57 protein-coding genes and 2 tRNA genes (2 of these 59 running past the window's edge) are annotated in these 55,421 nt (G+C 70.2%); 35 read left to right on the plus strand and 24 right to left on the minus strand.

Going from position 1 to position 55,421, the window contains the following annotated elements; all coding sequences use genetic code 11:
- Together gltX and MA876_RS11550 are read left to right on the plus strand one after the other, a co-directional pair.
- Positions 1 to 1,043, plus strand: partial view of a glutamate--tRNA ligase gene (gene gltX / locus MA876_RS11545; protein WP_248149014.1) — the 3' portion only. It extends 472 nt beyond the left edge of the window; the window shows 1,043 of its 1,515 coding nt (coding positions 473-1,515); its start codon lies beyond the left edge, outside the window; its stop codon occupies positions 1,041 to 1,043.
- 78 nt (positions 1,044 to 1,121) lie between these two features.
- Positions 1,122 to 1,193, plus strand: a tRNA-Gln gene (locus MA876_RS11550).
- Between the two features lie 128 nt (positions 1,194 to 1,321).
- Here MA876_RS11550 and MA876_RS11555 read toward each other — a convergent pair.
- The gene (locus MA876_RS11555; RefSeq protein ID WP_248149015.1) at positions 1,322 to 3,043 is read right to left on the minus strand and encodes a YhgE/Pip domain-containing protein; all 1,722 of its coding nucleotides are present in this window, start codon (positions 3,041 to 3,043) and stop codon (positions 1,322 to 1,324) included.
- 303 nt (positions 3,044 to 3,346) lie between these two features.
- Here MA876_RS11555 and MA876_RS11560 point away from each other — a divergent pair, with 303 nt between their 5' ends.
- Positions 3,347 to 4,171 (plus strand): hypothetical protein, encoded by an 825-nt coding sequence (locus MA876_RS11560; RefSeq protein WP_248149016.1) that lies wholly within the window; start codon positions 3,347 to 3,349, stop codon positions 4,169 to 4,171.
- Here the strand turns inward: MA876_RS11560 and MA876_RS11565 are convergent.
- Entirely contained in the window at positions 4,123 to 5,037 is a 915-nt protein-coding gene (locus tag MA876_RS11565) for an aminoglycoside phosphotransferase family protein (protein ID WP_248149017.1), read from the minus strand. The two genes, MA876_RS11560 and MA876_RS11565, sit on opposite strands and share 49 nt — an antisense overlap.
- A gap of 80 nt (positions 5,038 to 5,117) precedes the next feature.
- Here MA876_RS11565 and MA876_RS11570 point away from each other — a divergent pair, with 80 nt between their 5' ends.
- From MA876_RS11570 to MA876_RS11585, 4 genes are all read left to right on the plus strand, one after another.
- Positions 5,118 to 5,897, plus strand: a complete 780-nt coding sequence (locus tag MA876_RS11570; protein WP_248150133.1) for a DeoR/GlpR family DNA-binding transcription regulator — start codon at positions 5,118 to 5,120, stop codon at positions 5,895 to 5,897.
- Positions 5,894 to 6,838 carry a hexose kinase gene (locus tag MA876_RS11575; RefSeq protein ID WP_248149018.1) on the plus strand — a complete coding sequence of 315 codons (945 nt, stop codon included), beginning with the start codon at positions 5,894 to 5,896 and terminating at the stop codon, positions 6,836 to 6,838. Before MA876_RS11570 ends, MA876_RS11575 begins: the two co-directional genes overlap by 4 nt.
- Before the next feature lie 37 nt (positions 6,839 to 6,875).
- Positions 6,876 to 8,915, plus strand: coding sequence for a PTS fructose transporter subunit IIABC (locus MA876_RS11580; protein WP_248149019.1), 2,040 nt, complete (start codon positions 6,876 to 6,878; stop codon positions 8,913 to 8,915).
- 82 nt (positions 8,916 to 8,997) lie between these two features.
- The gene (locus tag MA876_RS11585; RefSeq protein ID WP_248149020.1) at positions 8,998 to 9,267 is read left to right on the plus strand and encodes an HPr family phosphocarrier protein; all 270 of its coding nucleotides are present in this window, start codon (positions 8,998 to 9,000) and stop codon (positions 9,265 to 9,267) included.
- Positions 9,268 to 9,321: 54 nt separating this feature from the next.
- Here the strand turns inward: MA876_RS11585 and MA876_RS11590 are convergent, their stop codons facing one another.
- Entirely contained in the window at positions 9,322 to 9,960 is a 639-nt protein-coding gene (locus MA876_RS11590; protein WP_248149024.1) for an MBL fold metallo-hydrolase, read from the minus strand.
- A gap of 109 nt (positions 9,961 to 10,069) precedes the next feature.
- Between MA876_RS11590 and MA876_RS11595 the strand changes: the two genes are divergently transcribed.
- Positions 10,070 to 10,142, plus strand: a tRNA-Glu gene (locus tag MA876_RS11595).
- A 94-nt stretch (positions 10,143 to 10,236) separates the two neighbouring features.
- On the opposite strand, the gene MA876_RS11600 is transcribed toward MA876_RS11595, so the two are convergent.
- From MA876_RS11600 to MA876_RS11635, 8 genes are all read right to left on the minus strand, one after another.
- A complete protein-coding gene (locus MA876_RS11600) occupies positions 10,237 to 10,578 on the minus strand; it encodes a UBP-type zinc finger domain-containing protein (protein ID WP_248149025.1) in 342 nt (113 codons plus the stop codon).
- Positions 10,579 to 10,638: 60 nt separating this feature from the next.
- Complete coding sequence (locus MA876_RS11605; protein ID WP_248149026.1) at positions 10,639 to 12,270, minus strand: FAD-dependent oxidoreductase; 1,632 nt, start codon at positions 12,268 to 12,270, stop codon at positions 10,639 to 10,641.
- A 100-nt stretch (positions 12,271 to 12,370) separates the two neighbouring features.
- Positions 12,371 to 12,574 (minus strand): cold-shock protein, encoded by a 204-nt coding sequence (locus MA876_RS11610; protein ID WP_214466252.1) that lies wholly within the window; start codon positions 12,572 to 12,574, stop codon positions 12,371 to 12,373.
- Between the two features lie 239 nt (positions 12,575 to 12,813).
- Positions 12,814 to 13,395: a DUF2510 domain-containing protein gene (locus MA876_RS11615; protein WP_248149027.1), complete on the minus strand. Its 582-nt coding sequence runs from the start codon at positions 13,393 to 13,395 to the stop codon at positions 12,814 to 12,816.
- A gap of 59 nt (positions 13,396 to 13,454) precedes the next feature.
- On the minus strand, positions 13,455 to 14,009 hold the full coding sequence (gene msrA, locus MA876_RS11620) for a peptide-methionine (S)-S-oxide reductase MsrA (RefSeq protein WP_248149029.1): 555 nt from the start codon (positions 14,007 to 14,009) through the stop codon (positions 13,455 to 13,457).
- Complete coding sequence (gene msrB, locus MA876_RS11625; protein ID WP_248149031.1) at positions 14,006 to 14,467, minus strand: peptide-methionine (R)-S-oxide reductase MsrB; 462 nt, start codon at positions 14,465 to 14,467, stop codon at positions 14,006 to 14,008. The genes msrA and msrB overlap by 4 nt, the downstream gene beginning before the upstream one ends.
- Before the next feature lie 100 nt (positions 14,468 to 14,567).
- Positions 14,568 to 14,912, minus strand: a complete 345-nt coding sequence (locus MA876_RS11630; RefSeq protein WP_248149033.1) for an HNH endonuclease — start codon at positions 14,910 to 14,912, stop codon at positions 14,568 to 14,570.
- A gap of 10 nt (positions 14,913 to 14,922) precedes the next feature.
- Positions 14,923 to 15,285 (minus strand): hypothetical protein, encoded by a 363-nt coding sequence (locus MA876_RS11635; protein WP_248149035.1) that lies wholly within the window; start codon positions 15,283 to 15,285, stop codon positions 14,923 to 14,925.
- A 241-nt stretch (positions 15,286 to 15,526) separates the two neighbouring features.
- On the opposite strand from MA876_RS11635, the gene MA876_RS11640 reads away from it, so the two are divergent.
- Genes MA876_RS11640 through MA876_RS11655 form a run of 4 tightly spaced genes read left to right on the plus strand, consistent with a single transcriptional unit; the run spans position 15,527 to position 18,247 of the window.
- Positions 15,527 to 16,345: a hypothetical protein gene (locus MA876_RS11640; RefSeq protein ID WP_248149037.1), complete on the plus strand. Its 819-nt coding sequence runs from the start codon at positions 15,527 to 15,529 to the stop codon at positions 16,343 to 16,345.
- Between the two features lie 31 nt (positions 16,346 to 16,376).
- Positions 16,377 to 17,186: a DUF4397 domain-containing protein gene (locus MA876_RS11645; protein ID WP_248149039.1), complete on the plus strand. Its 810-nt coding sequence runs from the start codon at positions 16,377 to 16,379 to the stop codon at positions 17,184 to 17,186.
- Positions 17,187 to 17,193: 7 nt separating this feature from the next.
- Positions 17,194 to 17,817 carry a class F sortase gene (locus MA876_RS11650; protein WP_248149042.1) on the plus strand — a complete coding sequence of 208 codons (624 nt, stop codon included), beginning with the start codon at positions 17,194 to 17,196 and terminating at the stop codon, positions 17,815 to 17,817.
- Positions 17,818 to 17,845: 28 nt separating this feature from the next.
- The gene (locus MA876_RS11655; protein WP_248149044.1) at positions 17,846 to 18,247 is read left to right on the plus strand and encodes a PPOX class F420-dependent oxidoreductase; all 402 of its coding nucleotides are present in this window, start codon (positions 17,846 to 17,848) and stop codon (positions 18,245 to 18,247) included.
- Position 18,248: 1 nt separating this feature from the next.
- On the opposite strand, the gene MA876_RS11660 is transcribed toward MA876_RS11655, so the two are convergent.
- Both MA876_RS11660 and MA876_RS11665 read right to left on the minus strand, forming a co-directional pair.
- Positions 18,249 to 19,364, minus strand: a complete 1,116-nt coding sequence (locus tag MA876_RS11660; protein WP_248149046.1) for a DUF4349 domain-containing protein — start codon at positions 19,362 to 19,364, stop codon at positions 18,249 to 18,251.
- Complete coding sequence (locus MA876_RS11665; RefSeq protein ID WP_248149053.1) at positions 19,361 to 19,939, minus strand: RNA polymerase sigma factor; 579 nt, start codon at positions 19,937 to 19,939, stop codon at positions 19,361 to 19,363. The genes MA876_RS11660 and MA876_RS11665 overlap by 4 nt, the downstream gene beginning before the upstream one ends.
- Positions 19,940 to 20,167: 228 nt before the next feature.
- On the opposite strand from MA876_RS11665, the gene MA876_RS11670 reads away from it, so the two are divergent.
- Positions 20,168 to 21,283, plus strand: a complete 1,116-nt coding sequence (locus tag MA876_RS11670; protein ID WP_248149055.1) for a TerC family protein — start codon at positions 20,168 to 20,170, stop codon at positions 21,281 to 21,283.
- A gap of 10 nt (positions 21,284 to 21,293) precedes the next feature.
- Here the strand turns inward: MA876_RS11670 and MA876_RS11675 are convergent, their stop codons facing one another.
- Both MA876_RS11675 and MA876_RS11680 read right to left on the minus strand, forming a co-directional pair.
- A complete protein-coding gene (locus MA876_RS11675) occupies positions 21,294 to 22,610 on the minus strand; it encodes an LLM class flavin-dependent oxidoreductase (protein ID WP_248149057.1) in 1,317 nt (438 codons plus the stop codon).
- A complete protein-coding gene (locus tag MA876_RS11680; protein WP_248149060.1) occupies positions 22,607 to 23,935 on the minus strand; it encodes an O-acetylhomoserine aminocarboxypropyltransferase/cysteine synthase family protein in 1,329 nt (442 codons plus the stop codon). Before MA876_RS11680 ends, MA876_RS11675 begins: the two co-directional genes overlap by 4 nt.
- 235 nt (positions 23,936 to 24,170) lie before the next feature.
- Between MA876_RS11680 and leuC the strand changes: the two genes are divergently transcribed.
- The 6 genes from leuC (at position 24,171) to MA876_RS11710 (ending at position 30,558) form a co-directional block, all read left to right on the plus strand.
- Complete coding sequence (gene leuC / locus MA876_RS11685) at positions 24,171 to 25,625, plus strand: 3-isopropylmalate dehydratase large subunit (RefSeq protein WP_248149063.1); 1,455 nt, start codon at positions 24,171 to 24,173, stop codon at positions 25,623 to 25,625.
- Between the two features lies 1 nt (position 25,626).
- A complete protein-coding gene (gene leuD, locus MA876_RS11690; protein ID WP_248149064.1) occupies positions 25,627 to 26,223 on the plus strand; it encodes a 3-isopropylmalate dehydratase small subunit in 597 nt (198 codons plus the stop codon).
- Between the two features lie 75 nt (positions 26,224 to 26,298).
- Positions 26,299 to 27,666, plus strand: coding sequence for a UDP-N-acetylglucosamine 1-carboxyvinyltransferase (gene murA / locus MA876_RS11695; RefSeq protein ID WP_248149068.1), 1,368 nt, complete (start codon positions 26,299 to 26,301; stop codon positions 27,664 to 27,666).
- Between the two features lie 4 nt (positions 27,667 to 27,670).
- Entirely contained in the window at positions 27,671 to 28,444 is a 774-nt protein-coding gene (locus tag MA876_RS11700; RefSeq protein WP_248149069.1) for a lysophospholipid acyltransferase family protein, read from the plus strand.
- The gene (locus tag MA876_RS11705; RefSeq protein WP_248149070.1) at positions 28,434 to 29,582 is read left to right on the plus strand and encodes an NAD(P)H-dependent glycerol-3-phosphate dehydrogenase; all 1,149 of its coding nucleotides are present in this window, start codon (positions 28,434 to 28,436) and stop codon (positions 29,580 to 29,582) included. The genes MA876_RS11700 and MA876_RS11705 overlap by 11 nt, the downstream gene beginning before the upstream one ends.
- Positions 29,482 to 30,558 (plus strand): D-alanine--D-alanine ligase family protein, encoded by a 1,077-nt coding sequence (locus MA876_RS11710; protein ID WP_248149071.1) that lies wholly within the window; start codon positions 29,482 to 29,484, stop codon positions 30,556 to 30,558. The genes MA876_RS11705 and MA876_RS11710 overlap by 101 nt, the downstream gene beginning before the upstream one ends.
- A 3-nt stretch (positions 30,559 to 30,561) precedes the next feature.
- Here the strand turns inward: MA876_RS11710 and MA876_RS11715 are convergent, their stop codons facing one another.
- Positions 30,562 to 31,047 (minus strand): DUF3515 family protein, encoded by a 486-nt coding sequence (locus MA876_RS11715; RefSeq protein WP_248149072.1) that lies wholly within the window; start codon positions 31,045 to 31,047, stop codon positions 30,562 to 30,564.
- A gap of 174 nt (positions 31,048 to 31,221) precedes the next feature.
- On the opposite strand from MA876_RS11715, the gene thiL reads away from it, so the two are divergent.
- The gene (thiL, locus tag MA876_RS11720; RefSeq protein ID WP_248150135.1) at positions 31,222 to 32,199 is read left to right on the plus strand and encodes a thiamine-phosphate kinase; all 978 of its coding nucleotides are present in this window, start codon (positions 31,222 to 31,224) and stop codon (positions 32,197 to 32,199) included.
- Here the strand turns inward: thiL and rsmD are convergent.
- Together rsmD and MA876_RS11730 are read right to left on the minus strand one after the other, a co-directional pair.
- Positions 32,172 to 32,744: a 16S rRNA (guanine(966)-N(2))-methyltransferase RsmD gene (gene rsmD, locus MA876_RS11725; RefSeq protein WP_248149074.1), complete on the minus strand. Its 573-nt coding sequence runs from the start codon at positions 32,742 to 32,744 to the stop codon at positions 32,172 to 32,174. The two genes, thiL and rsmD, sit on opposite strands and share 28 nt — an antisense overlap.
- A 4-nt stretch (positions 32,745 to 32,748) precedes the next feature.
- Complete coding sequence (locus tag MA876_RS11730; protein WP_248149076.1) at positions 32,749 to 33,336, minus strand: 1-acyl-sn-glycerol-3-phosphate acyltransferase; 588 nt, start codon at positions 33,334 to 33,336, stop codon at positions 32,749 to 32,751.
- A 76-nt stretch (positions 33,337 to 33,412) separates the two neighbouring features.
- On the opposite strand from MA876_RS11730, the gene MA876_RS11735 reads away from it, so the two are divergent.
- The 6 genes from MA876_RS11735 (at position 33,413) to mutM (ending at position 38,585) form a co-directional block, all read left to right on the plus strand.
- Positions 33,413 to 35,584, plus strand: a complete 2,172-nt coding sequence (locus MA876_RS11735; RefSeq protein WP_248149078.1) for an ATP-dependent DNA helicase RecG — start codon at positions 33,413 to 33,415, stop codon at positions 35,582 to 35,584.
- A 53-nt stretch (positions 35,585 to 35,637) separates the two neighbouring features.
- Positions 35,638 to 36,135: a pantetheine-phosphate adenylyltransferase gene (gene coaD / locus MA876_RS11740; RefSeq protein WP_248149080.1), complete on the plus strand. Its 498-nt coding sequence runs from the start codon at positions 35,638 to 35,640 to the stop codon at positions 36,133 to 36,135.
- 106 nt (positions 36,136 to 36,241) lie between these two features.
- Positions 36,242 to 36,757: a YceD family protein gene (locus MA876_RS11745; RefSeq protein ID WP_248149082.1), complete on the plus strand. Its 516-nt coding sequence runs from the start codon at positions 36,242 to 36,244 to the stop codon at positions 36,755 to 36,757.
- A 2-nt stretch (positions 36,758 to 36,759) separates the two neighbouring features.
- Positions 36,760 to 36,969, plus strand: a complete 210-nt coding sequence (gene rpmF / locus MA876_RS11750) for a 50S ribosomal protein L32 (protein WP_248149085.1) — start codon at positions 36,760 to 36,762, stop codon at positions 36,967 to 36,969.
- A 19-nt stretch (positions 36,970 to 36,988) separates the two neighbouring features.
- Positions 36,989 to 37,681 (plus strand): ribonuclease III, encoded by a 693-nt coding sequence (gene rnc / locus MA876_RS11755; protein ID WP_248149087.1) that lies wholly within the window; start codon positions 36,989 to 36,991, stop codon positions 37,679 to 37,681.
- Entirely contained in the window at positions 37,674 to 38,585 is a 912-nt protein-coding gene (gene mutM / locus MA876_RS11760) for a bifunctional DNA-formamidopyrimidine glycosylase/DNA-(apurinic or apyrimidinic site) lyase (RefSeq protein WP_248149092.1), read from the plus strand. Before rnc ends, mutM begins: the two co-directional genes overlap by 8 nt.
- Here the strand turns inward: mutM and MA876_RS11765 are convergent.
- The 4 genes from MA876_RS11765 to MA876_RS11780 all read right to left on the minus strand — a co-directional run bounded on the left by MA876_RS11765 (position 38,575) and on the right by MA876_RS11780 (position 42,164).
- Positions 38,575 to 39,669 carry a GNAT family N-acetyltransferase gene (locus tag MA876_RS11765; RefSeq protein ID WP_248149096.1) on the minus strand — a complete coding sequence of 365 codons (1,095 nt, stop codon included), beginning with the start codon at positions 39,667 to 39,669 and terminating at the stop codon, positions 38,575 to 38,577. The two genes, mutM and MA876_RS11765, sit on opposite strands and share 11 nt — an antisense overlap.
- A complete protein-coding gene (locus MA876_RS11770) occupies positions 39,662 to 40,762 on the minus strand; it encodes a GNAT family N-acetyltransferase (RefSeq protein WP_248149097.1) in 1,101 nt (366 codons plus the stop codon). The genes MA876_RS11765 and MA876_RS11770 overlap by 8 nt, the downstream gene beginning before the upstream one ends.
- Complete coding sequence (locus MA876_RS11775; protein ID WP_248149098.1) at positions 40,759 to 41,841, minus strand: GNAT family N-acetyltransferase; 1,083 nt, start codon at positions 41,839 to 41,841, stop codon at positions 40,759 to 40,761. Before MA876_RS11775 ends, MA876_RS11770 begins: the two co-directional genes overlap by 4 nt.
- 68 nt (positions 41,842 to 41,909) lie before the next feature.
- Positions 41,910 to 42,164 carry a hypothetical protein gene (locus tag MA876_RS11780; protein ID WP_248149100.1) on the minus strand — a complete coding sequence of 85 codons (255 nt, stop codon included), beginning with the start codon at positions 42,162 to 42,164 and terminating at the stop codon, positions 41,910 to 41,912.
- Between the two features lie 448 nt (positions 42,165 to 42,612).
- On the opposite strand from MA876_RS11780, the gene smc reads away from it, so the two are divergent.
- From smc to MA876_RS11795, 3 genes are read left to right on the plus strand one after another with little or no spacing between them, the layout of a single operon-like run.
- Positions 42,613 to 46,119, plus strand: a complete 3,507-nt coding sequence (gene smc / locus MA876_RS11785) for a chromosome segregation protein SMC (RefSeq protein WP_248149102.1) — start codon at positions 42,613 to 42,615, stop codon at positions 46,117 to 46,119.
- Positions 46,120 to 46,128: 9 nt separating this feature from the next.
- Positions 46,129 to 47,001: a signal recognition particle-docking protein FtsY gene (ftsY, locus tag MA876_RS11790; protein WP_248149104.1), complete on the plus strand. Its 873-nt coding sequence runs from the start codon at positions 46,129 to 46,131 to the stop codon at positions 46,999 to 47,001.
- A 45-nt stretch (positions 47,002 to 47,046) separates the two neighbouring features.
- Positions 47,047 to 47,547 carry a DUF2004 domain-containing protein gene (locus MA876_RS11795; protein WP_248149106.1) on the plus strand — a complete coding sequence of 167 codons (501 nt, stop codon included), beginning with the start codon at positions 47,047 to 47,049 and terminating at the stop codon, positions 47,545 to 47,547.
- Positions 47,548 to 47,709: 162 nt separating this feature from the next.
- Here the strand turns inward: MA876_RS11795 and lipA are convergent, their stop codons facing one another.
- Together lipA and lipB are read right to left on the minus strand one after the other, a co-directional pair.
- Positions 47,710 to 48,729, minus strand: a complete 1,020-nt coding sequence (gene lipA / locus MA876_RS11800; protein WP_248149108.1) for a lipoyl synthase — start codon at positions 48,727 to 48,729, stop codon at positions 47,710 to 47,712.
- Entirely contained in the window at positions 48,726 to 49,364 is a 639-nt protein-coding gene (gene lipB, locus MA876_RS11805) for a lipoyl(octanoyl) transferase LipB (RefSeq protein WP_248149110.1), read from the minus strand. Before lipB ends, lipA begins: the two co-directional genes overlap by 4 nt.
- 75 nt (positions 49,365 to 49,439) lie before the next feature.
- Between lipB and MA876_RS11810 the strand changes: the two genes are divergently transcribed.
- The 6 genes from MA876_RS11810 to MA876_RS11835 form a co-directional block, all read left to right on the plus strand.
- Positions 49,440 to 50,423 carry a TetR family transcriptional regulator gene (locus tag MA876_RS11810; RefSeq protein ID WP_248149112.1) on the plus strand — a complete coding sequence of 328 codons (984 nt, stop codon included), beginning with the start codon at positions 49,440 to 49,442 and terminating at the stop codon, positions 50,421 to 50,423.
- A gap of 399 nt (positions 50,424 to 50,822) precedes the next feature.
- Complete coding sequence (locus tag MA876_RS11815) at positions 50,823 to 51,503, plus strand: hypothetical protein (RefSeq protein ID WP_248149113.1); 681 nt, start codon at positions 50,823 to 50,825, stop codon at positions 51,501 to 51,503.
- Positions 51,500 to 51,994, plus strand: a complete 495-nt coding sequence (locus MA876_RS11820) for an RNA polymerase sigma factor (RefSeq protein WP_248149114.1) — start codon at positions 51,500 to 51,502, stop codon at positions 51,992 to 51,994. Before MA876_RS11815 ends, MA876_RS11820 begins: the two co-directional genes overlap by 4 nt.
- A 12-nt stretch (positions 51,995 to 52,006) precedes the next feature.
- The gene (ffh, locus tag MA876_RS11825) at positions 52,007 to 53,563 is read left to right on the plus strand and encodes a signal recognition particle protein (protein WP_248149115.1); all 1,557 of its coding nucleotides are present in this window, start codon (positions 52,007 to 52,009) and stop codon (positions 53,561 to 53,563) included.
- Between the two features lie 94 nt (positions 53,564 to 53,657).
- The gene (locus tag MA876_RS11830) at positions 53,658 to 54,815 is read left to right on the plus strand and encodes a hypothetical protein (protein ID WP_248149116.1); all 1,158 of its coding nucleotides are present in this window, start codon (positions 53,658 to 53,660) and stop codon (positions 54,813 to 54,815) included.
- Positions 54,812 to 55,421 carry the 5' portion of a glycosyltransferase gene (locus tag MA876_RS11835; protein WP_248149117.1) on the plus strand. 1,064 nt of this gene lie beyond the right edge of the window, so the window shows 610 of its 1,674 coding nt (coding positions 1-610); its start codon is at positions 54,812 to 54,814; its stop codon lies beyond the right edge, outside the window. Before MA876_RS11830 ends, MA876_RS11835 begins: the two co-directional genes overlap by 4 nt.

Genomic DNA, 55,421 nt, shown 5'->3' on the forward strand with positions numbered 1-55,421 from the left:
GTGCCGAGGGGCGCGAGCCCGCATGGCGCGTGCGGGTACCCGAGCACGATGTCACCTATGTCGACCTCATCCGCGGCGAGGTGACGTTCCCCGCCGGTTCGTTCCCCGACTTCGTGGTGGTGCGCGCGGGCGGGCAGCCGCTCTACACGTTCACGAACCCCGTCGACGATGCCCTCATGGGCATCACCCACGTCATCCGCGGCGAAGACCTCATGCCCTCGACGGCACGCCAGCTGGCGCTGTACGCCGCGCTCGTCGACGCGGGCGTGACGGACTTCATGCCGCGCTTCGGCCACATGCCGCTCGTGCTCGGCGAGACGGGCAACAAGAAGCTGTCGAAGCGCGACCCGCAGGCGGATCTCTTCCTGCAGCGCGAGAAGGGCTTCATCCACGAGGGCCTGCTCAACTACCTCGCGCTCCTCGGCTGGTCGATCGGTCCTGACCGCGACATCTTCTCGCTCGAGGAGTTCACCGCGGCCTTCGACATCGTGAACGTCAACCCGAACCCGGCGCGCTTCGACCAGAAGAAGGCCGAATCGATCAACGGCGACCACATCCGGATGCTCTCGCCCGAAGACTTCGCCGCGCGCATCGTCCCTTACCTGCGTGCGGGAGGTGTCGTGGGGGAGGAGCTGACCACTGAGCAGAGCGCGCTCGTCGCGGCAGCCGCCCCGCTCGTCCAGGAGCGCGTGCAGCTGCTCGGCGAGGTCCCCGGAATGCTGGGGTTCCTCTTCACCGACGAGCTGACGTACGCCGACGACGCCCTGGCCTCGCTGCCGGCGAACGCGGGCGAGGTGCTGGTCGCGTCGGTCGGTGCCCTCGAGCTCGTGCCCGAGTCGGAGTTCACCGCCGCCGCTGTTCAGGAGGCCTTGTCGGCGGCGCTGATCGAGGGGCTGGCGCTCAAGCCCCGCGTCGCCTACGGACCACCGCGTGTCGCGATCAGCGGGCGACGGATCTCGCCTCCGCTCTTCGAGTCGATGGAGCTGCTCGGCAAGGCCGAATCCATCCGTCGTCTGGGCGCGCTCGTGACCCGCGTGGGCTGATCCGCGCGACACGCCGGTTTGGCCTCGCCGCCGAAGTCGACTAAGCTTGATCTTCGGCACGGCTTCGGTCGAGGCCATTGGGGTATGGTGTAATTGGCAACACGGAGGTTTCTGGTACCTTTGTTCTTGGTTCGAGTCCAGGTACCCCAGCTCGAAAAAACCCCCGGTCATCCGGGGGTTTTTCGTTTGCCTGCGACCGTGTGCCACCCTTGTTCCGAGGCATGACGACGGGGCGCAGACCGGATGCTCCAGCCCACGCCCCTCGGCATGTCGTGCGGTCAGGCAGTGACGGTCGTCGCCGCGCGACGGCGGTGCTCGACGCGGTGGCCGACCCAGAAGCCGATCGCGATGAGGCCCGCGAGCGCGATGCCGAGCATCCACGGAAGCAGCGACGGCGTCGCGCCCGACGCGCCGTCGGCGAGCTGGTCGGTGCCCGCGGCGATCTGCGCGTTGCCGTCGGCGAGCTGCGTCGCTCCGGCCGAGAGCTCACCCGAGCCGTCCGCGAGCTGCTGCGAACCGGCGGACAGTTCACCGGCGCCGTCCGCGAGGTCGGTGATCCCCGACGACAGTGCGGTCGCACCCGTGGACAGCTCGCTCGTGCCCGTTGCGAGGGTGCTCGCGCCGCTCTCGAGCTTCGCGGCTCCGGCGGAGAGAGTGCTCGTGCCGGCCGACAGGTCGCGCAGCTTCGTGCTGATCGTCGCGCCGCCCGTGACGAACTCGCTCGACTTGCTGCGGAGCAGATCGAGCCCACCCGACACCTCGGTGGCGCCGCTGTCGAGACGGGCGATGCCCGATGCGAGGTCGCCCGCGCCACCGGCCATCCGGCCGAGACCGGCCGCGAGCTCGGCGGACTTCGTCGCCAGCGTCGCGGTTCCGCCCGCGATCTGCGCCGAGCCGCCGCTGAGCGCGGCAGCCGCGGGAGCCATCGTCGACAGCGCCGTGGACAGCGACGTCGCGCCCGCGGCGATCGTGCCGGCACCCGAGGCGACCGTGCCGGCACCCGAGGCGAGGCCATCGGCGCCGTTCTTGAGATTCTGCGCGCCCAGGTTGAGGGTCGCCGCGCCGCCGTTGACGTCCGCAGCGCCCGCCGAGACCTGGCTCGCGGCTTCGGCGAGTGCCGTGACCTGCTGGATCAGCGCGGCGTCGGCGCCTGCGGCCACGAGTGACTGTCGGAGCTGCTCGAGCCCACCCGCGACACTCGCGGAGCCCGCCGCGACCTGGGCGGTGCCACCGGCGAGCGATGCCGCACCGTCGGCGACCTGACTCGCGCCACCGGCGACCTGGACCGCCCCTCCGGCGACCTCTGCGGTGCCGCCGGAGAGCTGCCCGGCGCCGTCTGCGAGGCTCTTCGCACCCGCCTCTGCGCTCTGGGCGCCCGCGCTCAGCTGCGACAGCCCCGTCGCGACCTGCGCCGCGGCGCCGTTCAGGTGTGCGATACCGGCTGCGAGCTGCGCGCTGCCGGTGCCGACGGAGGGAAGGTTGGCGGTCAGCGGAGCGGACTTCTTCGCGAGCTCCGCAGCGCCGGCCGCGAGCCGGCTCGCGCCGTCGTCGAGTTTCGCGATGCCCGCGCCCGCGTCGTTGAGGCCGTTGGAGAGTTTCGCACCACCCGCGGCGAGCTGGTTCGCACCGTCGGCAGCCTTCGAGGCGCCTGCCGAGAGCGTCACCGCGCCGTCGGCGAGCTGCGCAGCACCGGATGCCGCCTTGCTCGCACCCGCGGCGACCTTGGCAGCACCCTCGTCGGCGGAGTCCGCACCCGCGTCGAGCTTCGAGGCCCCCGCGGCGAGATCGCCGGCGCCATCCGACAGGGTCGCGGCGCCCGCCGCGAGTTCCTGCGATCCGTCGTCGGCCTGGGTCGTGCCGGCGGCGAGCTGGTCGGCGCCGGACGAGATCTTCGACATCGTGAGCAGATACATCCCGATCATCGCGGCCAGCAGAACGCTGAGCACGACGACGGCGATGCGCATCCCCGTGCCGTGCGCGTGTGGTTCGGTTCTCGTCATCAAGTCACTCCAATGTGATCGCGCCTGCACGCAGGCGTGGACGGGTGCACCGACTGACGCCGGTCGACAGCGGATCGCGGGTCGCGATCGCCTCCATCCGTGCACCGTCGCTGGTGCCCGGACCCCAGAAGGCTGCCGTCGTGAGAGCGGTGCGAATGTAACAGGTGGATGCCGCGGCATCCGCGTTCTCCACACCCTCGCTGGGGCTGGGACCAAGTCTCACGACCCGTGGGACTCGATTTCTTGTGCGCAAGCTACAAAACCGTGACCAAGCGTTATCTTCGCGGCGGCGATAATGGGGCGATGGAGGTTCGGCCGCCGTGGTCTGAGCAGTCCCGCGAACTCGCGGACCTGCGTCGTCGCGCCTATGGCCCGGGTGGCGATATCTCGGCCGACCCCGCCGCCGTCGCGCGTCTGCACGAACTCGAAGACCTGCTGCGCGACGAGGAGCCGGTGGCCGCGGTGCCGGTCGAGCCCGCGGTGCGCGAGCCGATCCGCCGTCCTGAGGTACCGAAAGCCGAGCCCGCTCCGCAGAGCGCGCACGAGCCGACGGCGGAGGATGCGGCATCCCGAGCCGACGCTCGAGCCGTCGAGGATCGCGCGCCGGCACCCACACGGCGGTCGTGGTGGCAGCGCGTGCCCGTCTGGGGCATCGCCCTGGCGAGTGCGGGACTCGGTGCGGCGATCGCGCTGTCAGCGGTGAATCTCGCGGCTGACCGGCCCGAGGCCACGCTGCAGCCGGCGACGAGCGTGCCCGAGACGCCCGCCGATTGGGACGACCTGGTGCGCGGGTTCGACGGCGATCCCTCGACGATGCAGTACTTCGGCGACTTCCACGAGATCGATGTGTGGGAGCTCCGTTCGCGGATCGGCGCACCCTGCGTCCTGCTCTCGTCGCGAGGACGGCCGTTCACGATGAGCTGCGCTGCGCAGGATCTCGACCCCATCGTGGACTTCACGGTGCAGTCGGGGATGCTGGGCATCCTCAACGATCAACTGCGGGACGGCATGCTCCTGCGCTTCGTCGGGCGCGATGACCGCGTCGACGTGTGGGTGCGCGAAGCGCCGGCCCGCGAGGCTCAGTCGCCGAGGACCTCGGGGATCGCCTCGGCTCCCAGCGCGCCGTAGTCGGGGTTGTCGTCGCTGTTGATCACGAGCATCATCGCGATCGTCGCGGCCCACGCACGGGCACGCACCCACGTCGCGGCGTCGTGGCGCCCTTCGAGCGCCGAGCGGAACCGCGCGCGCCCGCGGGCGTCGAACGCGAGCCACGCGACCGCGAGGTCGTAGGCGGGGTCACCCGCTGTGACGTCGCCGAAGTCGATCAGGGCGACGAGTCGTCCGCCGTCCGCGACGAGGTTGCCGGGGTGCAGGTCGCCGTGGATCCATACCGGGTCCGCGCTCCAGGGTGCGGCGGCGAGGCCGGCTCGCCATACCGACTCGAGCGCATCGACCGACGACGGCGGGAGCGCGTGCGTCTCGCGCAGTAGCGCGACGCGTTCGGAGACGAGCGGCGCACGATCCGTCAACGGCACGCCGCGCACGGGGTTCACGGGGTGGTCGGCGGGTGCCGGTGCGTGCAGTGCGACGAGAGCCGCAGCCAGGGGTCCGGCCCAGTCCGCGCGCTCGGCGCGTGGCACGTGGAGCCCTGCGGTCCCGGCGTACCACGGCACGATCGACCAGTGCCACGGGTAGTGGTCCGACGGCGACCCCGCGAAGACAGGGATGGGGACGTGGATGCCGGTGGCCTCGATCCGCGGGCCGACGACCGGCAGCGCGCGCTGCTCGTGGAGGACGAGCGGTGCCGCGAGCGCACGGCGGGGGAGCCTTACGGCGAGATCCTCGCCGAGGCGCCACACCTCGCTGTCCCACCCCTCCGACGTCTTCGTGAGCGCGCGGGATGCGGCATCCGGAATCGACGCATTCGCCTGAGCCAGGAGGGCGCGGACGACGCGCTCGTCGATGAGCACCTCGGCGGGCGGCTTGTCGGGCATCCTTCGACCCTATTCCCTCGCGGGTATTGCTTTGTGTGGGAATGAGTTGTAATGTGTGGGAAACCAACGAAGGGCGCAAGATGTACGCAACGGAGCGACACGACCTCATCGAGCGACTGCTCGGCGATGAGGGGCGCGTGAGCGTCGTCGACCTCGCCCGCCGCTTCGACGTCACGACCGAGACGATCCGCCGCGATCTCGACCTGCTCGAGCAGTCCGGAGCCCTGCGTCGCGTGCACGGCGGCGCTGTGCCGAACGAGCGCGCCAGCACGACCGAGTCGTCGCTCGGCGAGCGCGCTCTGCGTCACGCGCCGGCCAAGTCCGCCATCGCCCGACGCGCTCTCGACGCCCTCGGCGAGGGGTTCCGGGGCTCGGTCTTCTTCGATGCGGGTACGACGACCGCCGCGGTGGCCGCGCAGCTCGCTCCCCGGCTCACCGCCTCGCGTATCGACGTCGTGACCCACGCTCTTCCGCTCGCGACGGCCCTGGCCGCCGTCCCGCAGGTGTCGCTCTCGGTCATCGGCGGCCGGGTGCGTCCGCTCACCGAGGCCGCTGTCGGCGCCGACACGGTGCGGGCGATCGCGGGCCTGCGCCCCGACGTCGCATTCCTCGGCACGAACGGCCTGTCGACAGGCTTCGGAGCCAGCACGCCCGACGCCGACGAGGCCGCGGTGAAGTCCGCCATCGTGCGCTCGGCGCGACGCGTCGTGCTGGTCGCCGATGCCGAGAAGCTCGGCCGCGAGCTGCTCGTCTCGTTCGCCTCGCTCGACGAGATCGACGTCCTGGTGACGGATGCCGCGCCCGACGCACCACTTGCGGCCGCGCTCGACGACGCCGGGGTGGAGGTGTGGCTCGCATGATCGTCACTCTCACGGCGCATCCCGCGATGGATCGGGCGATCCGGCTCGACGCACCGCTGCAGCCTGGGGAAGTGCAGGCGGCGACGGGGGAGCGGGAGGATGCGGGCGGGAAGGGCATCAACGTGGCCCGCGCCGTCGCGGCCGCCGGTGCGTCCACGGTCGCCGTGCTGCCGCTGGCTCAGGACGACCCCTTCGACGCGGCGCTGCGCGCCACGGGCGTCCCGGCGCTCCGGGTTCCGGTCGCGGGCCGCGCACGGACGAATCTCACGATCACCGACCCCGCGGGCACGACGACGAAGATCAACCTCCCTGGCGCATCGCTCGCCCCTGGCGAGACCGCAGCTCTCATCGCGGCCGTCGTCGACGCGACGGCCGAGGCTCGCTGGCTGGTCCTCGCCGGCTCGCTGCCACCCGGCGTCGGCGACGACTTCTACGTCGAGGTGGTGCAGGCGGTGCGCGCGGCGCACGGCGCGTCCGCGCCACTCGTCGCCGTCGACACCTCCGGCCCCGCGCTGCGTGCCGTCGTCGACCGTGCCACCCCCGACCTCATCAAGCCGAACGACGAAGAACTCGCCGAGCTCGCGGGGGGCGGGCTCGGCGGGCCCGACCTGAACGCAGCCGTGCTCGCGGTCGCACGAACGGTCGTGCCCGACCGGGCCCGAGCGGCGCTCGTGACCCTCGGTGCGCGCGGGGCGATCCTCGTCACCGCCGACGGCGCATGGATCGGGGCGGCTCCGCGCATCCGGGTCGCGAGCACCGTCGGTGCCGGCGACAGCTCGCTCGCGGGCTATCTGCTCGCCGAGTCCGAGGGGGCGGCGCCGCCGGAGCGGCTCGCCCGCGCCATCCGCTACGGCGCGGCCGCGGCATCCCTCGCCGGTACGCAGGCGCCGCGCCCGATGGATCTCCCCACCGCAGACGTGCCGATCTCGGCCATCGACTGAAAACCACACGAAACCACATCGACCACTGGAGGTCACCGTGTCCGACACCATCACACCGGCTCTCGTGAGCCTCGACGCCGATCTCGGCGCCGACAAGGCGGCAGTCATCCGCGCCCTCGCGGCCCGCGTCGTCGCGGAGGGGCGCGCGACCGACGCGGACGCGCTCTTCGCCGACGCGTGGGCCCGCGAGGAGAAGGACGAGACCGGGCTCCCGGGCGGCATCGCGATCCCGCACGCCAAGAGCGCCGCCGTCACCGAACCGTCGCTCGCGTTCGCGCGTCTGGCTCCAGGCGTCGACTTCGGCGCTCCCGACGGTCCAGCCGATCTCGTGTTCCTGATCGCCGCTCCCGACACCGCGGCCGAGGCCCACCTCGCCGTCCTGTCGAAGCTCGCCCGCAGCCTCATGCAGGACGACTTCACGGCGGGGCTCCGCGCCGCGCGAACCGACGACGAGGTCGTCGCGATCGTGCGGGGCGCCATCGGCGAAGGGGACGCGTCGGCGCCCGCCGCCGCGGCAGCGCCCGCCGCGGTCGCGGCTGCGGCCGATGACGGTCACACGATCGACGGTCGCCCCGCGAAGATCGTCGCCGTCACGTCGTGCGCGACCGGTATCGCCCACACCTTCATGGCCGCCGACGCGCTGACCGCGGCGGGCAAGAAGGCGGGGGTCGACCTGGTCGTCGAGCCGCAGGGTTCCAGCGGCTACCAGGCGCTCCCGCGCGAGGTCATCGACGGAGCGGATGCCGTCATCTTCGCGAACGACGTCGACGTGCGCGAAGTGCAGCGCTTCGCCGGAAAGCCCGTCGTGCGCTCAGGCGTGAAGCGCGGCATCGAGCAGCCCGACGCGCTCATCGTCGCCGCGATCGCTGCCGCCAAGGACCCGAACGGCGCGCGCGTGCCCGGCACGGCGGATGCCGCCGGCGCCGGCGGATCGACGCAGAAGCTGTCGTGGGGCGCCAACATCCAGCGCATCCTGCTCACCGGTGTGAGCTATATGATCCCGTTCGTCGCCGGTGGCGGTCTGCTCATCGCTCTGGGCTTCCTGCTGGGCGGCTACAACGTCACCGACGACGCGGCGGACGTCATCATCCAGAACTCGCTGTGGGACCTCCCGGCGGGCGGCCTCGGGCAGTATCTCGGCTCGGTCGCCTTCATGATCGGCGCGACGTCGATGGGCTTCCTCGTCTCGGCGCTCGCGGGGTACATCGCCTTCGCGATCGCCGATCGCCCGGGCATCGCGCCCGGCTTCGTCGCGGGCGCCGTCGCGGTGCTCATGAACGCCGGCTTCATCGGCGGCATCATCGGCGGTCTGCTCGCCGGTGTCGTGGCGTGGTGGCTCGGCAGGCTCCCGGCACCGCGCTGGCTGCGCGGCCTCATGCCCGTCGTGATCATCCCGCTGGTCGGCTCGATCGTGGCATCCGGACTCATGATCCTGTTCCTCGGTCGCCCGATCGCGACCCTCATGGTGTGGCTGACGGATTGGCTCACGAGCCTCACCGAATCCGGTGGCGCGGCGATCGGCCTGGGCGTCATCCTCGGCCTGATGATGTGCTTCGACCTGGGCGGACCCGTCAACAAGGTCGCGTATTCGTTCGCCGTCGCGGGTCTTGCCGCGGGCTCCGCCGACAACCCCGCGCCGCTGCTCATCATGGGTGCGGTCATGTGCGCCGGCATGGTGCCGCCGCTCGCGATGGCGCTCGCCTCGACCCTGCTCGCACGGCCGCTGTTCACTCCGGTCGAGCGCGAGAACGGCAAGGCGGCCTGGCTGCTGGGAGCGTCGTTCATCTCGGAGGGCGCGATCCCGTTCGCCGCCGCCGACCCGCTGCGCGTCATCCCGGCCTCGATGGTCGGCGGTGCGGTGACGGGCGCGCTGTGCATGGTGTTCGGTGTGCAGTCCTACGCGCCGCACGGGGGCATCTTCGTGCTCTTCGCGATCCAGCCCATCTGGGGCTTCGTCGTGGCGCTGCTCGTAGGCACCGTGATCTCGGCACTGCTCATCATCGCGCTGAAGAAGTACGTCGCTCCGAAGGAGCTGCGCGAGGCGGAGGAGTCCTCGGCCGTCGCCGTCGCGGTCTGAGACGCGCATCCGTGCCGTGATCCTCGCATCAGCGGGGCGGATGCGAGAGAGTGAGTACAGGAACGCCGACGAAGGAGAACCCATGGCAGAGCGTCAAGCCACCATCGCCAGCAGCTCAGGGCTGCACGCCCGTCCCGCGAAGCTCTTCGTGCAGGCGGTGCAGGAGAAGAAGATCCCCGTCACGATCGCCGTCGAAGGAGGCAAGGACCTCAACGCGGGCAGCATCCTGTCGCTCATGGGCCTCGGCGCCTCGAACGGCACGGTCGTGACGCTCAAGGCCGAGGGCGAGGGCGCCGAGCAGGCTCTCGATGAGCTCGTGGCGCTTCTCGAGACGGATCTCGACGCCGAATAGCGTCGACCCGAAGAAGGGCGATGGATGCCGCATCCATCGCCCTTCTTCGTCGGTTCAGATCTCGGCGGAACCGCCCGGCTCGAGCGGCAGGTACTCTCCGCCACCCTGTTCGGTCGCCCACTTCAGGCGCGCGTGGTGCATCGTGTGGCCGATCACCGAGAGCGTCATGTCGTGCGTGCCGAATGCGCGCCGCGGGGCGACGGCGAGGACGAAGTCCATCGCCTCGCCGATCTTGAGCCACGGTGCGCCGATCGGTGCGGCGAGCAGGTCCACGGCCACGCCCTTCGGCACGGCGTACGAGTCGCCCGGGTAGTAGAGGCTGTCGTTGACGAGTACGCCGACGTTGTCGATCACCGGGATGGATTCGTGGATGACGGCATGCCTGCCGCCGAAGAACCGGAGCGTGAACGGCTCCACCGTCACGGTGTCGCCGGGATTCACGACGATGATGTCGTAGCCGCCGGCGGCGTTCGCAACGCCCTGCGGACCGTAGACCGGCACGTTCGGCACGGCTTCGCGGATGCGGTCGAGGTGTTCGTTCGTCCAGTGGTCGGGATGCTCGTGCGTGAGGACGACGGCGACGACGTGCGACAGATCGTCGAGCGGCAGGGTGAAGGATCCGGGATCGATGATGAGGGTGCGCCCCTCGAGGTCGACGCGCAGGGCTGCGTGCTCGAATTTCGTGACTCGCATGAGGAGAGTCAACCGTCACCGAAGGGTGGCGGCAAGCATGCGCGCCGAACCGCACCTCGATTTGGTCGGGGTGCCCGACACATGGCATAATCGAACGGTTGTCGCGAACGGCCCCATCGTATAGCGGCCTAGTACGCCGCCCTCTCACGGCGGTAACGCGGGTTCGAATCCCGCTGGGGTCACAAACGAAGGAAGCCCGGTCCACAGGACCGGGCTTCCTTCGTTTTCCACCGCATCAGGGCGAGGACGCGCACCCGCGAGCGTGTCGTATCCGTTCTACCCGCTGAGCTCCTGCTGCCAGTCCGCCGGTACACGTTCGGCCGGCCCGGGGACCGTCTGATCAGCGGGGCGACTGGTCGGGGGTGCGAGCTGAGGTCCGCGAGCGGTGCGCTCCGTGCGGTAGTCCCAGAACCAGTCCTCGCCCGGTTCGAACGTCTGCATGATCGGATGCCCCGACTCGTGCCAGTGGGCCGTCGCATGCTTGTTGATCGAGTCGTCGCAGCATCCGACGTGTCCGCACTTCGCACAGCGCCGCAGATGCACCCACCAGCTGCCGCTCTCGTCGCACTCGACGCAGCCCGTGCCGCTCGGCGGAACGTCGGGGTCGATGTCGTCCATGCGGTCAGACTGCCAGAGAGCTCGGGAACCCGCCAGGGCGGGCTCCGGCCGGCCTCGACCTCACCCCGCCAGGGCCCGGTGCACCGACGCGACGGCGCTCGACCCCTCGCCGACGGCGGCGGCGACGCGCTTCATCGATCCCCGCCGCACGTCCCCTGCGGCGAAGACCCGCGGTGTCGACGTCTCGAACGGCAACGGCTCGCGTCCGACGCGCTGCCACTGCTCGAGGGTCTGCACCGCGACATCCGTCCCCGTCCGCAGGAACCCGTCGTCGTCGCGATCGAGGGCCGAGAGCCAGGTCGTCGCGGGCTCGGCGCCGATGAAGCAGAAGAGCCCGCGCGCGTCGACCTCGCCGACGCGATCGATGCGTACGCGCTCGAGCGACGAGTCGCCGTCGAGCCCCACGACCTGCGAGCGGGTGAGGACGTCGATGTGCGGATCCTCCTGCAGCCGATCGACGAGGTACGACGACATCCGCGTGCCGAGATCGTCGCCGCGCACGACGAGGCGCACGGGGCAGCCGCTCGCCGAGAGGTACAGCGCCGCCTGACCCGCCGAGTTCGCCCCGCCGACGACCACGACGGGCGACTCTCGCACCTGGCGCAGTTCGAGCGGGGTCGCGGCGTAGAAGATGCCGGCACCCTCGAACTCGTCCCATCGCTCGAGGTCGAGGCGGCGGTAGGCGGCGCCCGACGTCACGATCGCGGTGCGGGAGCGGATGATGCGACCGTCGCTCAGGGTGATGTCGAGGTTGTCGCCGACCGGGTCGAGCGCGACCGCTTCGCACGGCGCGTAGACGCGCACGCCGAACTTGAGCGCCTGGAGCGAAGCCTGGCCGATGAGGTTGCCGCCGCTCACCCCGAACGGGAAGCCGAGGAAGTTCTCGATGCGCGACGTCGCGGCGGCCTGCCCGCCCGGTGCGACGGAGTCCAGTAGAACGGTGCTGAGCCCCTCGGATGCGCCGTAGATCGCGGCGGCGAGTCCCGCCGGGCCACCGCCGACCACGACGAGGTCGACGACCTCGTCGCCGTGCGGCTGATAGCTCAGCCCCAAGCGCTCGGCGACCATGCCGGGCGTCGCGCGGAGCATCGGCTCGCCCTGGATGAAGGCCACCGGCAGGTCGGCGACCGTCATGCCGTGCTCGTCGAGGTGCCCGAGCGACCCGGGTTGCAGTTCGACGGCGGTGTGCACGAGATCGAGGCGCTCGGCGAACCGTCGCAGATACATGAAGTCGCGATTGGACTTCGGGCCGACGAGCTTGAGCGTCAGGGACGCGGGGCCGTGACGCAGCCCTTCGCGCCGCGCCCACAGTGCGTGCAGGATGATGTCGGACAGCTCGTCGTCCTCGGACATGAGCCGGCGCAGCGCGGCGTAGTCGACGCGACGGACGCGGCTCGGCTCGGTCGCCCGACACGACAGGAACGGGCTCTGGCCGTTGAGCAGACCGAGTTCGCCGGCGAAGGCCCGCGGGCCCATCGTCGCGATCACGACCTCCTCGACCCACCCGAGCGAGTCGCGCACGATCTCGACTTCGCCGTCCTCGATGAGGATGAGGTCGTAGGCGGGGTCGCCCGACCGGAAGAGGTAGTCGCCCGGCTCCACGTCTGCGGGCTCGCCGAAGGCCAGCAGTCGCTCCCACTGAGCATCGGTCAGAGTCGGGCGCTGAATCGGATCGAGCTGGACGTCCTTCACAGCAAAGAGGGTAGCGACAGAACGGGGCTGCAGGGCCGGTTCCGGGAACGAGAACGGCCGAGGTGGCTCTCGCCACCCCGGCCGGACTCAGATCAAGTGATCAGAGCGGACGGATGTTCGCCGCCTGCATGCCCTTCGGGCCGCGCTCGGCCTCGAACTCGACCTTCTGGTTCTCGCGGAGCTCCTTGTAGCCTTCTCCGGTGATCGCGCTGAAGTGCGCGAACAGGTCGGCGCCGCCGTCATCGGGAGCGATGAAGCCGAAGCCCTTCTCGGAGTTGAACCATTTCACGGTGCCAGTGGCCATCGTGTTATTCCTTCTTTTCTGCGGGCCGCGTGAGCGGCCATGTGTGCCGCTCCGACGTGTGCGGAACGGACGTTTCGGGGACGCATCCGGCGGATGCTGTCGTGGGATGGGGAGGGTGGAGGTCGGAGGTCGGAGGTGACCGTCCGGGCGTCACGATGTCTGCAACTCCGGCTTTCCGCACGGAGGAGTGGACGCATGACCCGAGTGGGCAAGACGACCTTACCGCAATTCGCTGGACATCAGCGGTACCGGTAGTGGTCGCCCACCGACGAGATCCATGACGCGAAGGTGCGGGCCTCGGCATCCTGACCCGTCGCGACGTACGTCAGCCAGGTCTGATCGGCGACCTCGACGACGATGTGCACAGCCAGCGGGTCGACCGATCGCTTGAGCTGATGCGGAGTGATCTGCCCCCGGGGTCCGTACAGCACGCGTGCGACGGCGGGCTTCTCGAGACGGCCGCGGCGCAACAGGTCCACCCCGGACTCGACGGATGCCCGCGCACCCGCAACGGGCTGGCTCAGCATCCCGAAATGGATCCACTTCCCGTCGACGACGATGCCCGCGAGGGTACGCTCCTCACCGCTGAAGCGCGTCCGTTCGGTCCAGCGCGCGCCGTCCCACCAGCGCTCCCTGCCTCGCCCGTCGTCATACCAGCCGGCGACCGTTCCCGACCCGACCGAGGGGGCCGCGGCATCCGTGTGAAGTTCGAGGTCGCGTTCGCGGAAGTCGACATAATGCTCGGTCCATCGGCTGCCGTCCCACCACCGCTGCTTGCCGGTGCCGTCGTCGTACCAGCCCGCTTCCGCCGATGTTGACATGCAGCGAGGATACGACGGATGCCGCGACCCGCGAGGGCCGCGGCATCCGCCTTGGGTCGTTACGCCGTCGCGTCGGCGCGCTTGGGGAGCACCCAGCCCGCGCGCGGGAAGTGGCACGTGTACCCGTTGGGGTAGCGGATCAGGTAGTCCTGGTGCTCGGGCTCGGCCTCCCAGAACGGGCCCGCCGGCTCGATCGTCGTGACGGCCTTGCCCGGCCACAGGCCAGAGGCGTCGACGTCGGCGATCGTGTCGCGCGCGACCTGCTCCTGCTCGGGCGAGAGCGGGAAGATCGAAGAACGATAGCTCGACCCGATGTCGTTGCCCTGGCGGTCCTTGGTCGACGGGTCGTGGATCTGGAAGAAGAACGACAGGATGTCGCGGTACGACGTCTGGGCGGGGTCGAACTCGATCTCGACCGCCTCGGCGTGGCCGGGGTGGTTGCGGTAGGTCGCGTGGTCGTTCCGGCCGCCCGTGTAGCCGACGCGCGTGCTGAGCACGCCGGGCTGACGCCGGATGAGGTCCTCGACGCCCCAGAAGCAGCCGCCGGCGAGGACGGCGGTCTCGGTGCCGGGGTGCTGCGTGATGGTTCCGGTGTCGGTGGGTCCGCTGGTCATGATGCGTTCTCCTGATCGGTGGTGAAGAGTGTGCGGTAGGCGCCGTATCCCTCGGACTCGAGGTCGGCGACAGGGATGAAGCGCAGTGCGGCCGAGTTCATGCAGTATCTCAGGCCCCCGGCATCCCGTGGGCCGTCGCGGAAGACGTGACCCAGGTGGCTCGAGGCTCCCGAGGACACGACCTCGGTGCGCGGCATCAGCAGCTTCCAGTCGGTCTTGGTCGACACGGCGTCCGGGTCGATCGGCTTGGTGAAGCTCGGCCAGCCGGTGCCGCTGTCGTACTTGTCGGTCGACGAGAACAGCGGCTGACCCGATACGACGTCGACGTAGATGCCGGCGGCGTGGTTGTTCCAGTACGCGTTGCGGAACGGCGGCTCGGTGCCGGCCTCCTGCGTGACGGCGTACTGCAGGTCGGTGAGACCGCTCACGGCCTCGGGGGTTCTGGGGTAGTCGGTCATGGGATTCCCTTCGGGATTCCGCCCCTGGCTGAGGCGTCACTGGAGAGAACGCCTGTCGCCGCCGTTCTGGTCCCGCGAAGCTGGGAGCGCGCCGTGAGTTTCAGCCCGCTCGGAACGCGCCGATCACTTCCACCCACGAGCGCAGGAACGCCGGCTCGTCGAGCCTTCGCCGCCGCATCCACGACGTCACCTCTTCGTTGCACTTGCTCGCGTTGCACGATCGGCATGCGGGCACGACGTTCTCGAGCGTGTACCGCCCACCGCCCGAGATCGGCAGGACGCAGTCCTTCTGCAGTGCCACACCGTCCGCGCCGCAGTAGGCGCAGCGTGCCCACGCATCCAGAATGCGGAACCACTCGGCGTCCGTGAGGTCGCTTCCGGATGCCGCGACGCGCCGCGATCGTCGCCGCGCCGCGCGCGCCTTGCGGGTCTGGGCAGGGGCCATGACGCCGACGCTAGCGCTCGCCGCGCGTCGCGGCTCGCTGCCGCGCCAATCCGAATCCTCGACGGCTGCGAATCCCCTGCATGACTCCTCCCGAGAGTTCCCGCGGACCGGCGATATCGTCGAAATCCCCCAAGACTCCGCCCAAGAAGACGAGCACGAAGAAGCCGTCGCAGTCGAAGTCGAAGCCGACGCAGTCGTCGAAGCCGAAGCCGAAGCCGTCGCAGGTGTCGAAGCCGTCGCAGGCGTCACAGCCGAAGCCGAAGCCGTCGCAGGTGTCGAAGCCGTCGCAGGTGTCGACGCCGACGCAGGCGTCGACGCCGACGCAGGCGTCGAAGCCGACGCAGGGGTCGCCGAAGTCCGATCCCTTGTCCACGGCCGCCCCTGCCGCGGAAGCCCGCGAGCACGCCGAGACCGCTCGAGGGGCTGCGCCGCGCCCGGCGGTGACGAAGGCGCCCTATGAGCCGCGAGCTGCTGTCGTCGCGCCTCGCGACCCTGAGCCGCGCGGCCGAGAGGTCGCCGTCGCTCCTGAGCCGGTCGCGGCGCCACTCGCCTTCCCGCGGCGCCCGAGCGCCGGCGAGCGATTCGCCCACTCCCGCAAGCGCGTAGGGGGATGGATGACGGATCGCCGAGCGATCGTCATCAGCCTCGTCCCGGTGGTGGCGGCCGTCGGCCTCCTCGCCGGTGCGGGCGTGTCCGCCGCGGTGAGCGCGCCACCGACGACCGGGGCCGTCTCGGCGGTTCCGCTCTCGAATGCGCAGTCGGCCGCGCAGGACTGGCTGATCGACAACGCCGAGCCCGGCCAGCGGATCCTCGTCGAGCCCACTCTCGTCGCGGGCCTCGTCGGCGCGGGATGGGCGCCCGACGACGTGCTGACGGCGGAGGATGCCGCGGCCGTCCCGTGGCGCGAGATCGCGTACGTCGCGATCGATCCTGACGTGGCTGCGTCGGTCGGCGCAGCCGCGAGCAGCTCCGTGGCGGCGGCATCGTTCGGTGACATCGAGGTCCGTCGGGTGGTCCCCGAAGGCACGGTGATCGCCGCGGCATCCGAGCAATCCGTCATCGCGATGCGTCGCGAGTTCGGCGCCGAGATCTCGCGCAACCCCGCGGTCGAGATGTCCACTCCGGATCGCGTCGCGTTCGCGAGCGGCCGCGTCGACGCGCGCATCAGCGCGGTCCTGGGGGCGCTCGCGGGCGTCGGCATCGTCACGGTCACCGACCTGCCGGTGGTTCCCGGCGAGGAGGCCGGCACGATCCGCCAGATCGCGCTCGGGCGGGTCGGCGACGTGCCACTCGTCGACGGAGACGAGCCTTCCGGGCAGGCTCGCTCGATCTTCGACTCGCTGAGCGGCGACTACGCCGTCGATGCGCTGACGGTCTCGGGTACCGACCTCGTCCTGCGCTTCGCACTCGCCTCAGAAACCCCACCCGATTGATCGCTCGACCCGAAGACAAGGAAGTCCCATCATGAGTGTCACCCGCAGAATCCGCAGCGCCGTCGTGATCGCGGCGATCGCCCTCGTCGCCGCGCTCGCCGCCCCGACGGCAGCGACCGCAGCGCCCCCTGTTCGAACCGCCGCGGCGGACATGGGCTGGCTTCGGCTCGGTCACTTCTCACCCGAGACGAAGGACGTCGACGTGCGGGTCGCCGCACTCAGCGGCGGATCGGTCCTCTTCGAGCTGAGCGGTGTGGGCTACGGTGACGTCTCGCCGTATCAGGCGCTCCCGAACGGCAGCTACACCGTGAGCATGGTGCCGGCCGGAAGCACGGACTGGACGAAGCTGGCCCTCTCGGCGACCGTCAAGATCGAGGGCGGAACGGCGACCACCGCCGCCGCGTACGGACCCACGAAGGCGCTCAAGGTGCGTCTGTACCAGGACGACCTCACGGCCCCGACCGCCGGCAATGCGCGTATCCGCGTCATCCAGGCATCCACCCTCACTCCGAGCGTCGACGTCCGCACGTCGACGGGGGTCTCTATCGCGAGCAAGGCGAAGGCGGGGACGGCGACGGCCTACGCCGAAGTGCCGGGCGGCGACTGGACGCTGCGCCTGACCGGCTCCGGCGTCTCGGACACGGCCGATGTGAATGTCGCCGCCGGCACGGTCACGTCGCTCTTCGTCCTGGACACCGCGGACGGCGGCTTGACGATCGTGCCCGTCCTCGACAGCGCGGCCGCGGCCCTCGTGCCGATCGGCGGAGTGCAGACGGGCGGCGGATGGCTCGCTTCGCACGACGCCGACGCGGAGCGCGCGTTCGCCCGCATCGCGAAGTGATGCGCTCATGAGCAGACCGACGCGTGTCCTCGCGGCGCTCGCCGCGGGGGCGCTGTCGGTGGCTGTCCTGGCGGGGTGCGCGACCGTGGATGCCCGACCCGCGGCCGCACCCGCCCCGGTCGCGACGGCGGATCCGTTCGCCGCGGGCGGGCTGCAGGATCCCAACCCCCGCTCCGTCACGACCACCACCGCCACCCCGGTGAGCGTCAGCATCCCGTCGATCGGCGTCGATTCGACGCTGGAATCCCTGGGAATCGGCGCGAGCGGGGAGCTGGAGGCACCGGTCGACTTCGACCTCGCCGGCTGGTACGCCGGGGGAGTCGTGCCGGGCGCGATCGGTCCGGCCATCATTGCGGGGCACGTCGACTCGGTGACGGCGCCGGCGGTCTTCTCGCGCATCGGCGAGCTCGCGGATGGTGCGGAGATCCTCGTATCGATGTCGGATGCCACGGTGCTGACCTTCGTCGTCACCGGTTCCGCGCAGTCGGCGAAGTCGAACTTCCCGAGTGACGCCGTCTACAGCAACGTCCCCGCTCCGGAACTGCGCCTCATCACGTGCGCGGGCTCGTTCGACTCGTCGATCGGGCACTACACCGACAACCTCATCGTCTTCGCCGCGCTCCGCCCGTGATGCACCGGAAGCGCGGCAGACTGGCTGCATGACTTCCGCCGACGAGATCATCCCCGCCGACTACCGACACCTGCTCGAGGGGGCCAACTACGGCCACCTCGGCACGATCCGCCCCGACGACACCGTGCAGGTGAACCCGATGTGGTTCGAGTTCGACGGCGAGACCATCCGCTTCACGCACACGACCTACCGGCAGAAGTGGCGCAATCTGCAGCACAACCCGTCGATGGCGCTGTCGATCACGGATCCTGACGACGTCTTCCGCTACCTCGAGGTCGCCGGCCGGCTCGTCGAGGTGATCCCCGACCCCGAGGGCGCGTTCTACGTGCGCCTGCAGAACCGCTACGGCGACCCCAGCCGGACGCCGCCCCGCGACAAGGAGAAGCGCGTGATCCTGGTCATGTCGATCGAGCGGGCGACGAAGCAGTAGCTCAGCCGAGATCGTCGGGCGGCGCGGCCTTCGCGCGGCGCCGCCGCCGCACGGCGCGGACGATCGCCCAGACGCCCCATCCCATGAGGCCGACGACGACGATCCACGGGATCAGGAACCCCAGCGCGATCACGATGCCGTTGACCGTCGCGACGAGACCGTTCCACCCCGCGACGAGTCCGTCCCAGAAGCCCGCGGGGTCGGCCTCGACCGTCTCGACGACGGGCGAGAGCGTCACCGTCAACGTGGACAGTTCGACCTGCCCTTCGAGCATCTCGAGCTGCTGCTGGTAGGACTCGAGCGTCGCCTGGCGCTCCGACAGCGCCGCTTCAGCGGCGATGAGGTCGGCGACGCTGCTGGCCTGCGTCATGAGTTCGGTGAGACGGTCGACGGATGCCTGTGCCGACTCGATCCGCGCGCGCAGATCGACGGTCTGCTCGGTGACGTCCTGCCGGTTGATCGAGGATGCCGTCACGTCGCCGAGATCCGAGAGTTCCTCGATGAGCGGCGCGAGCTGGTCGGTCGGCACGCGCACGGTCACCCACGCACCGTCCGACGGATACGGGTAGGCGATCGAGTCCTGCCTCATGCCGGTGCTCGGATCGATCGGCACGGTGCCGCCGGACGTGCCGACGTTCATCGACTCGACATAGCCTCCGCGTGCCTCCGCCGCACGACCGACGCTGCGGGCGGCGACCGTCACGTCGTCGACCGTCACGCTCGCGGAGGCCGTCGTGATGATGTCCCGGTCTGTGGTCGCGGCCGACTCCTCGCCGCCGGTGCGGGCGCCCTCGGCGATCTCCGCACCGCCGAGATCCTTCGCGCCGTCCATGGGAGTGCTCGCGAAGTCCACGCCGCTGTCGGATGCAGGTGCGACACCCGCCTCGTTCACGGCGCCGCCGCCCACGATCCCGCCGACGGACGGGGCGATGATCGCGGCGATCGCGACGACGGCCGCCGCGGCGCCACTCGCCATCCAGATGCGTCCGCGCTTCGCGCGCCGGGTTCGGTCGCTCCGACGTTCGCGACCGATGTCGGCGAACAGCGCGTCCTCGATCTCGTCGATGCGCGCGTCGCTCAGTGGCGGAAGGGACGTGTCATCCCGCTGCGTGTTCATGTGCTCTCCTTGACGACCGTCCGCAGACGCGTGCGGATGCGGGAGAGACGATTGCGGACGACACCGTGGGCGACACCGAGTTCTTCGGCTGCCGCCTGGTACGCGTAGCCCTCGGCGGCGCACAGCCGGAAGATGTCCTGATCGAGCGGCGTGAGGCCCTCGACCTCGCGCAGGATCCGCTCGGCGAGGTCGGCACCCAGCACCTGCTCCTCGACATCCACCGTCGAGGGGATCGCCTCGTCGATGTACGCGCCCGTGTGCTCGCGGTCGCGCTTCTGCCGGCGGATGCGGTTCGCCGCCTGGAACCGGCAGATCGTCGCGAGCCAGGGGAGGAGCGAGTCGCCCGCGAGCTCCATACCGGGGAGCTTGCGCCACGCCACGAGGAAGGTCTCCTGCGCGACGTCCTCCGCATCGGCGGGGTTGCCGACGAGCCCGTGCGCCATCCAGTACACGGGACGCACGTAGGCGCGGTAGAGCGCGCGGAAGGCGTGCTCGCTGCCACTCGCGGCCATCGCCACGAGCTCGGCATCGCTGCGCGTCGTCTCCACCGTCACCTCGCCATCGGTGTGCACCATTGTCTCTCAGACAGGGGGTGTCGAAGGATGCCGGATCGTCTCACGTGGCGTCCGGACGTCTCCGGCACCGGTATCCTGTAAACCGCGAGAGGGAGTATCCCGACAGCGTGCATCCGTCATCACGGGCCCCGACAGTGCGGCCCCGGGTGCGCGTCGCGAACTGGTCGGTTCGCGGGGAGAGACTTTCGGGTTCCACCGACCCCTCCTGCATCCCTCGAAAGGCCCTCAATGGACCTCGACCTCCCCATCTGGTTCGAAGTCGGCTCGCTCGTCGTGCTGACCCTCATCCTCGTCGCCGACCTGCTGCTGATCCTCAAGCGCCCGCACATCCCGTCGACACGCGAATCGACGCTGTGGGTCGTCTTCTACGTGACGCTCGCCCTCATCTTCGCGGGGCTCATGTGGATCTTCTCCACGCCCGAGTACGCGGGCCAGTTCATCGCCGGCTGGCTCACGGAGTACAGCCTCTCGATCGACAACCTCTTCGTCTTCGTGCTGATCATGAGCCAGTTCGCCGTTCCACGGCGCTATCAGCAGGAAGTCCTGATGGTGGGCATCATCATCGCCCTCATCCTGCGCGGTATCTTCATCCTGCTCGGGGCCGCCGTCATCGAGAACTTCAGCTGGATCTTCTACATCTTCGGTGCGTTCCTCGTCTGGACGGCGTGGCGTCAGGCGTTCCCGGGCGGCGACCACGACGACGACGTCAAGCAGGAGAACTTCGTCGTCCGGCTCCTGCGCCGCACGATCGACATCAGCGACCACTACGACGGTGCGAAGATCCGCACGGTCGTGAACGGCAAGAAGATGTTCACGCCGATGCTGATCGTCTTCGTCGCGATCGGCGTGACCGACCTGCTGTTCGCGATCGACTCGATCCCGGCGATCTTCGGCATCACGCAGAGCCCGTTCATCGTCTTCACCGCGAACATCTTCGCCCTCATGGGCCTGCGCCAGCTCTACTTCCTGCTCGGCGGACTGCTCGACCGCCTGCGGTACCTGCACTACGGCATCGCCTTCATCCTCGCCTTCATCGGGCTCAAGCTCGTCTTCCACGCGATGCACGTCAACGAGCTGCCGTTCATCAACGGCGGCGAGCACATCGAGTGGGCTCCCGAGATCTCGACGTGGATGTCGCTCGGCGTCATCATCGTCGCGATGGCGGTCGCGACGATCGCGAGCCTCATCGCGTCGGCGCGCGACAAGAAGACCGCGCCGGATGCGGCATCCATCGACGACGGCGCCGGTGCCGCGCCCGCGGCGGACGCCGCCGCGGCCGTCGTCGCCGACGAGAAGGGCACGCCGTCCACCGTCGAGCAGCCTCCTGCCCCCGACGAGCGCTGAGCGACGAACCCTAGAACGCCTGCAGGTTCGCCCGCAGGCCTCCGGTGACGTAGTCGCTGCGCAGGATGCCGCGGCGGCGCAGGATCGGCACGAGCTCGTCGAGGATCCGGTGCACCGTCACGGGGTGAAGGTCGCCCCAGATGAGCACGCCGTCGTTGCCCCAGTCCCCGAGCTCCTCGATGAGGTCGGCGAACTCGCCCGCCGTGCCGACGAAGCCCGTGCGGTCCGAGATCCGGCCCAGCCGCGCGTGCGCGGCGAGCAGCGTGCTCAGCGGCGTGGTCGTCACGTCGTGCTTCCCGACGAGCCGCGCGATGCTGCCCTGCGAGACGTGTCCGCCGAAGACCGAGAGGTCCAGCGGCGCGTCGAGGTCGAGCGCCGTCAGGTCGGTCTCGAGGTCGCTCGACTGCTTCTCGGCGATGTAGGCGATCGCCGCGTCGTCCGGGTCGCGGGATGCCGCGACCACCCGATCCGCCTCTTCGGCCGATGACACGATGACCGGCTGGATCGCGAAGAGGATCTTGATGTCGTCGGGCGCCCTGCCCGCCTCGACGGCCGCCGCGTGGATCTTGGCACGGTACGCGCTGATGCTCTCGCGATCGAGGGGTGCGAGCGCGAGCTGGACGCCGGAGTTGGCGCCCGCGAAACCGAGTCCTCGGCCCGAGCCGCCGGGCGAGACGATGACCGGCTCGCCGTCCGTGAAGGGCAGCGCATTGAGCGGACCGTCGAAGCCGTAGTAGTCGCCGCGGTGCTGCACGTGCCCGAGCAGCGTGCCGTCGGCGTAGCGGCCGCGCGCGGGGTCGGCGATGAGCGCTCCCTCGGGCCAGCTGTTCCAGAGCGCCTTGATGCCGGCGAGCCATTCCTCAGCGCGGTCGTACGCGCCGTCGTGGTCGGGCGGGGGAGCGGTGCCGAAGTGTCGCGCGCTGCCCGTGTCGGTCACGACGTTGAGCCCGAGCCGGTGCCCGCTGAGGTGCTGGAGCGTCGCGAACTGCCGCGCCGCCGTATACGGAAGGTACGCCGCCGGGTTGACGGTCGGCACGATGCCGAGGTGCTGGGTCGCGGCGAACAGGTACGGCGCGAGCAGCAGGGGGTCGTGCTTGGGGCCGCCGAACGCCTGCCGCACGCGCAGGTCGATCGTCGCGGGGGAGCCGAGCGACGGGGCGTCCTCGATGATGAGCAGGTCGAATCCCGCCTGCTCGAGCGTCCGCACCGACTCCTGGTAGAGCGCGGGCTCGGTCCAGCGGTAGTTCCAGTCGAGATACGGGTGCCCCCACCCGTGCGGTCCGAAGCCGCGCGCGAGGAACCACCCGAAGTGCTGGGGGCGGCTCACGCGAGCACCGTCTGGCCGGCGCCGGGCACGACGACCGGATGCGACGCGGCCAGGGCGCGGTCCAGATCCGCGATGAGGTCCGCGGCATCCTCGATCCCGATCGACAGCCGCAGGGTGCCGTCCTGCACGCCGTGAGCGACCCGCTCCTCGGGAGTCCTCTGCACGTGGCTGGTCGTCGCAGGATGCAGGACGAGCGAACGCACGTCGCCGACGTGGGTCATGTGCGTGAAGACCTCGACCGCTTCGATGAATCGGCGCGCCTCGTCGGTGCCGCCGCGCAGCGTGAAGGTGAAGACCGATCCCGCGCCGTCCGGCAGATAGCGCTCGACGTGCCGGTGATGCGGATGCGACGGCAGACCGACGTAGTCGACCGTCGCGACCTCGGGGCGGGCTCCGAGCCACGCGGCGACGAGGGCGGCGTTGCGCGACTGCTCGCGCACGCGGAGGCTGAGCGTCTCGAGCCCCTGGCCGATCAGGAAGGCGTTGAGCGGCGACGGCGTGGGGCCGAGACGCGGTGCGACGGTCTCGCGCAGGTGCGCGATGCGGGCGAGGCCGCCGTGGCGCTCGAAGACGCTCGCCCCGCCGGTGCGCGTCGGTTCGACCAGGTGCGGGTACTTCGCGCCGGCGGCCACGGCGTCGAAGCGCCCGTCGTCGACGATCACGCCGCCGAGCACCGAGCCCTGGCCGGAGAGGAACTTGCTCGCCGAGTGCACGACGACGGCCGCCCCGTGCTCGATCGGCCGCAGCAGGTACGGCGTCGCCAGCGTGTTGTCGACGACGAGCGGGATGCCGTGGGCATCGCCGATGTCGGCGATCGCGCGCACATCGAGCAGGTCGTTGCGTGCGTTCGCGAGCGATTCGGCGAACAGTGCGCGGGTCGTGGGGCGGATGAGGGCCTCCCACGCGGCGGGGTCGTCGATGTCGTCGACGAAGTCCACCTCGATGCCCAGGCGCGCGAAGTTGTCGAGGAAGAGCCCGCGCGTGCCCTCGTAGATGTGGGTCGAGGTCACGATGTGGTCGCCGGACGCCACGAGTCCGAGCAGCGCGACCGTCACGGCGGCCTGGCCGCTCGCGACGAGGAGCGCCTGCGCGCCGCCTTCGAGCAGCGCGATCCGGCGCTCCACGACGTCGATCGTGGGGTTGCCGACGCGGGTGTAGCCGAACCCGTCACCCTGGCCGAAGTGCGCCGCCGCGTCGTCGAATCCGTCGAACGGGAAGCCCGCCGTGAGGTAGATCGGCGTCGTCCGCGAGCGCGCCGACTGCGCGGCGAGGCTGCCGTGCACCTGCCGCGTCGTGAAGCCGTCGCGGCGGGAGGATGTCGTCATCGTGCGGGCCTTTCGGGAACAGCGGATTCCCCAGGGTGACACGGAGGGCGGGATCGGGCCCCTGAATGAGAAGCAGTGTTACGGGGAAGGCCCCCTTCGGGCGGTGGTAGTCTGGCCCCGTGCGGATCGCTCGCCTCCTCCTTAGCGGCCGCGACGAGTCCTAGTTCCCAGGCCTCCCTCGTCGCGGAGTTTCGTCGCGGGCTTGATCACCTCTTCCCAGGAGAACGACTGAGCAATGAGCACCACTGATTCCGGCATCCCCGATCGCCCCCGGACCCTCGCCGAGAAGGTCTGGGACGACCACCTCGTCGTGAAGGGCGAGAACGGCGAGCCCGATCTCATCTACATCGATCTGCACCTCGTGCACGAGGTCACGAGCCCTCAGGCCTTCGACGGCCTGCGGGCCGAGGGTCGGCCGCTGCGCCGCCTCGACCTCACGATCGCGACCGAGGATCACAACACCCCGACGCTCGAGATCGACAAGCCGATCGCCGACCTCACGAGCCGCACCCAGATCGACACGCTGCGTCGCAACGCCGAGGAGTTCGGCGTGCGCCTGCATTCGCTGGGCGACAAGGAGCAGGGGATCGTGCACGTCGTGGGCCCCCAGCTCGGCCTCACGATGCCCGGCATCACCGTCGTCTGCGGCGACAGCCACACGTCGACCCACGGCGCCTTCGGCGCGATGGCCTTCGGCATCGGCACGAGCGAGGTCGAGCACGTCATGGCGACGCAGACGCTGCCGCTCAAGCCGTTCAAGACCATGGCGATCACGGTCGAGGGCGAACTGAAGCCCGGTGTGACGGCGAAGGACGTCATCCTCGCGATCATCGCCGAGATCGGCGCGAACGGCGGCCAGGGCTACGTGCTCGAGTTCCGCGGCAGCGCGATCCGCTCCCTCTCGATGGAGGGGCGCATGACGATGTGCAACATGTCGATCGAGGCGGGCGCCCGCGCCGGCATGATCGCCCCCGACGAGACGACGTTCGCCTACGTGCAGGGCAAGCCGCACGCCCCGCAGGGCCAGGACTGGGACGACGCCGTCGCCTACTGGCGCACCCTGCCCTCCGACGAGGGCGCCGTCTACGACGCCGAGGTCTTCCTCGACGCGAACCAGCTCGAGCCCTTCGTCACGTGGGGCACGAACCCCGGGCAGGGCGTCTCGCTGTCGGACATCGTGCCGGACCCGGCCTCGTTCACGGATCCCAACGAGCGCGCCGCCGCCGAGCGTGCGCTCGAGTACATGGATCTCGCGGCCGGGACGCCGTTGAAGGATGTCGCGGTCGACGCGGTCTTCATGGGCTCGTGCACCAACAGCCGCATCGAGGATCTGCGCGCGTTCGCGTCCGTCATCGAGGGGCGCACGAAGGCCGAGGGCGTGCGCGTCATGGTCGTGCCGGGCTCGGCCCGTGTGCGCCTCGAGGCCGAGGCCGAAGGGCTCGACAAGATCTTCACCGAGTTCGGCGCCGAGTGGCGGTTCGCCGGCTGCTCCATGTGTCTCGGCATGAATCCCGACCAGCTCGCGCCGGGGGAGCGCTGCGCCTCGACGAGCAACCGCAACTTCGAGGGTAGGCAGGGCAAGGGCGGTCGCACGCACCTCGTCTCGCCGCTCGTGGCCGCCGCGACAGCCGTCGTCGGCCGCCTCGCGAGCCCGTCCGATCTGCCCGCGCTCGAGAAGGTCGGGGCCTGACATGGAGAAGTTCACGACCCACACCGGCATCGCCGCGCCCTTGCAGCGCTCCGCCGTCGACACCGACCAGATCATCCCTGCGGTGTACCTCAAGCGCGTCACCAAGACGGGGTTCGATGACGCCCTCTTCGCGAGCTGGCGTCAGGACCCCGACTTCGTGCTCAACCAGCCCGCCTATCAGGGTGCATCCATCCTCGTCGCCGGCCCCGACTTCGGCACCGGTTCGAGCCGCGAGCACGCTGTCTGGGCGCTGCGCGACTTCGGATTCCGGGTCGTCCTGAGCCCCCGGTTCGCCGACATCTTCCGTGGCAACGCCGGCAAGCAGGGACTCGTCACTGGCGTCATCTCCGAGGCCGACCTCGAGGCGATCTGGGCCGCGATCACGGCGGATCCCGGCATCCGGATGACTGTCGATCTCGAGGCCCGTACCGCGACGGTCGGCGATCTCGAGATCGCTTTCGACATCGATGATTACACTAGGTGGCGGCTTCTCGAAGGGCTCGACGACATCGGGCTCACGCTGCGCAACGAAGACAAGATCGCGCAGTTCGAGGCTCGCCGCGAGGCGTGGCGACCGCGGACACTCCCCGTCCGCTGAGCCGGGAAGGCCACCTCAACAGGGTGGCACCACCCGACCGCCCGCTCCCTCGAAGACACAAATGAGGTTCACTGGATGAAGACCCTTCTCGGCGACGCCGCACCGTCAGGAAACCCGCAGCCATCCGGAGAGATTCTCGCGATCCGCGGCGGTCGGCCACTGAGCGGGCGCATCGAGGTGAAGGGCGCCAAGAACCTCGTCACGAAGGCGATGGTGGCAGCCCTCCTGGGCGAGACGCCCAGCACGCTGCGCGACGTGCCAGAGATCAGCGATGTCGGCGTCGTGCGCTCCCTGCTGGAAGTGCACGGCGTGCGGGTGGACGACGGTGACGAGGAGGGGACGCTCCACTTCGACCCGAGCGGTGCGGTCGCGGCGCATTTCGAAGAGATCGACGCGCATGCCGGAGCATCCCGCATCCCGATCCTCTTCTGCGGCCCGCTGCTGCACCTGCTCGGCGAAGCGCTCATCCCCGATCTCGGCGGCTGCCGCATCGGCGACCGGCCGATCAACTTCCACATGGATGCGCTGCGCGCGTTCGGAGCCGTGGTCGACAAGAGCTACGAGGGCATCCGCATCACGGCCCCGAACGGGCTGCACGGCGCGAACATCGCTCTGCCGTACCCGAGCGTCGGTGCGACCGAGCAGGTGCTGCTCACGGCCGTCCGCGCGAAGGGCACGACGGAACTGCGCAACGCCGCGATCGAGCCCGAGATCATGGACCTCATCGCGGTGCTGCAGAAGATGGGCGCGATCATCTCGTACGAGCCGAATCGCGTCATCCTCATCGAGGGCGTCGACTCCCTGCAGGGCTACGACCACCGTGCGATCTTCGACCGCAACGAAGCCGCCTCGTGGGCGTGCGCGGCGCTCGCGACCGACGGCGACATCTACGTCGGCGGCGCGAAGCAGCAGGAGATGCTGACCTTCCTCAACGTGTTCCGCAAGGCCGGCGGCTCGTTCGACATCCACGAGGACGGCATCAGGTTCCGCCGGGGAGATGCCCCGCTCAAGCCCGTCACGGTCGAGACCGATGTGCACCCGGGCTTCATGACCGACTGGCAGCAGCCGCTCATCGTCGCGCTGACGCAGGCGCACGGGCAGTCCGTCGTCCACGAGACGGTGTACGAGAACCGCCTCGGCTTCACGGCCGCGCTGGTGCAGATGGGGGCCGACATCGTCGTGCACCCGCACGGCATCGACGCCCCGGATCGTCGTGTGCCGCGCCGCGCACTCGAGCAGGCGGCCGTCATCACCGGCCCGACGCCGCTGCGCGGCGCCGACGTCGAGGTGCCCGACCTGCGCGGCGGATTCAGCTACGTCATCGCCGCCCTCGCGGCCGAGGGCGAGTCGACCGTCAGCAACGTCGGCATCATCCGCCGTGGCTACGAGAAGTTCTTCGCCAAGCTGGACGCCCTCGGCGCCGACGTCGACGTCATCGGCTGACGTGATGAGCGAATCCTCGGCCGGCGAATCCGCGGTGAAGGCGCCGCGCGAACCACGGCCCTTCGTCTTCTGGCTGCTCGCGTCGGTCGTCGTCCCGCTCGTCGGGCTGATCGCGAAGATCCGCATCTCGGGTGAGAAGCTGCAGCCGAGCGGCGCGTACGTCCTCGCGCCGAACCACTACTCCGAGGTCGATCCGCTGATCGTGGCGGTCGCCGTCTGGCGCCTCGGACGCCCGCCCCGGTTCATGGCGAAGGAGAGCCTCTTCCGTGTGCCCGTGCTCGGCTGGGCGCTGCGCTCGACCGGGATGGTGCCCGTCGCCCGGTCGTCCTCGAGCGCGTCGGCGAAGCAGACGCTGAGCGCGTCCGAGACCCTGGTCGAGCACGGCCGCGGAGTCATCGTCTACCCCGAGGGCACGCTCACGCGAGACCCCGACATGTGGCCCATGCGCGGCAAGACGGGCGCCGTGCGTCTCGCGCTCGAAGCCGACATCCCCCTCATCCCGATGGCCCACTGGGGTACGCAGGCGATCATGCCGCGCTACGGCAAGCTCCGTCTCTGGCCCCCGCGGCGACCCGTCATGGTCCGCGTGGGAAAGCCTGTCGATCTGAGCGAGTTCCGCGGCAGGCCGCTCACCAACTCGCTCCTGATCGAGGCGACGACCCACCTCATGAATGCCGTCACGGCGCTGCTCGAAGAGCTGCGTGACGAGAAGGCACCCGCCGAGCGGTGGGATCCGGCGGTGCACGGGCAGAAGGAGACGGGGCGCCTTGACTCCTAGACAGGAATCCCGTCGGGGCGATGCGCAGCCGCGCGTCGCCGTCGTCGGCGCCGGCAGCTGGGGCACGACGTTCGGCAAGATCCTCGCCGACGGCGGCGCGCATGTCACGATGTGGGCCCGTCGACCCGAACTCGCGCACGAGATCAACGAGGCGAAGCGCAACAGCGAGTACCTCCCCGGCATCAACCTGCCGCGGTCGATGTCGGCGACCCATCACCTCTCCGAGGCGCTCGACGGCGCGGAGCAGGTCTACCTGTCGATCCCCAGTCAGGCCGTTCGCCAGAACCTGAAGGCCGTCCGCCCCCTCATCGCGCAGACCGACGCCCCGATCGTGTCGCTCATGAAGGGCGTCGAGCGCCGCACGGGTCTGCGGATGAGCCAGGTGATCGAGCAGGAGCTGCACTGCGATCCCGATCGCATCGCCGTGGCATCCGGACCCAACCTCGCGCTCGAGATCGCGCGCGAGCAGCCGACCGCCGCCGTCATCTCGTCGACGAGCCAGGAGACGGCGGACGCCGTGGCCCGCCGCGCGCGCAACGGCTATTTCCGCACGTTCGTCAACACCGACGTCATCGGCACGGAGTTCGGCGGTGTGCTCAAGAACCTCATCGCCGTCGCGATCGGCATCGTCGACGGCGTCGGCTACGGCGAGAACACGAAGGCGTCGATCATCACGCGCGGCCTCGTCGAGATGACCGACTTCGCCGTCGCGTTCGGCGCGCAGCCCGAGACGCTGCAGGGCCTCGCGGGCCTCGGCGACCTCATCGCGACGTGCCAGTCGCCGCTCAGCCGCAACAACACCGCGGGCCGCCTGCTCGGCCAGGGATATCGCTTCGACGATGTCGTGAAGCAGATGAACCAGACGGCCGAGGGACTGGCATCCGTCGCCCCCATCCTGCAGCTCGCACGCGAGGTCGGCGTCGCGATGCCGATCGTCGAGCAGGTCAAGATGGTGCTCGACGGCACGATGAACCCGCGCGACATCGCGCCGCACCTGACGACCGACGACGACACGCCGATGGGCGAAAGGACGCAGAATGGCCAGAACGGCGGTGGCGGTGCTCTTTGGAGGTCGCTCCAGCGAGCACTCGATCAGTTCCGCCACGGCGGGAGGGGTGCTGCGGGCGATCGACCGTGACCGGTTCGACGTCATCCCGATCGGCATCACCCGCGACGGCGCGTTCGTCCTCGAGGACGACGATCCCGACAAGTTCGCGCTCGACAAGGACCGCCTGCCCGACGTCGTCGACAACGGCACCCGGATCCTCTGGCCGGATTCGACGCTGACGCGCGAGCTTCGCGTCGTGGACGCCGACGGGACGCGGTCCCTCGGCGATGTCGACGTCGTCTTCCCGATCCTGCACGGGCGCTTCGGCGAGGACGGCACGATCCAGGGCATGCTCGAGCTGATCGGGCTGCCGTACGTCGGCGCCGGCGTGCTCATGTCGGCGATCGGCATGGACAAGCACGCGACCAAGAGCGTCCTGAAGTCGGCCGGCGTGCCCGTCGTGCCGTGGGTCACCGTGACCCGCACCGACCTCGCGCGCGACGGCGACCTGTGGCGCCGCCGCATCCGTTCGCTCGGACTCCCCGCCTTCGTCAAGCCCGCCCGCGCTGGTTCGAGTGTAGGTGTGTCGAAGGTCTCCGACTGGAGTGAGCTGGATGCCGCGCTCGACGTCGCCTTCGCCGAAGACGCGACGGTGCTCGTCGAGCAGGCGATCACCGGCCGCGAGGTCGAATGCGGTGTCCTGCCCGGCGTGGACGGCGGCGACCCGCGCGTCAGCGTCGCGGGCGAGATCGTCGTGGCGGGGCGCGAGTTCTACGACTTCGAGGCGAAGTACCTCGACGCGCCGGGAATCGAGCTCGTGTGCCCCGCCGACCTGCAGGACGGCGAGCTGCGCGAGATGCAGCGGATCGCGGTGCAGGCGTTCGAAGCGCTCGGTGGCGAAGGCCTCGCCCGGGTGGACTTCTTCTTCACGGGCACGGAGTTCTTCGTGAACGAGGTCAACACGATGCCGGGCTTCACGCCGATCTCGATGTTCCCGAAGTGCTGGATCGCCTCGGGGATGACGTATCCCGAGCTCATCAGCGAGCTCATCGACGCCGCAGCCTAGGTCTCAGCCCTCGTCGGGCAGCACCGACTCGGAATCGACGCACGCGCTCTCCGCCGGGATCGCGGCGTTCACGATCGGGCCGAGGCGATCGAGGACGTTGTTCGAGCTCACGACCTCGTTGTCGAGGTAGACCTCGATGGCGGGCGTGCGCCCGTACGTCGTGATGCGGTACTTCGGGGCAGCGGACTCGTCGACGACCCAGTCCACGCCGCCGATCGTGATGCAGCGCGCCTCGGTGGGGCCGGGCGGCGTCACGCCGCACGTGAGGAGGATGGATGCCGGATCACCCCACGCGCCCGTCGCCTGGGCATCCGTCCACCGTCGATCCTGTCCGTCGACCGTTCCCGGCAGGTGAACGATGACATCGGCGCACAGCGGGTCGTTCGCGTCGGCCGCCGCATCCATCGACACCGTCGACGTGCATGCGGCGAGCGAGCCGGCCAGTGCGACGGCGGTCGCGAGGGTCGCCAGAATCCGGGATGCACGCACTCCTCCAGGCTACCCGCGCGCGATCGAGTCACCGGTCGTGTCGTCGCCGCCGAACCCACACGATCCGCGCGAACCCACACAGCTCAGTCGACCGATACGTGTGGGTTCGCGGAAAGTGTGTGGGTTCGCCGGCGACGGGGTGCCGCGAGCGATGCGCGCTAGCGTGGGGAGGTGATGGATGCTGCCGCAGACCCGACCGTGGGAGAGCTCTCCGAGGGCGAAGTGCTGCGCGCGATCCTCTCGCGGCTCGGGCCCTCGCAGGCCGAGATCGGCCCCGGCGACGACGCGGCTGTGCTCACCGCGCCCGACGGGCGCGTGGTCGCGACGGTCGACACGCTCGTGCACGGGCCGGACTTCCGCCTCGCGTGGTCGACCGCGTACGACCTCGGGTGGAAGGCCGCCGCCGTCAACCTCGCCGACATCGCCGCGATGGGTGCGCGCCCGACGGCGCTCCTCGTCGCCCTCGCGATGCCGGAAGACACGCGGCTCTCGTTCGTCGAAGGTCTCGCCGACGGGCTCCGCGAGGCCTGCGAGTCGCTCGCGCCGGGATGCACCGTCGAGGGCGGCGACCTCACGGTGTCGGACACGCTCACGATCGCCGTCACGGCGCTCGGCTCGCTCGACGACCGTGAGCCGGTGCTGCGGTCCGGTGCGCGGGTCGGCGACGTCGTCGCGGTCGCGGGCGAGCTCGGCGCGGCAGGTCGAGGACTCGCGCTTCTGTTCGGGAGGTTCCGGGATGCGGCGGGCCGACCGATCCCGATCGATGCGGCTCATCGCGACGATCCGGAACTCGTCGCGCAGCTGCGCCCCGCTCCGCCGATCGCGCTCGGTGCCGCCGCGGCGCGGGCCGGTGCGACGGGCATGATGGACGTGTCGGACGGCCTCGTGCTCGACGCCACACGACTGGCCGCGGCATCCGGCGTCACCGTCGCCCTCGACGCTGCTGCGCTCGGCGACCATCCCGAGTCAGCGCTCTCGGGTGGCGAGGACCACGCGCTGCTGGCGACGTTCCCCCAGACGCTCCCGGACGGCTTCCGCGCAATCGGCCGGGTCGTGGATCGCGGCGAGCATCCCGTGCTCGTGGACGGAAGCCCGCACGACGGCCGCGGCGGCTGGGACCCGTATCAGGACTGGGATGCGGGCCGGGGCTGAGCCCACCACAGCGTCGTGTCGCCGTACTTCTTCGAGCGCGCGGTCTCGAGCCCCTCGGGCATCGTGGGTTCGGCGGATCGGGACGACCGCTCTATCACGACGGTCGCGTCGGCGGCGAGCACCGGCACGAGCAGTGCGAGCGCGGTCGTGAGCTCGGTCTCGCCGAGGTCGTACGGGGGGTCGATCAGCACGAGATCGAAAGGTCCGCGCGCGCCGCGCAGATACGCGTCGACCCCGGCGCGGTGGACCTGCGCGACACCCCCGCCCAGGGACTTCACGACGCGCGCCGCGTTGCGCTGGGCGACGGAGGCTGCGCGCGGCGCCTTCTCGACGAGGTCGACGGATACCGCGCCCCGGCTGAGCGCCTCGAGTCCGAGCGCTCCCGAACCGGCGTAGAGGTCGAGCACCGCCGCGCCGCGCACCGCGTCAGCCGACTCGAGTGCACCGAAGAGGGATTCGCGCACGCGATCCGACGTCGGCCGGGTTCCGGCATCCGGAACCTCCAGCGCCAACGAACCCGCGCGGCCCGAGATGATGCGTGTCACACGCTCACGATAGCGGCGCGGCCGCCGAGTCCTCTTCGCGCAGGCGCGGGGTCGTGCGGAACTCGGGGCGCAGGCCGGACTTGTCGGCGTAGAAGGCGCGGATCAGGTCCATGTCGGCGGGCACGTCGCCGGTGAGTTCGATCGTGACGCCGAGTCCGGTCGTCATCGTCGTGCGGTCGACGTACCCGAGGGTCACGGGCAGGCCTGCTTCCCGCGCGATGCGGTAGAAGCCCGACTTCCAGTAGGCGCCCGACCCGCGGGTTCCCTCGGGTGTCACGACGAGGCCGAACACTTCGCCCGCGCGGACGCGGGTGACGACGTCGGCGACGACGTTCGCCGGGTTCGCGCGATCGACGGCGATGCCGCCGAGCCGGCGCATGATCGGCCCTCGCCATCCGCGGAAGAGCGAGTCCTTGCCGAGCCAGCGGACCGGGATGCCGAGGCGCCACGCGATCGCGAGCATGAGGACGAAGTCCCAGTTCGAGGTGTGGGGAGCGCCGATCAGGACCGTGGGGGTCGTGGGTGCGGGCTCGGACACGAGCTTCCAGCGGCTGCACGCCCAGTAGACGCGCGCGAGCAGTCGTCGGATCATGCCGCCACCGTACGCCCCCGTCCATGTCGCTTCACGCATGGAACCCGAAGTCGCACGTGCTCTCTAGACTCGGAGCATGCCCGATCTGACCCTCGAGTCGCGCCTCGACGGCGTCGTCGGGGGCAAGACCGCCTCGGCGCTCGAGAAGGCCTTCGGCATGCGCACGGTCGGCGACCTCGTCTCGCACTATCCGCGCCGGTACGCCCGCCGCGGCGAGCTCACGCCGATCTCGTCGCTCCCGCTCGGCGAGCCCGTCACCATCGTCGCCGAAGTGGTGCGGGTCAACGAGCGGCGCATGCAGAACCGCAAGGGCACGCTGCTCGAGGTCACGATCAGCGACGGGCAGGGCACGCTGTCGCTCACCTTCTTCAATCAAGCGTGGCGGTCGAAGGAGCTCAGCCCCGGCCGGCGAGGCATCTTCGCAGGCAAGGTGGGGGAGTACCGGGGCGTGACGCAGCTCGCGCACCCCGACTACGAGCTCTTCGACGACGAGGACGAGGCCCGCCAGACCGCGCAGGCGTATGCGACCGTTCCGATCCCGATCTACCCCGCGACGAGCACGCTCGCGAGCTGGCAGCTCACGAAGATCGTGGACCTCGTGCTGGACGGCCTCGGTCCCGTTCCCGATCCGCTGCCCGACGAGCTGCGGGAGCGTCACGGCCTCGTGAGCGCGCGCGAGGCGATCGAATGGATGCATCGGCCGCAGTCCGAAGAGGAGTACGAGCGGGCGCGGGCGACGCTGCGGATGCACGAGGCGTTCGTCCTGCAGGCGGCCCTTCTGCAGCAGCGGCAGTTCGTGCGTGCGCTGTCGGCGACGAGCCGCGAGCCCGGCGCGCTGCTCGAGCGCTTCGACGCGGCGCTCCCGTTCGAGCGCACGCCCGACCAGGTCTCGGTCGGCGACCAGATCGCGCACGATCTCGAGGGCGACTGGCCCATGAACCGGCTCGTGCAGGGCGAGGTCGGGTCGGGCAAGACGCTCGTCGCGCTGCGCGCGATGCTGCAGGTCGCCCAGAGCGGCGGGCAGTCCGCGCTCATCGCGCCGACCGAGGTGCTCGCCGGTCAGCACGTGCGTTCGATCGCCCGGATGCTGGGCCCCCGGCTCGCGCCCGAGCTCATGCCGACTCTCCTCACGGGCCAGCTCCCCGCCGCCGAGCGGCGCAAGGCGGCGCTGCGCGCGGCGTCCGGTCAAGCCCGCATCGTGATCGGCACGCACGCCCTGCTGAGCGACACGACGACGTTCGCCGACCTCGGCCTCGTCGTCGTCGACGAGCAGCACCGCTTCGGCGTCGAGCAGCGTGAAGCGCTGCGGGCCAAGGGCTCGGCGCCGCACGCGCTGGTGCTGACGGCGACGCCGATCCCGCGGACGGTCGCGATGACCGTCTTCGGCGATCTCGACGTCTCGACGATCCGCACCATGCCGCAGGGCCGCGCCGGGATCGAGACGTTCGTCGCGCCCCTGGCGGAGCGGCCCGCGTGGTTCGGGCGCGTGTGGGAGCGCATCGCCGAAGAGGTCGCGAAGGGGCGCCAGGCGTTCGTCGTGTGCGCGGCGATCGATGCCGAGGCGCTCGCGAAGAATGCGAAGGCCGATGCCGAGCAGCCCGACGCCGGCGTGCTCGAGGGCGAGTCCGAGAAGACGCGCTGGGGGGTCGTGCAGGTCGCCGATCTGCTGTCGCGGCATCCGGCGTTCGAGGGCATCCGCGTCGAGATCCTGCACGGCAGGATGCCGTCGGACGAGAAGGATGCCGTCATGCAGGCGTTCGCGCGCGGTGACATCGACGTGCTCGTCGCGACCACCGTCGTCGAGGTCGGGGTCGATGTGCCGAACGCCTCGACGATGGCGATCCTCGAGGCCGATCGCTTCGGTGTCTCGCAGCTGCATCAGCTGCGCGGGCGCGTCGGCCGCGGGGGAGTTCCCGGGCTGTGCCTGCTCGTGACCGAGGCGCCCCCCGGCTCACCCGCGCGCCAGCGGGTCGAGGCGGTCGCCGCGACGCTCGACGGCTTCGAGCTCGCCGAGGTCGATCTCGACCTCCGGGGAGAGGGCGACGTGCTCGGCGACGCCCAGTCCGGCGCGCGGTCCTCTCTGCGTCTCCTGCGCGTCGTGAAGGACGCCGATCTCATCGCCGAGGCCCGCGTCGCGGCCGAAAAGGTGCTCGCAGACGATCCTGCGCTGGTGCGGCATCCGGGACTCGAATCCGCCATCGAACGGCGCGTCGGCCTGGCTGAGCGCGCGGCCCTCGCGCGCAACTGACCACCTCGCAGCCCCGCGCGTCAGCGCCTGCTCGGCACGGCTACGCTGGGAGTGTGAATCCTCGGATCGCCGTCGTCCCCGGGTCATTCGACCCGCCGACTCTCGGCCACCTCGATGTCATCCGCCGTGCCGCGGGCCTCTACGACCAGCTCCACGTCCTGGTCGTGCACAACCCGGGCAAAGAGGCGATGCTGCCCATCGCTCAGCGCCTCGCGCTGCTCGAGCAGTCGATCGCCGAGACCGAGATCGAGGGCGACGTCATCGTCGCGTCGTGGAGCATGGGACTCCTCGTGGACTACGCGGTGGATGTGGATGCCGGAGTCCTCGTGAAGGGCATCCGCTCGCAAGTGGATGTCGCCTACGAGACGCCCATGGCGATCGTCAACCGTCACCTCGCGCACGTCGAGACGGTCTTCCTCCTGCCGGACCCCTCCCACGCGCTCGTCTCGAGCTCGCTCGTCCGTCAGGTCGCGGGCCTCGGCGGGGACGTCTCGCCGTTCGTTCCGGCCCCCGTCGCACGCTTCCTCTCCACGGGTGTGCAGGAGCACTGACAGGCCCTTCCCGGTTGCGTGCCCGGTAGAATCGACGCTTGTGACCAGGCACCGCCACGGCCGTTTCGCCGTTCCCGTTCGAGACATCGTCCACCGCTCCGGCGAGATGCGCGAAGTCACGCTCGAGATCCCCACGAACGAGAAGTGGGGGGAGGGGCTCGTGTCGATCCCCGAGGGCGAGCAGATCGTCATCGACGGGCGCGTCGAGTCCGTTCACGAGGGCATCCTCGTCACCGCGACCGTCGACACGAGGTACGAAGGCGTGTGCGGGAGGTGCCTCACGGACATCGCCGAGCCGCTCCAAGTCGAGATTCAGGAGCTTTTCGCGTATCCTGGTGAGGAAACATCTGACTTCGAGGTTCAAGACGACCACGTGGATCTTGAAACTCTCGTCAGGGATGCGATCGTCCTGTCGCTTCCGTTTCAGCCGGTGTGCCAGCCGGATTGCCCCGGACTCGATCCGAACACGGGCGAGAGGCTGGCCGAAACCGCCGGCGAAGAGCCGCGCGAGCCCCTCGATCCACGCTGGGCCGCGCTCCAGGACTACACCACAGACCACGACGACGATGCTCCGCGCCCCACGGCCGTGAGCGGAACCGCCGAGAACACAGAAGAGAGCTAGTCATGGCAGGTAACCCCCCGAAGCGGAAGGTCTCCCGCTCGAACACCCGCTCGCGTCGCGCGCAGTGGAAGGCCGAGGCCACCCCGCTCGTCAAGACGGTCGAGAACGGCAAGGTCGTCTACAGCCGCCCGCACCAGGCGAAGGTCGTCACCGACTCGCAGGGCACCGAGCTGTTCCTCGAGTACAAGGGCCGCAAGGTCGCCGACGTCTGATCGATCCGCGATCCACGCGGTGCCAGGCGCCACATCGGGGCTTTCGAGCCTCACCGACAAGCTCGGGGTCGATATCGACCCCGAGCTTCTGTCGCTCGCCCTCACCCATCGTTCGTGGGCGTACGAGAACGGCCAGGTGCCGCACAACGAACGCCTCGAGTTCCTCGGCGACTCCGTGCTCGGACAGGCCGTCACCGTGCGGCTGTTCACGCGGCATCCCGAACTCGAAGAAGGGGCGCTCGCGAAGCGCCGCGCGAGCGTCGTCTCGACTGTCGCGCTGGCGCAGGTCGCACGCGGGATCGGGCTGGGGGAGTATGTCAAGCTCGGCCGCGGCGAGGACCAGACCGGGGGACGTGACAAGGACTCGATCCTCGCCGACACGACCGAGGCGGTGATCGGGGCGACGTACCTGTCCGCCGGGCCGGATGCCGCGACCGCCCTCGTGCTGCGGCTCATCGATCCGCTGCTGGACGACCCGGAGCGCTACGGGGCGGCCACCGATCCCAAGACGAGCCTGCAGGAGCTCGCGGCGCGCGGGGGCATCGGCCAGCCGCGCTACGAGGTGACCTCGACCGGGCCGGATCACGAGCGCCGTTTCACCGCGACGGTGTTCATCGGCGACGCGACGGCGCAGGGCGAGGGCACGAGCAAGAAGTTCGCCGAGATGGCGGCCGCTCTGAACGCCTGGAAAGATCTGACCGGACGTGCCTGAACTCCCCGAGGTCGAGGTCGTGCGCGCCGGCCTCGCGCCGGCAGTGGCCGGTGCCCTCATCAGCGGTGTGAGCGTCTTCGACGAGCGCGCGCTGACGCGGCATCCCGGCACCGGACTCGACTTCGAAGCCGCGCTCACGGGACGCTCGATCCGCGCCGCCGTGCGGAGGGGGAAGTTCCTCTGGCTGCCGCTCGAATCCGCGGCGGGGGAGCCCGCGAGCGAGGCGATCGTCGGTCACCTCGGCATGAGCGGCCAACTGCTGCTGCGCGAGCCCGGCGCCCCCGCCGAGCGCCACGAACGCGTGCGGATCGACCTGCAGCATCCCGTCCACGGCGACCTCGCCGTCGTGTTCGCCGACCAGCGCACGTTCGGCTCCCTCGCGATCGATCCCCTGGTGCAGACGATGGATGCCGCGGCCGGCGGCTTCGGCTCGCCGGATCCCGTCATGCCCGTGCAGGTCGCCCACATCGCGCGCGATCCGCTCGATCCCGCATTCGACGACGCGGGTTTCCGGCGTGCGCTGTCGCGTAAGGACTCCGCGATCAAGCGGGTGCTGCTCGACCAGACCGTGGTGAGCGGGATCGGCAACATCTACGCCGACGAGGCGCTCTGGGGTGCCCGCATCCATCCCGAGACGTCCGCGTCGGCGCTCTCGACGCGCGCCGTGAACCGGCTGCTCGCCGAGGTGCGTGCCGTGCTCGACAAAGCTCTGGCCGAGGGCGGCACGAGTTTCGACGCGCAGTACGTCAACGTCAACGGGCAGGCCGGCTACTTCGCGCACTCGCTGCACGCGTACGGGCGGACGGGTCAGCCGTGCGACCGCTGCGGTCGGCCGATCGTGCGGGTCTCGTTCATGAACCGCTCGAGCCACTTCTGCCCTTACTGCCAGAAGCTCAGGCGATGACCTTCTGCCATTCGCCCGAGTAGCGCGTCGGCGTGAAGCCCATGGCTTCGTTGACCGCGAGCATCGGACGGTTCTCCTCGGCGTTGCCGGTCACGATCCGATCCCCCTCGGGGAACGCCTCGCGACCGAGGGCGAGCGTGTGCGTCTTGACCAGGGCGCCGAGCCGGTGGCCGCGGTGCTCGGCGAGCACGAGAGTGTCGTTCTGGTCGATCGGCTTGCCGGGCTTTCGGAACGAGACGAGCTCGGTGAACGCGACGAGCCGTCCTGACGCGATGTGCTCGGCGGCGCCGACGAGCACCGCCATGCCGCTGTCCGACCAGACCTTCTCCAGGCGGCGGACGCGCGCGGCATCCCAGGTCTCCTCGTCCATGACGGAATCGCCTGCGGGCGCGTCGGTCGACATGCGCGACTTCATCCACGCGTAGTCGTCGACCCAGTCATCGGGGGTCGGCGCCATCCACGAGACGTAGCGGTATCCCTCGCTCGCGCGCTCGGCCTCATCGCGCAGCGGTGCGACCCGATCGAGCGGCTTCGTCAGGTCGAGCGTGCTGACGCGGTAGACCTGCTCGAGCGCGTATCCCGCGCTCACTGCGAGCCGCGTCGCCTGGTCGTCGGGCACGGCGCCGAAGCCCGTGCGGGCGGTGACACCGGCCGATGTGGACGATGGATGCTCCGTCCACGCCTGCAGGATCGTGCGACCACGTTCGCCCGCGCGCGCCTCGAGGAACGCGAGCGCGCGCCGCCCGATCCCGCGACCGCGGTGCTCGGGCAGCACTTCGACGCGCAGCTGCACGCGCTGCGATCCGTCTTCGAGAGGGACCCACATCATCGCGCGGCCGACGACCGTGCCATGTGAGCGCATGAGCCAGCCGTGCACCTCTTCATCCTCGGTGAGCCAGTGCGGATACGACTGCTCGGGGGTCACCTCGAGCGCGTCGGCGCCGAGCAGCGCGACGTTCACACGGTTGCGCACGTCGATCGCGGCCCGGAAGTCGGCACCCTCGTCCGCGCTCACACCCGCGACGGTGTCCGGCACCGAGACGGGTGTGAGCGCGAGCTCGTCGAGCGTCGTGGCCTCAGGCATCCAACGTCTTCTTCCACGCGCCGGCGTACGACGCCGGAACGAAGCCGATCGCCTCGTTGATGTCGAGCATGGGACGGTTCTCCTCGGCGTTGAAGGTCGAGACTCGCGGCGAATCCGGCATGAGATCCCGCCAGCGAACAAGGTTGGCGCACTTCACGAGAGCTCCGAGTCGGTGACCACGGTGCTCTTTGAGGACGAGCGTGCCCCACTGATGGGTGGGGGCAGTGTGGTCGGCCGCGATCACGAGCTCGTTGTACGCCACGATCTCGCCGGACGGCACGTGCTGGACCGCGGTGACCGACACCGTGTGGCCGCCCGCGAGCAGGCGCTTGTCCCTACGCTCGACGCGCGCGGCATCCCACGCCTCTTCCACCCAGACGAGCTCTCCCGTCGGCACATCCGTCGACATGCGCGAGATCACGTGCGCGAAGCCGTCCTTGTACTCGTCCGGCGTCGGCGAGGTCCACGTGACGAGGCGGTAGTCCGCGCCGGCCGCGCGCCGGGCTTCGGCGAGCATCGCCTCGACGCGCTCGAACGAGCCGGTGAGGTCGAAGACGCTGTTGCGCTCGGTCTGCTCGAACGAGTACCCCTGCGCGAGCATGAGCTTCGTCTGCGGATCGTCGGCCGGGATCGAGCCGAGGCCCGTGGGCGACGCGAGCTGCGGTCCCGACAGATCGGGCTTGTGCAGCGTCCACGTCTGGACGACGGACCGGCCGTGCGCGCGCGCCTCGGTCTCGAGCACGGCGAACAACGCCTGCTCGATACCGCGATCGAGGTGCGCTGGGGGCACCATGACGTCGAACTCGACGTTGTTCGCGCCGTCCTCGAGCGGGATCATCATCGTGAGCGCGCCGACGATCTCGCCGTCGCGCTCGGCCGTGTAGCCGAGCTGGAGGCGGTCCGTCTGGTCCTGCCAGGACGGCAGCTGCTCCGCGGCGTCCTGATCGAAATAGTCGTGACCGGCGTAGTACCGGCACACCTCGTCCGCGATGCGCGCCGTCTCGAGGAACGGGCCCGCGTCGGCGGCGTCGAGCGTCGCCGGCACGGGGATCCGCGTGATCGTGAGGGTCGCGGCATCCATCATCGTCTTCATGTCAGCACCTTCTTCCAGGCACCGCCGTACGCGATCGGTGCGAAGCCGATGGCTTCGTTGATGTCGAGCATGGGGCGGTTCTCTTCCGCGTTGTAGGTCAGCACGCGCCGCGAGTCGGGCACGAGGTCGCGCCACGAGAGCAGACCCGCGCACTTCACGAGCGTGCCGAGCTTGTGGCCGCGGTGGTCCTTGAGGACGAGGGTGTCCTCCTGGTGGGATGCCTCGGTGCGGTCCTTGCCGACGACCAGCTCGTTGAACGCGCACAGCTCACCGGTCTCGATGTGCTGAGCCGCCGTCACGAGCAGGAAGCGCTCGGCGTCTGTGTAGAGCGCGTCGTGGCGCGCGATGCGCGCGGCATCCCACACCTCCTCGTCGAACTCCATCTCGGCGGAGGGGGCGTCGGTGTTCATGCGCGACTTCATCCACGCGTAGCCCTCGGCGAACTCCGGCGGGGTCGGGGGCGACCACTGCACGACGCGATAGTCGCGGGAGGCCTCGAGAGCCTCGGCGTGCAGCCGCTCGACCTCATCCCACGAGCCCGTCAGATCGAAGGCGCTGTTGCGCTCGACCTGCTCGAGTGTGTAGCCGCGGCGGCGGTAGAAGTGCGCCGCGCGATCGTCCGGGATCGAGCCGAAGCCCGTCGGCGCGTCGATGTGCGGGCCGTCGGATGCCGGATGCGATGCCCACGACTGCAGCACCGTGCGGCCGTGCTCGCGCGCGGTCTGCTCGATGAGGTCGTACGCGGCGGCGCCGATGCCCTGACCCCAGGACTTGCGCAGCAGCTCGATCTGCCAGAAGGCGTTCTTCGAGCCCTCGTGCTGCGGGATGTCGATGCCCGCCCTGCCGACGAACTCGCCGTCGAGGATCGCGAGCCACATGAAACGCAGCTCGTCGGGGTCGGGTTGGTAGTGGGGGAGCAGCTCGGCGGCGGTGACGGACTCGTCCGCGTGACCGGAGATCTCTTCGTAGACCCGGTTGCGCACGTCGACCATCGTCACGAAGTCGTGCGCATCGGCGGCGTCGATGCTGCTCGGGATGATGAGGGGCCGCAGTTCGAGGCCCGTGGTGGTGATGCTCATGATGGTTCTTTCGTCAGAAGTGGATGTCGTGGGGGCGGTGGTGCGGTCGGGTGCCGACCGCACCACCGTCACAGGTGGGGCCGCAGGTGCTGCAGCCGCAGCGCCGCGGCCTCGCGGGCGAGCCGCGCCTGTTCGTTGGCGAGGAGCCGCGCGTGGTTGTGGTGATCCGCACGGCGCGACGCGCTGCGCGCGCTGCGCAGGAGCAGCCAGAGACCGAGGTGCAGCGATGCGCGGTCCACGAGGCTCAGCGGAGAGCGGGGATCGGGCAGCTGCGGGGCGGGATGGAGATCCGGAGTGCGGAGGTCCAGGAGCAGTTTCGACATGGTCGTGTCTCTTTCGAGTCGAAGAAGGATGTGAGGGTCCGAACGGGATCGCGAGGATCCGGTGGCGCGCACAGGGCCGTGGGCCGAGGCGGCGGGGCGGCGAACGCGGGAGCGGACGGCGGCGAAGGTGCCTGATCGATCCGTCAGTGGACGGAGTTCTCCCGTGGCCGGATCAGCCGGCGGTGGGTGCGAACGCGCAGAAGGACCCGGCCGCCAGGGCACGAGCGACTCCTCCGCGAATGGCGGGAGCTGCTGTGGTGAACATGTGCATCTTCATGGCGACCTCCTTTCGACTTCTGACGCGAGAAGTGACGTTAGCGGAGTTCTCCCAGGTCGTCAAGTATCCCGGGCGTGTCGCGGGCGAGGTGGTGCCGTGACGGCCCGCCGCCGCGGCATCCTTCCGCTCGTCGGCTAGTTTTGACGAGATGTCCAGGCCGGAGGCGATCGCATGCACCTGAAGAGCGTCACGCTCAAGGGATTCAAGTCCTTCGCGCAGCCGACGACCTTCGCCTTCGAGACGGGTGTGACCTGCATCGTCGGACCCAACGGCTCGGGCAAGTCCAACGTCGTCGACGCGCTCGCCTGGGTCATGGGCGAGCAGGGGGCCAAGACCCTGCGCGGCGGCAAGATGGAGGACGTCATCTTCGCCGGCACCGCGACGCGCGGCCCGCTCGGGCGCGCCGAAGTGCAGCTCACGATCGACAACAGCGACGGCGCGCTGCCGATCGAGTACTCCGAGGTCAGCATCAGCCGGACGCTCTTCCGCAACGGGGCGAGTGAGTACGCGATCAACGGCGACACCTGCCGACTGCTCGACGTGCAGGAGCTCCTGAGCGACTCCGGGCTCGGCCGGGAGATGCACGTCATCGTGGGACAGGGGCGACTCGACAGCGTCCTGCAGGCGACGCCCGAAGATCGCCGCGGCTTCATCGAAGAGGCCGCCGGCATCCTCAAGCACCGCCGTCGTAAGGAGAAGACGCTCCGCAAGCTCGAGGCGATGGAGGCCAACCTCACGCGCTTGAGCGACCTCGCGGGCGAACTCCGCCGCCAGCTCAAGCCGCTGGGGCGGCAGGCCGAGATCGCACGCGAGGCCGCGACGATCGCCGCCGTCGTGCGCGATGCCAAGGCCCGCCTGCTCGCGGACGACCTCGCGAGCCTGCGCGCGCAGCTCGCCGACCACGTCCGCAGCGAGCAGTCGCGGCACACCGAGCGACTCGTGCTGCAGGACCAGTCCGACAACGTGCGGGCGCGCATCGAGCAGCTCGAGACCGACCAGCGCAGTGAAGCCGTCGACGAGGCGCGGCGCGTCGTGCACGGTCTCGAGCGGGTGCAGGAGCGGCTGAGGTCGCTGTACACGCTCGCGGGCCAGCGGCTCGCGCTCCTGGGCGACTCGGATGACGATGAGCGTCTCGAGCTCACGACGGTGTCGCAGGCGATGATCGACGAGGCGCGTGCAGAGATCGACGAGATCTCGGCGGGGCTCGGTGACGCTCAGGACGCCGCGGCGTCGGCATCCCGCGACGTCATGCGGGCGCGGGCGGAGCTCGACGCCCTCGACGTCGACATCGCTGCGCAGAGCGCGCTCGTGTCGGAGCACGACATGCGGATCACGGCGCTCCGCGGCTCGGCGGAGGCAGCGGCATCCGCCCTCACCGCCGTCCGCACCGCCGTCGAACGCCAGCAGAAGGCGCTGGATGCCGCGCTCGCGCGCCGCGCGGAGGCGGCCGAGACGCTCGCGGGAGTGGATCCCGACTTGGTCCCGGAGGGTTCGGGGGCCGAGTACGCCGCGGCGTACGAGCGCGCCCAGCGCGACGCGACCGATGCCGAATCGAGCGCGGCGACGCTGCGCGAGCGCCTGCACGCGGCCGAGCGCGAGCTCGAGGCGCTCACGGCGCAGACGACCGCTCTGGGCCGCGCGCTCGACGGCCGCAACGCGGCAGCCGAGATCGTCGCGCTCGGGGCCGCCGGCGTTCGCGGTCTGCTCGGCGACGCCGTGAAGATCACCGCGGGCTACGAAGCCGCGATCGCCGCGGCCCTCGGTCCGCTCGTCGAGGGCGTGCTCGTCGACTCCCGCTCCGATGCCGTCGCGACCGCTCGGCTCGTGCGCGAGGGCGACCTCGGTGCGATCGACATCGCGATCGCCGATGCGGGCTCGAAGACGCCGTCGTTCCCTGCGGTCGCAGGGATCACGCCCGCGCGGGATGTCGTGACGGCGCCCGAGGGTGTGCTCGGCATCCTGGCGTTCGTCGTCATCGCCGACGACCTCGACACCGCGGTCGCCGCGGGGCCCGCGCTCGCTGCGGCCGGACCGGTCACGATCGTCACGCGCACGGGCGAAGTCGTCACCGAGTACACCGTGCGAGCCGGATCGGGTCAGGGGCGCTCGCGGCTGGAGCTCGTCGCGGAGCGGGATGCCGCAGCCGAGCGTCGTGACGAGATCACGGTGGTGGCGGACTCGCTGCGCGAGGCGCTCGGTGACGCGGTCAGCGGACTGGAGTCCGCGCGACAGCGCACGAAGACCGCGCTCACGACACTCCGCGAGCACGACGCCGCCCTCGCCGCCCATACCGAGCAGGTCAACCGGGCGACCGTCCGCCACGAGGCGGCGGTCGCCGAATGCGAGCGGCTCGAAGCGGGTCTCGCTCAAGCGACCACCGCGGTCGAGGACGCGGAGGCGTCGGCGCGCTCCGCCGAGGATCAGCTCACGAACGCCCTCGAGGCACCGCGGCCCATCCTCGACGCCTCGGCGCGCGACGGCATGCTCGCCGACCTCGAGGGAGCGCGCGATGCCGAGATGCGCGCGCGACTGGACGTCGAGACGCTCAAGGAGCGCATCCGCGCGGGCGAATCCCGGGTCGTGCAGCTCGAGCGTCAGCGGGAGCGCGAGCGCGAAGCGGCCGCCGAGGCGGCACGTCGTGCGGTCGTGCGTCGCGCGCAGCGCGAGATCGCGGCGGGCGTCGCGGACCAATTGCCCGCGGTCCTGGACTCGGTCGACCGATCGGTCTCGGTCGCACGCGTCGAGCTCGCGACCGCCGAATCGGCGCGCACGGCGCTGACCGAAGAGCTCGCGACGCTGCGGGGGCAGGAATCCGGTCTGCGGGAGCGACTTGCAGGGCTCACCGAGAGCGTGCACAGCCTGGAGCTGCAGATCCACGAGAAGCGCCTGCACGTGACCGGGCTCCTCGAGCGCGTCGCTTCGGAGCTCGGGCTCGACGAGGACATTCTCATTTCGGAATATGGTCCCGATCAGGCCATACCTGCCGAGGGCGAGAACGAGGCATCCGTCCCCTACGACCGCGCCGCTCAGCGACGCAGGCTCGCCGACGCGGAGCGCAAGCTCGCGCAGCTCGGTCGCGTCAACCCGCTCGCGCTCGAGGAGTTCGCAGCCCTCGAGCAGCGCCACGCGTTCCTCACCGAGCAGCTCGCCGACCTCACGCAGACCCGCAAGGACCTCGTCACGATCATCGAAGAGCTCGACGAGCGGATGCAGACGATCTTCCTCGCCGCCTTCGAGGACACGAAGATCGCGTTCGGCGAGGTCTTCCCGATCCTGTTCCCCGGGGGGACGGGCAGCATCTCGCTCACGAACCCCGATGACCCGCTGACGACGGGCATCGAGGTCGCGGTGCGGCCGGTCGGAAAGAAGATCGAGCGACTCTCGCTCCTGTCGGGTGGCGAGCGGTCGCTCGCGGCGGTCGCCCTTCTGACCGCGATCTTCAAGGCGCGGCCGAGCCCGTTCTACATCCTCGACGAGGTCGAGGCGGCCCTCGACGACGCGAACCTCGGGCGCCTCCTGGGCGTGTTCGAGCAGCTGCGGGCATCCAGCCAGCTCATCGTCATCACGCATCAGAAGCGCACGATGGAGATCGCGGATGCGCTGTACGGCGTCTCGATGCGCCAGGACGGCGTGTCGGCCGTCGTCGGCCAGCGAGTGGGGGAGCGCGTCGCCTCGTAGGCTGGTCGCATGGCTGAGAACTCCTGGTCGCTCGGCCGCGCGCTGCGCGGCATGTTCGTCAAGCCCACGATCGACGAGACGACGTGGGACGACCTCGAGACCGCGCTGCTCACGGCCGACTTCGGTCCCGACATCACGGAGCGCATCGTCGACGAACTGCGCGAGAAGGTCGAGCGATACCGCACGACCGATCCGCGCGACCTCAAGCGCATGCTCGTCGAGACGCTCGAGGAGCACTTCGCGAAGTTCGACACGACCCTCAAGCTCACCGAGCGGCCGGCCGTCGTGCTGGTCGTCGGGGTCAACGGCGTCGGCAAGACGACGACGATCGGCAAGTTCGCGAACTTCCTGAAGCGCTACGACCGCTCCGTCGTCGTGGGTGCGGCCGACACCTTCCGCGCCGCGGCCGTCGACCAGCTCGCGACGTGGGCCGAGCGCGGCGGGGCGACGATCGTGCGGCCGCAGCAGGAGGGCCAGGATCCGGCATCCGTCGCCTTCCAGACCATCGACTACGCCAAGCGCACCGGCACCGAGATCGTGCTCGTCGACACCGCGGGCCGCCTGCACACGAAGGGCGGGCTCATGGACGAGCTCACCAAGATCCGGCGCGTCATCGAGAAGCAGGCGCCGATCAGTGAAGTCCTCCTGGTGCTGGATGCCACGACCGGCCAGAACGGCGTGATGCAGGCCCAGGCGTTCCTCGAGCACGCCGGCGTCACCGGTCTGGTGCTCACGAAGCTCGACGGATCCGCCAAGGGCGGGTTCGTGCTGAACGTGCAGGAGAAGACGGGGATCCCCGTCAAGCTCCTCGGCCAGGGCGAAGGCATCGGCGACCTCACGGGCTTCACGCCGCACGTCTTCGCCGCGTCGCTCGTGGACTGACCTTCGGGACTGGCACCCGGGCGCTCACCCTGGTTTCATGGGGACATGGCGATCGAGCACGACTACTTCGGACTCCTCGAGTCGGGCCCCGACGGCTCGATCTTCTGGTCCGAGACCGTGGAGTTGGGGGATCAGGCCGTCACGGTCGATCTCACGGCACCCGATCAGGACGACGTGTCGGAGGCGGCGCTCGATGTCGCGGCCGGGCTCATCTCGGGGCTCGAGCAGATCGATCGCAACGCGCGCAACGCGATGGTGAACGAGCTCAGCGATCGCACGAGCGAAGTGACGGAGTACATCCTGCAGCAGCAGGAGGAGCTCGGCGAAGAGCTGGAGGACGTGCTCGTCGACATCTCGGGCGACGTGCAGATCGACGTCATCCGCTCGCTCGCCCTCATGAGCATGACGATCCTCGCCGACGAACTCGGTGGGCAGGACCCGTTCGCGGTGCTCGAGTACGCGCTGGAGCCGGACTCGGCCGACGACGTCCTGCTCGTGAACATCGGCTCGGACGGCGACGTGCAGTCGGTCACGTCGGCGGATTGAGCGTCCGCCAGCCTCAGCGCCGCGCGGGCGTGCACGACGGCATCCGTGTCCCACTATGTGCGTAACGTGTCCCACTTGCACACGCTTCCGGGTGCGATAGCGAGGTGAAGTGGGACACGCGGTGGGCGCGAGGCCGGCGGCGTAGGCATGTCGCGCGGGCCGCTACACCGCCTGCGCGAAGCCTGTCTCCGCCGTCTCGACGAAGTGCGAGAGGTGGTCCGGGATCTCGCGCCCCTTCGAGACCATCGACTGCGCCCACAGGCGTCCGGCGCGATACGACGAACGCACGAGCGGCCCCGCGAGCACACCGAGGAAGCCGATGCGCTCGGCCTCGTCCTTGAACTCGACGAACTCCTGCGGCTTCACCCAGCGCGCGACCGGCAGGTGGCGCGGCGACGGCCGCAGGTACTGCGTGATCGTGATGATGTCGGTGCCGGCGTCATGGAGATCCTGCAGCGCCTGGACGACCTCTTCGGGCTCTTCGCCCATGCCGAGGATCAGATTGGACTTCGTGATGAGGCCCGCAGCGCGCGCCTGGGTCAGCACGTCGAGCGAGCGCTCGTAGCGGAACGCGGGCCGGATGCGCTTGAAGATGCGCGGGACGGTCTCGACGTTGTGCGCGAACACCTCGGGGCGGCTGTCGAAGACCTCGCCGAGAAGCGCCGGATCGCCGTTGAAGTCGGTTGCCAGGATCTCGACCCCCGTGTTCGGGTTCATCGCGTGGATCTGCCGCACCGTCTCGGCGTGCAGCCACGCGCCGCCATCGGGCAGGTCGTCGCGCGCGACGCCCGTCACCGTGGCGTAGCGCAGGTTCATGCGCACGACGCTCTCGGCGACGCGCCGCGGCTCGTCGGTGTCGTAGTCGGCGGGCTTGCCGGTGTCGATCTGGCAGAAGTCGCAGCGGCGGGTGCACTGGGAGCCGCCGATGAGGAACGTCGCCTCGCGGTCCTCCCAGCACTCGTAGATGTTGGGGCATCCCGCCTCCTGGCAGACGGTGTGGAGCTCCTCGGTCTTCACGAGCGAATGCAGCGCCTGGTACTCCGGCCCCATCTTGGCCTTCGTCTTGATCCATTCGGGCTTGCGCTCGATGGGCGTCTGGGCGTTGCGCACCTCGAGCCGCAGAAGCTTGCGGCCGTCGGGCGCGGTGGACGGCGCGGACGACGGCGTCCCGCACGCGCTCACGCGGCGACCCCCGCGTACTCGGCCTCGAACACCCGGGCGATCGAGTCGACGATGTCGGCGGGTGAGACATCCCGCCCCACGATCTCGCTCACCGTCGTCACTCCCGCGTCGGTGATGCCGCACGGGATGATGCCGCGGAAGCCTGCGAGCGTGTTGTCGCAGTTGACGGCGAAGCCGTGCATCGTCACGCCCTTCTCGACGCGCACGCCGATCGCGGCGACCTTGTCCTCGGACAGGGGCCGGCGCACCCACACGCCGCTCCGCCCCTCGACCTGGTAGCCGTCGACGCCGTGCTCGCGCAGCGCTGCGATCAGCAGGCGTTCGATGCGGCGCACATGCGCGACGACGTCGACCGGCTCGGGCAGACGCACGATGGGGTAGCCGACGAGCTGACCGGGGCCGTGCCACGTGATCTTTCCGCCGCGGTCGACATCGACGACCGGTGTTCCGTCGGTCGGCCGCTCGTGCGGCTCGGTGCGCTTGCCCGCCGTGTAAACGGCTTCGTGCTCGAGGAGCAGGAGGGTGTCGGGTCGGGCGCCGGCGACGACGTCGGAATGGATGCTGCGCTGCAGCGCCCACCCGTCGAGGTAGGGCACGAACGCCGGGGCGAGGCCGGCGTACCGGATGTCGAGCATGCCACTCCTTCGTTATTGGATCGCGTCTAACAATAGACGATGGCACGACCGCCGGTCGCGCAATAGCGTGGAGGGGTGAGCACCGAGCCCCGCGCTGGCAGACCCCGTTCGTCGTCCCGAGAGACCCTCGCCGAAGCGGCGTGCGAACTCTTCCTCGAGCAGGGGTTCGAGGCGACCTCGGTCGTCGACATCGCCCAGCGGGCCGGAGTCAGCCGCTCGAGCTTCTTCAACTACTTCGGCTCGAAGTCGGACATCCTCTGGTCGGGCCTCGACGCACGGATCGGTGCGCTCGAGAGCCGGTTGCGTGCGGACGAGACGATGGATGCCGCGGCATCCGTCCGCGCCGCGGTCGTCGCCGTGGCATCCGGCTTCACTCCCGACCCGCTCGCCCTCGCGATCGTCAACACGGCGGCGATGGGACTCGAGATCGAGCTCGAGCGCGAGGCCGCCGTGCGGCGCGCACGGATCGCCTCGGCCGTCGCCGACCGCCTCGTGCGGGGCGGCCGCGATCGGCTCGCCGCCGACATCACGGGCGCGGCGTGGGGCGGAGCCGTCCTCGCGGCGATCGAGGCGTGGGCGCGCGACGGCGCGGGCCGGACGTCGCTCGCGCGCTTCATCGAGCGGGCGGCGTCGCTCGCCGCGGGCGATCCCGCCGGCGCGGTCAGGCAGCTGCGACTGGTCGTGCAGGCTCCCGAGTTCGAAGAGGCGCTCGCGTTCTACCGTGACGTCGTGGGGATGCCGCAAGCCGAGGCCTACGAAGCCGACGGGGGAGCGCGCGTCGTGATCCTGGATGCGGGCAGAGCCACGCTCGAGCTCGCCAACCTCGCGCAGGTCGCCTTCATCGACGGGGTCGAGACGGACGGGGATGCACCGAGCGAGCGCCTGCGGGTCGGGCTCGAAGTCGCCGACACCGCCGGTGCCGTCGAGCGCCTGGCGGCCGGGGGAGCGGCGGTCGAGGCATCCGCCCGGGAAACGCCGTGGCGCTCGCTCAACGCGCGCCTGCGCGGACCCGCCGATCTGCAGCTCACGCTCTTCCAGGAGCTCGGCCCGGAGTCCTGACGGACGCGGCTCGGTCGCTTCGTCTCGCTGCGCTCGCGAGGCAGGCGGTTCATCGTGCGCATCCCGGTGCGCCGCGGTCGGAGAATGTCGCGTTCGTCGGAGGAATCGAGCGGATTCGGTCCGACCAAGAGCGGATTCTCCGACCGAGGGCGGATTCTCCGACGCTGTGGGCCGCGCGTCGCGCTTCGCTCCGCTGCGCTCGCGCGACGGCCCGGTCGCCCGTGCCCTCTCGGCGGTCAGTCACGAGCGCCGCGGTCGGAGAATGTCGCGTTCGTCGGAGAATTTCGGCGCGATCGATCCGACCGGGAGCACATTCTCCGACGGTGCGGACACGCGCGCGGACGAAACGCCGGATGCCGGACACGTACGGAGTGAGACCACCCCGACGATGGAGGCACCATGACCCCCGATCAGCTCGACGACCTGCTCGACCGCTCTTCGCCCACGACACGCGCGCCGCGCGACGCCGACATCACGGCGATGATCGCCGACGCGCGCGCCGAGGCCCCCCGTCCACGCAAGCGGAGGATCGCGATCGGCGCGGGCGTGCTGACGGCGGTGCTCATCGGCGGTGCGGGCGTCGCGGTCGCTGCGGACCGATTCTCGTGGTGGCCGTGGGCACAGGATCCCGTCGGCGCCGTGTCGTTCACGATGCCGAACGGCTTCGAATGCGAACTGCGCCTGTCGGAGTACTCGGGTGGAGGAGATCCCGCGTTCCTCGCCGACGTGAACCGTGCGCTCGAGGAGTGGTACGCGTCGACGGATGTCGTCGCCCTCGCCGAGGCTCGGCTTCCGCAGAAGAGGGCGGACTACGCCGCGATGACCTCCGCACAGGACTCCGAGCTCGAAGCGCAGCTGGCCGAGCTCACCCCGGCCGAGCGCGACGAGGCGATCGCGCACAACGCGTGGGCGGCGGAGTGGACGGCGTGGGACCTCGTCGTGAGCGACCTCGAGACCGAGGCGCTGCGCGATGCGGGGTTCCCGGTGCCCGACGAGCGCTTCGCGGGCAGCGAGCGCGTGAGCGGCATCCAGTGCCTCGATCTGGACGGGCAGCCGTACGCTCCGGGCGGCGGCCGGTGAGCCGCGACGACCGGAGGCTCACGGCGGCGCTGGCCGCGGCATCCGGCGATCTCCTCGCCTATCTGCAGCGGCGCGTCGGACCCGATGACGCACCTGACCTCCTCGGCGAGACGATGGTCGTCGCGTGGCGGCGCGTCGCCGACCTGCCCGACGATCCCGAGCGCGCGCGGATGTGGCTCTTCGGGATCGCCCGCGGCACGCTGCAGAACAACGCGCGCGGTGAGCGCCGTCGTTGGGCGCTCGCCGATCGCGTCCGTCATGGACGGACGATGGATGCCGCGCCCGCCGCTGACGCGGGTCTCGAGGTCCGCGACGCCATCGTCCGGCTCGATCCCGATGACGCCGAGCTCGTGCGACTCGTGCACTGGGAGCGGATGACCCTCGTTCAGGCGGCCGAGCTGCTGGGCATCCCGGACTCGACGGCGCGCACGCGCTACGCGCGGGTGAAGGAGCAGCTGCGGGCAACGCTGGGAGTCGCCGCGACCGCGTAAACTTGCCGCATCATGGCGACTTTCGGCACACTCTCCGACCGGCTGACCGAGACCTTCCGCAATCTGCGGAAGAAGGGGCAGCTCACACCCGCCGACGTCGACGGCACCGTCCGCGAGATCCGGCGCGCGCTGCTGGACGCCGACGTCGCGCTGCCGGTCGTGAAGGACTTCACCGCGAAGGTGCGCGAGCGCGCTCTCGGCGACGAGGTGAACCGCGCGCTCAACCCCGCGCAGCAGGTCGTGCAGATCGTCAACGAGGAGCTCATCGCGATCCTCGGCGGGCAGCAGCGCCGTCTGCAGTTCGCCAAGAACCCGCCGACCGTCATCATGCTCGCGGGCCTGCAGGGCTCGGGCAAGACGACGTTCGCGGGCAAGCTCGCCAAGCAGCTCGAGAAGGACGGCCACACGCCCCTCCTCGTCGCGGCCGACCTGCAGCGCCCCAACGCCGTCAACCAGCTCCAGGTCGTGGCTTCCCAGGCGGGTGCCGCGATCTACGCGCCCGAGCCGGGCAACGGTGTCGGCGACCCCGTCAAGGTCGCGAAGGACGGCGTCGAGACGGCGCGTCGCCAGCAGCACGACATCGTCATCATCGACACGGCCGGCCGCCTCGGCGTCGACGCCGAGCTCATGAAGCAGGCCGCCGACATCCGCAAGGCGGTCGATCCCGACGAGGTCCTGTTCGTGATCGACGCCATGATCGGCCAGGACGCCGTCAACACGGCGAAGGCCTTCCAGGAGGGCGTCGACTTCACCGGCGTCGTGCTGTCGAAGCTCGACGGCGACGCCCGAGGCGGCGCGGCGCTCAGCGTCGCATCCATCACCGGTCGCCCCATCATCTTCGCCTCGACGGGCGAGGGTCTCGACGACCTCGAGCCCTTCCACCCCGACCGCATGGCGAGCCGCATCCTCGACCTCGGCGACATCCTGACCCTCATCGAGCAGGCCCAGCAGGCCTTCGACGAGGAAGAGGCCATGAAGATGGCCGAGAAGCTCGCGACCGAGCAGTTCACGCTCGAGGACTTCCTCTCTCAGATGCAGCAGATGCGCAAGATGGGCTCGATGAAGAAGATGCTCGGGATGCTGCCGGGCATGGGCCAGATGAAGCAGCAGCTCGACGACTTCGACGAGCGCGAGATCGACCGCACCGAGGCGATCATCCGCTCGATGACCCCCGCCGAGCGTCGCAACACGAAGCTCCTCAACGGCTCGCGCCGCCTGCGCATCGCCCGCGGCTCGGGGATGACGGTGACCGACGTCAACCAGCTCGTGCAGCGCTTCGACCAGGCCGCGAAGATGATGAAGACCGTCGCGCGCGGCGGCACGCCCAACATCCCCGGCATGGGTCCGATCCCGGGTTCGCGTCCGGGCGCCTCGGCCAAGCGCGGCAAGCAGCAGAAGGCGAAGGGATCGCGGTCGGGCAACCCCGCGAAGCGCGCCGCCGAGAACGCGGGAATCGCGGCGCAGGCGCCGGCCACCCCGACCGGATCGGGCTTCGGACTGGGCGGCGCGAAGGGCGCGCCGAGCGAGGCCGATCTCGCGGAGCTGCAGAAGCTCCTCGGGCGCGGCTGATTGGCGGCTGCGCCGATTCCCCCGATAGCCTGAGCGAACTGCGTTCGGCTGGGGGCCGCGCGAGCGGCTAATGGGGGGAAACGGCTGAGGATGGGTGAGCGCTAGCAGCGTCTTCGTAAGGGATACGCCTCTCTTCATCGAGAGTGCGACGGGTCGGCTCGAGAAGTTCCCGAGCAATCGGTGGTTGCGATGGGGCCTCCGTCTTATCTGGGCGCTCCCGTTCATCGCGATCGCGATCTGGTTCAACGCCTCCTCAGGCGGCGATTGGTCGGGCACAGCGAACGGCGTGCTCGCCGAGCGCGTGTCGTCGCTCCCGTGGGGGTCGAGCGAGGTCGAGACGCTCGGCCAGCTCTACCCGCCGATCACGAGCCTCATCGCGCTGGTCGTCCCCGGCGGCGCCCTCGGGCTCGCCATCGTGGGATGCCTCGTCGGCGGCACCATGGTGCAGCTCGTCCTGCAGTCGCTCATCCGCAAGGGCTTCGTCGTCCCCGTGCGCCTGGTCTTCGTCCTGACCCTGGCGCTGACACCGCTGTGGGCCTACATCGTCACGACCAGCTTCGAAGCGACCCTGGGCCTGACGTTCTTCGGCCTCGGCATGATCGACCTCGTGCGCTTCGTGACGTTCGCGAACACGCAGGCGGGGTTCCGCGCCGGACTGCTCTTCGCCGCCTCGGCGTTCTCGGACTCCACGGGTCTGTTCGCCGCGCTCGTCGCGGCCGCGGCATCCACCTTCATCATCCGCTCGCGCGACGGGTCGCGCGCGGCGAACGCGATCGTCGTCATCTTCCCGACGATCGCGTTCCTCGGGTCGCTCATGCTCCTCGGGGTCATCTTCCGCGTCGGGCCCCTCGCGATGATCCGCGGTGACCTCGCGTGGAACGCCGAGCGCGCAGCGACTGTGGTCGCCTACCTCTTCAGTCCCTCGGGCCTGCTCTACCTCGCACCGACGATCGTCGTCATCATCACGGCGCTCTTCCTGCGGTTCCCGGGCGTCGGGCTCACGGCGGTGCTGCTCACGGGTGTGACGCTGATCGCGTTCATCGTCGGCCTCACTCCGACGGGCGTCGCCGGCATCAACTACACGATGATGCTGCTGCTCGCCGTCGCGGTGGTGCCGCTCGCCCTCACGACGCGCGACCGCATCCTGACCATCGCCACGTCCGTCGTCCTGTGGGGGATCGGGTGGGCCCAGGCCTTCGACAACGCGACGGTGCGCGCCTGGATGGGCGTGCTGACAGGAGGCGCATCGTGACCGCCCCGCTGCAGGTCGATTCGAGCCTGCTCGACCCGGAACTGCGCACGACGTACGCGACGGAGGGATGGCTCCCGGTCCGGCGCGAGGGAGGGGTGGTGGATGTCGCAGTGTCCACGCCCGTGTCTCCTCGCCGCCGCGCGCGGATCGAGGCGGCCGTGGGCGCGCCGATCCGCGAGACCGAAGTGTCGCAGTCGGTGATCGTCGGCGTGCTCACCGACCGGTTCAGCGCCGAGTTCGCCGACCAGGCCGCGGACGGCCTCTACCGCATCGATCCCGTGCTGTCGGCGCGGGCCGTCCTGTCGCGCTCTCAGAAGGTCGTGGGCGTCATCCTGCTCGTCGTCGTCCTCGCGTGCGCCGTCGTGTGGCCGCTGCCGACGCTCATCACCCTCATCGCGATCGCGAGCGCCGTCTTCCTCGCCAGCACGCTGTTCAAGTTCGTCGTCGCGCTGCGCGGCTCGCGCTACGACCTCGTCGCCCACGTGAGCAAGGACGACATCGCGCAGCTGAAGGACGAGGAGCTGCCGATCTACACGGTGCTCGTGCCGGTGTTCCGCGAAGCCCGCATCGTCGGTCGGCTCGTCGAGAACCTCGGACGCCTCGACT

This window comes from Microbacterium aoyamense, from assembly GCF_023155855.1.
Lineage (GTDB): Bacteria > Actinomycetota > Actinomycetes > Actinomycetales > Microbacteriaceae > Microbacterium > Microbacterium aoyamense.

Coding starts and splice junctions, on each gene's coding strand:
- MA876_RS11645 (WP_248149039.1), top strand. CDS start 16,377: ATGAGTGTCACCCGCAGAATCCGCAGCGCCGTCGTGATCGCGGCGATC.
- MA876_RS11765 (WP_248149096.1), bottom strand. CDS start 39,669: ATGCCTGAGGCCACGACGCTCGACGAGCTCGCGCTCACACCCGTCTCG.
- MA876_RS11665 (WP_248149053.1), bottom strand. CDS start 19,939: ATGGTGCACACCGATGGCGAGGTGACGGTGGAGACGACGCGCAGCGAT.
- leuD (WP_248149064.1), top strand. CDS start 25,627: ATGGAGAAGTTCACGACCCACACCGGCATCGCCGCGCCCTTGCAGCGC.
- MA876_RS11585 (WP_248149020.1), top strand. CDS start 8,998: ATGGCAGAGCGTCAAGCCACCATCGCCAGCAGCTCAGGGCTGCACGCC.
- MA876_RS11570 (WP_248150133.1), top strand. CDS start 5,118: ATGTACGCAACGGAGCGACACGACCTCATCGAGCGACTGCTCGGCGAT.
- leuC (WP_248149063.1), top strand. CDS start 24,171: ATGAGCACCACTGATTCCGGCATCCCCGATCGCCCCCGGACCCTCGCC.
- smc (WP_248149102.1), top strand. CDS start 42,613: ATGCACCTGAAGAGCGTCACGCTCAAGGGATTCAAGTCCTTCGCGCAG.
- MA876_RS11590 (WP_248149024.1), bottom strand. CDS start 9,960: ATGCGAGTCACGAAATTCGAGCACGCAGCCCTGCGCGTCGACCTCGAG.
- MA876_RS11560 (WP_248149016.1), top strand. CDS start 3,347: ATGGAGGTTCGGCCGCCGTGGTCTGAGCAGTCCCGCGAACTCGCGGAC.
- MA876_RS11680 (WP_248149060.1), bottom strand. CDS start 23,935: ATGACGACATCCTCCCGCCGCGACGGCTTCACGACGCGGCAGGTGCAC.
- MA876_RS11565 (WP_248149017.1), bottom strand. CDS start 5,037: ATGCCCGACAAGCCGCCCGCCGAGGTGCTCATCGACGAGCGCGTCGTC.
- murA (WP_248149068.1), top strand. CDS start 26,299: ATGAAGACCCTTCTCGGCGACGCCGCACCGTCAGGAAACCCGCAGCCA.
- ffh (WP_248149115.1), top strand. CDS start 52,007: ATGGCGACTTTCGGCACACTCTCCGACCGGCTGACCGAGACCTTCCGC.
- MA876_RS11700 (WP_248149069.1), top strand. CDS start 27,671: ATGAGCGAATCCTCGGCCGGCGAATCCGCGGTGAAGGCGCCGCGCGAA.
- MA876_RS11735 (WP_248149078.1), top strand. CDS start 33,413: ATGCCCGATCTGACCCTCGAGTCGCGCCTCGACGGCGTCGTCGGGGGC.
- msrA (WP_248149029.1), bottom strand. CDS start 14,009: ATGACCAGCGGACCCACCGACACCGGAACCATCACGCAGCACCCCGGC.
- MA876_RS11610 (WP_214466252.1), bottom strand. CDS start 12,574: ATGGCCACTGGCACCGTGAAATGGTTCAACTCCGAGAAGGGCTTCGGC.
- MA876_RS11640 (WP_248149037.1), top strand. CDS start 15,527: ATGACGGATCGCCGAGCGATCGTCATCAGCCTCGTCCCGGTGGTGGCG.
- MA876_RS11660 (WP_248149046.1), bottom strand. CDS start 19,364: ATGAACACGCAGCGGGATGACACGTCCCTTCCGCCACTGAGCGACGCG.
- MA876_RS11575 (WP_248149018.1), top strand. CDS start 5,894: ATGATCGTCACTCTCACGGCGCATCCCGCGATGGATCGGGCGATCCGG.
- rpmF (WP_248149085.1), top strand. CDS start 36,760: ATGGCAGGTAACCCCCCGAAGCGGAAGGTCTCCCGCTCGAACACCCGC.
- lipB (WP_248149110.1), bottom strand. CDS start 49,364: ATGCTCGACATCCGGTACGCCGGCCTCGCCCCGGCGTTCGTGCCCTAC.
- MA876_RS11780 (WP_248149100.1), bottom strand. CDS start 42,164: ATGTCGAAACTGCTCCTGGACCTCCGCACTCCGGATCTCCATCCCGCC.
- MA876_RS11630 (WP_248149033.1), bottom strand. CDS start 14,912: ATGGCCCCTGCCCAGACCCGCAAGGCGCGCGCGGCGCGGCGACGATCG.
- MA876_RS11615 (WP_248149027.1), bottom strand. CDS start 13,395: ATGTCAACATCGGCGGAAGCGGGCTGGTACGACGACGGCACCGGCAAG.
- MA876_RS11815 (WP_248149113.1), top strand. CDS start 50,823: ATGACCCCCGATCAGCTCGACGACCTGCTCGACCGCTCTTCGCCCACG.
- MA876_RS11655 (WP_248149044.1), top strand. CDS start 17,846: ATGACTTCCGCCGACGAGATCATCCCCGCCGACTACCGACACCTGCTC.
- MA876_RS11770 (WP_248149097.1), bottom strand. CDS start 40,762: ATGAAGACGATGATGGATGCCGCGACCCTCACGATCACGCGGATCCCC.
- MA876_RS11555 (WP_248149015.1), bottom strand. CDS start 3,043: ATGACGAGAACCGAACCACACGCGCACGGCACGGGGATGCGCATCGCC.
- msrB (WP_248149031.1), bottom strand. CDS start 14,467: ATGACCGACTACCCCAGAACCCCCGAGGCCGTGAGCGGTCTCACCGAC.
- MA876_RS11745 (WP_248149082.1), top strand. CDS start 36,242: ATGCGCGAAGTCACGCTCGAGATCCCCACGAACGAGAAGTGGGGGGAG.
- MA876_RS11710 (WP_248149071.1), top strand. CDS start 29,482: ATGGCCAGAACGGCGGTGGCGGTGCTCTTTGGAGGTCGCTCCAGCGAG.
- ftsY (WP_248149104.1), top strand. CDS start 46,129: ATGGCTGAGAACTCCTGGTCGCTCGGCCGCGCGCTGCGCGGCATGTTC.
- MA876_RS11600 (WP_248149025.1), bottom strand. CDS start 10,578: ATGGACGACATCGACCCCGACGTTCCGCCGAGCGGCACGGGCTGCGTC.
- thiL (WP_248150135.1), top strand. CDS start 31,222: ATGGATGCTGCCGCAGACCCGACCGTGGGAGAGCTCTCCGAGGGCGAA.
- MA876_RS11730 (WP_248149076.1), bottom strand. CDS start 33,336: ATGATCCGACGACTGCTCGCGCGCGTCTACTGGGCGTGCAGCCGCTGG.
- MA876_RS11650 (WP_248149042.1), top strand. CDS start 17,194: ATGAGCAGACCGACGCGTGTCCTCGCGGCGCTCGCCGCGGGGGCGCTG.
- MA876_RS11795 (WP_248149106.1), top strand. CDS start 47,047: ATGGCGATCGAGCACGACTACTTCGGACTCCTCGAGTCGGGCCCCGAC.
- MA876_RS11670 (WP_248149055.1), top strand. CDS start 20,168: ATGGACCTCGACCTCCCCATCTGGTTCGAAGTCGGCTCGCTCGTCGTG.
- MA876_RS11775 (WP_248149098.1), bottom strand. CDS start 41,841: ATGAGCATCACCACCACGGGCCTCGAACTGCGGCCCCTCATCATCCCG.